Origin of the sequence: Providencia sp. PROV122, assembly GCF_028482365.1 — a bacterium.
Classification (GTDB): domain Bacteria; phylum Pseudomonadota; class Gammaproteobacteria; order Enterobacterales; family Enterobacteriaceae; genus Providencia; species Providencia stuartii.
In genome coordinates this window covers 57,672-115,342 of record NZ_JAMPQI010000017.1, presented here as the reverse complement: position 1 = coordinate 115,342, position 57,671 = coordinate 57,672, and the positions used below count along the sequence as shown (strand labels likewise).

49 protein-coding genes and 1 pseudogene (2 of these 50 cut by a window edge) are annotated in these 57,671 nt (G+C 40.9%); 35 read left to right on the top strand and 15 right to left on the bottom strand.

Annotated features, from left to right (window positions below; genetic code table 11):
• Window positions 1-613 carry the 3' end of a bifunctional O-acetylhomoserine aminocarboxypropyltransferase/cysteine synthase gene (locus tag PSE69_RS13665; RefSeq protein ID WP_121875107.1) on the top strand. It extends 662 nt beyond the left edge of the window, so 613 of the gene's 1,275 nt are visible here — the last part of the coding sequence; its start codon lies beyond the left edge, outside the window; it ends in the stop codon at window positions 611-613.
• Window positions 614-1,093: 480 nt separating this feature from the next.
• Window positions 1,094-2,743 (top strand): lipid IV(A) 4-amino-4-deoxy-L-arabinosyltransferase, encoded by a 1,650-nt coding sequence (gene arnT / locus PSE69_RS13660; RefSeq protein ID WP_004925999.1) that lies wholly within the window; start codon window positions 1,094-1,096, stop codon window positions 2,741-2,743.
• A 56-nt stretch (window positions 2,744-2,799) separates the two neighbouring features.
• On the opposite strand, the gene PSE69_RS13655 is transcribed toward arnT, so the two are convergent.
• From PSE69_RS13655 to PSE69_RS13640, 4 genes are read right to left on the bottom strand one after another with little or no spacing between them, the layout of a single operon-like run.
• On the bottom strand, window positions 2,800-2,976 hold the full coding sequence (locus tag PSE69_RS13655) for a hypothetical protein (protein WP_004926002.1): 177 nt from the start codon (window positions 2,974-2,976) through the stop codon (window positions 2,800-2,802).
• Complete coding sequence (locus PSE69_RS13650) at window positions 2,973-6,077, bottom strand: MexW/MexI family multidrug efflux RND transporter permease subunit (protein ID WP_004926005.1); 3,105 nt, start codon at window positions 6,075-6,077, stop codon at window positions 2,973-2,975. The genes PSE69_RS13655 and PSE69_RS13650 overlap by 4 nt, the downstream gene beginning before the upstream one ends.
• 10 nt (window positions 6,078-6,087) lie before the next feature.
• Complete coding sequence (locus PSE69_RS13645) at window positions 6,088-7,197, bottom strand: efflux RND transporter periplasmic adaptor subunit (RefSeq protein ID WP_004926007.1); 1,110 nt, start codon at window positions 7,195-7,197, stop codon at window positions 6,088-6,090.
• Window positions 7,198-7,209: 12 nt separating this feature from the next.
• Window positions 7,210-7,638, bottom strand: coding sequence for a DoxX family protein (locus PSE69_RS13640; protein ID WP_004926011.1), 429 nt, complete (start codon window positions 7,636-7,638; stop codon window positions 7,210-7,212).
• Window positions 7,639-7,797: 159 nt separating this feature from the next.
• On the opposite strand from PSE69_RS13640, the gene soxR reads away from it, so the two are divergent.
• From soxR to PSE69_RS13570, 14 genes are all read left to right on the top strand, one after another.
• Window positions 7,798-8,295 (top strand): redox-sensitive transcriptional activator SoxR, encoded by a 498-nt coding sequence (gene soxR / locus PSE69_RS13635; RefSeq protein ID WP_004926014.1) that lies wholly within the window; start codon window positions 7,798-7,800, stop codon window positions 8,293-8,295.
• A gap of 506 nt (window positions 8,296-8,801) precedes the next feature.
• The gene (locus PSE69_RS13630) at window positions 8,802-9,593 is read left to right on the top strand and encodes an inositol monophosphatase family protein (protein ID WP_004926017.1); all 792 of its coding nucleotides are present in this window, start codon (window positions 8,802-8,804) and stop codon (window positions 9,591-9,593) included.
• Window positions 9,594-9,629: 36 nt separating this feature from the next.
• A complete protein-coding gene (gene uhpC, locus PSE69_RS13625) occupies window positions 9,630-10,937 on the top strand; it encodes an MFS transporter family glucose-6-phosphate receptor UhpC (protein ID WP_036942056.1) in 1,308 nt (435 codons plus the stop codon).
• A gap of 382 nt (window positions 10,938-11,319) precedes the next feature.
• Window positions 11,320-12,966 (top strand): Na+/H+ antiporter, encoded by a 1,647-nt coding sequence (locus PSE69_RS13620; protein ID WP_004926020.1) that lies wholly within the window; start codon window positions 11,320-11,322, stop codon window positions 12,964-12,966.
• A 66-nt stretch (window positions 12,967-13,032) separates the two neighbouring features.
• Window positions 13,033-13,707: a hypothetical protein gene (locus PSE69_RS13615; protein WP_061064655.1), complete on the top strand. Its 675-nt coding sequence runs from the start codon at window positions 13,033-13,035 to the stop codon at window positions 13,705-13,707.
• A gap of 1,035 nt (window positions 13,708-14,742) precedes the next feature.
• Window positions 14,743-15,012 carry a helix-turn-helix domain-containing protein gene (locus PSE69_RS13610; protein ID WP_004926025.1) on the top strand — a complete coding sequence of 90 codons (270 nt, stop codon included), beginning with the start codon at window positions 14,743-14,745 and terminating at the stop codon, window positions 15,010-15,012.
• A gap of 197 nt (window positions 15,013-15,209) precedes the next feature.
• Window positions 15,210-15,761, top strand: coding sequence for a fimbrial protein (locus tag PSE69_RS13605; protein WP_004926028.1), 552 nt, complete (start codon window positions 15,210-15,212; stop codon window positions 15,759-15,761).
• A gap of 60 nt (window positions 15,762-15,821) precedes the next feature.
• On the top strand, window positions 15,822-16,403 hold the full coding sequence (locus PSE69_RS13600) for a fimbrial protein (RefSeq protein ID WP_223854619.1): 582 nt from the start codon (window positions 15,822-15,824) through the stop codon (window positions 16,401-16,403).
• Between the two features lie 58 nt (window positions 16,404-16,461).
• Complete coding sequence (locus tag PSE69_RS13595; protein WP_121874890.1) at window positions 16,462-18,978, top strand: fimbria/pilus outer membrane usher protein; 2,517 nt, start codon at window positions 16,462-16,464, stop codon at window positions 18,976-18,978.
• Between the two features lie 53 nt (window positions 18,979-19,031).
• A complete protein-coding gene (locus PSE69_RS13590; protein ID WP_183124504.1) occupies window positions 19,032-19,769 on the top strand; it encodes a fimbrial biogenesis chaperone in 738 nt (245 codons plus the stop codon).
• 39 nt (window positions 19,770-19,808) lie between these two features.
• A complete protein-coding gene (locus PSE69_RS13585) occupies window positions 19,809-20,216 on the top strand; it encodes a fimbrial protein (protein ID WP_076914685.1) in 408 nt (135 codons plus the stop codon).
• Window positions 20,209-20,736, top strand: a complete 528-nt coding sequence (locus PSE69_RS13580; protein WP_088498928.1) for a fimbrial protein — start codon at window positions 20,209-20,211, stop codon at window positions 20,734-20,736. The genes PSE69_RS13585 and PSE69_RS13580 overlap by 8 nt, the downstream gene beginning before the upstream one ends.
• Window positions 20,736-21,257: a fimbrial protein gene (locus PSE69_RS13575; RefSeq protein ID WP_004926037.1), complete on the top strand. Its 522-nt coding sequence runs from the start codon at window positions 20,736-20,738 to the stop codon at window positions 21,255-21,257. The genes PSE69_RS13580 and PSE69_RS13575 overlap by 1 nt, the downstream gene beginning before the upstream one ends.
• A gap of 47 nt (window positions 21,258-21,304) precedes the next feature.
• Window positions 21,305-22,375 carry an adhesin gene (locus tag PSE69_RS13570; RefSeq protein WP_259465995.1) on the top strand — a complete coding sequence of 357 codons (1,071 nt, stop codon included), beginning with the start codon at window positions 21,305-21,307 and terminating at the stop codon, window positions 22,373-22,375.
• A gap of 511 nt (window positions 22,376-22,886) precedes the next feature.
• On the opposite strand, the gene chiP is transcribed toward PSE69_RS13570, so the two are convergent.
• Window positions 22,887-24,272, bottom strand: a complete 1,386-nt coding sequence (chiP, locus tag PSE69_RS13565; RefSeq protein ID WP_169342291.1) for a chitoporin ChiP — start codon at window positions 24,270-24,272, stop codon at window positions 22,887-22,889.
• A 315-nt stretch (window positions 24,273-24,587) separates the two neighbouring features.
• Between chiP and PSE69_RS13560 the strand changes: the two genes are divergently transcribed.
• The 6 genes from PSE69_RS13560 (at window position 24,588) to PSE69_RS13535 (ending at window position 32,485) form a co-directional block, all read left to right on the top strand.
• Window positions 24,588-25,904 carry an MFS transporter gene (locus PSE69_RS13560; RefSeq protein WP_004926045.1) on the top strand — a complete coding sequence of 439 codons (1,317 nt, stop codon included), beginning with the start codon at window positions 24,588-24,590 and terminating at the stop codon, window positions 25,902-25,904.
• A gap of 2 nt (window positions 25,905-25,906) precedes the next feature.
• On the top strand, window positions 25,907-27,679 hold the full coding sequence (locus tag PSE69_RS13555) for an SDR family NAD(P)-dependent oxidoreductase (protein WP_121874889.1): 1,773 nt from the start codon (window positions 25,907-25,909) through the stop codon (window positions 27,677-27,679).
• A gap of 10 nt (window positions 27,680-27,689) precedes the next feature.
• On the top strand, window positions 27,690-29,360 hold the full coding sequence (locus PSE69_RS13550) for an amidohydrolase (protein ID WP_072502558.1): 1,671 nt from the start codon (window positions 27,690-27,692) through the stop codon (window positions 29,358-29,360).
• A gap of 63 nt (window positions 29,361-29,423) precedes the next feature.
• Complete coding sequence (locus PSE69_RS13545; protein ID WP_014656896.1) at window positions 29,424-30,563, top strand: class II histone deacetylase; 1,140 nt, start codon at window positions 29,424-29,426, stop codon at window positions 30,561-30,563.
• A 60-nt stretch (window positions 30,564-30,623) separates the two neighbouring features.
• Window positions 30,624-31,676 (top strand): RidA family protein, encoded by a 1,053-nt coding sequence (locus PSE69_RS13540; protein ID WP_036942031.1) that lies wholly within the window; start codon window positions 30,624-30,626, stop codon window positions 31,674-31,676.
• 20 nt (window positions 31,677-31,696) lie between these two features.
• Complete coding sequence (locus PSE69_RS13535) at window positions 31,697-32,485, top strand: MoaF C-terminal domain-containing protein (protein WP_121874888.1); 789 nt, start codon at window positions 31,697-31,699, stop codon at window positions 32,483-32,485.
• On the opposite strand, the gene PSE69_RS13530 is transcribed toward PSE69_RS13535, so the two are convergent.
• On the bottom strand, window positions 32,473-33,528 hold the full coding sequence (locus tag PSE69_RS13530; protein ID WP_004926055.1) for an AraC family transcriptional regulator: 1,056 nt from the start codon (window positions 33,526-33,528) through the stop codon (window positions 32,473-32,475). The two genes, PSE69_RS13535 and PSE69_RS13530, sit on opposite strands and share 13 nt — an antisense overlap.
• A gap of 472 nt (window positions 33,529-34,000) precedes the next feature.
• Between PSE69_RS13530 and PSE69_RS13525 the strand changes: the two genes are divergently transcribed.
• The gene (locus PSE69_RS13525; RefSeq protein ID WP_014656892.1) at window positions 34,001-34,423 is read left to right on the top strand and encodes a DoxX family protein; all 423 of its coding nucleotides are present in this window, start codon (window positions 34,001-34,003) and stop codon (window positions 34,421-34,423) included.
• A gap of 56 nt (window positions 34,424-34,479) precedes the next feature.
• On the opposite strand, the gene PSE69_RS13520 is transcribed toward PSE69_RS13525, so the two are convergent.
• From PSE69_RS13520 to PSE69_RS13500, 5 genes are all read right to left on the bottom strand, one after another.
• The gene (locus PSE69_RS13520; protein WP_014656891.1) at window positions 34,480-35,079 is read right to left on the bottom strand and encodes a glutathione S-transferase family protein; all 600 of its coding nucleotides are present in this window, start codon (window positions 35,077-35,079) and stop codon (window positions 34,480-34,482) included.
• A gap of 50 nt (window positions 35,080-35,129) precedes the next feature.
• Entirely contained in the window at window positions 35,130-35,828 is a 699-nt protein-coding gene (locus PSE69_RS13515) for a helix-turn-helix transcriptional regulator (protein ID WP_004926059.1), read from the bottom strand.
• A gap of 117 nt (window positions 35,829-35,945) precedes the next feature.
• Entirely contained in the window at window positions 35,946-36,737 is a 792-nt protein-coding gene (locus tag PSE69_RS13510; RefSeq protein WP_272675279.1) for a nucleotidyltransferase domain-containing protein, read from the bottom strand.
• 9 nt (window positions 36,738-36,746) lie between these two features.
• Window positions 36,747-37,973 (bottom strand): RtcB family protein, encoded by a 1,227-nt coding sequence (locus PSE69_RS13505; RefSeq protein ID WP_004926062.1) that lies wholly within the window; start codon window positions 37,971-37,973, stop codon window positions 36,747-36,749.
• Window positions 37,974-37,976: 3 nt separating this feature from the next.
• Window positions 37,977-39,098, bottom strand: a complete 1,122-nt coding sequence (locus PSE69_RS13500) for a slipin family protein (protein ID WP_183124506.1) — start codon at window positions 39,096-39,098, stop codon at window positions 37,977-37,979.
• Between the two features lie 477 nt (window positions 39,099-39,575).
• On the opposite strand from PSE69_RS13500, the gene rtcR reads away from it, so the two are divergent.
• Both rtcR and rnz read left to right on the top strand, forming a co-directional pair.
• Window positions 39,576-41,156 (top strand): RNA repair transcriptional activator RtcR, encoded by a 1,581-nt coding sequence (gene rtcR / locus PSE69_RS13495; protein WP_004926065.1) that lies wholly within the window; start codon window positions 39,576-39,578, stop codon window positions 41,154-41,156.
• A 99-nt stretch (window positions 41,157-41,255) separates the two neighbouring features.
• Entirely contained in the window at window positions 41,256-42,170 is a 915-nt protein-coding gene (gene rnz, locus PSE69_RS13490) for a ribonuclease Z (RefSeq protein ID WP_053110148.1), read from the top strand.
• A gap of 93 nt (window positions 42,171-42,263) precedes the next feature.
• On the opposite strand, the gene deoR is transcribed toward rnz, so the two are convergent.
• Both deoR and deoC read right to left on the bottom strand, forming a co-directional pair.
• Window positions 42,264-43,043 carry a DNA-binding transcriptional repressor DeoR gene (gene deoR / locus PSE69_RS13485; RefSeq protein WP_272675278.1) on the bottom strand — a complete coding sequence of 260 codons (780 nt, stop codon included), beginning with the start codon at window positions 43,041-43,043 and terminating at the stop codon, window positions 42,264-42,266.
• 46 nt (window positions 43,044-43,089) lie between these two features.
• Complete coding sequence (gene deoC, locus PSE69_RS13480; RefSeq protein WP_004926069.1) at window positions 43,090-43,758, bottom strand: deoxyribose-phosphate aldolase; 669 nt, start codon at window positions 43,756-43,758, stop codon at window positions 43,090-43,092.
• A 171-nt stretch (window positions 43,759-43,929) separates the two neighbouring features.
• Here deoC and rbsK point away from each other — a divergent pair, with 171 nt between their 5' ends.
• On the top strand, window positions 43,930-44,850 hold the full coding sequence (gene rbsK, locus PSE69_RS13475; RefSeq protein ID WP_036942016.1) for a ribokinase: 921 nt from the start codon (window positions 43,930-43,932) through the stop codon (window positions 44,848-44,850).
• Window positions 44,851-44,940: 90 nt separating this feature from the next.
• Here rbsK and PSE69_RS13470 read toward each other — a convergent pair whose 3' ends face one another.
• Window positions 44,941-45,345 (bottom strand): DUF2750 domain-containing protein, encoded by a 405-nt coding sequence (locus tag PSE69_RS13470; protein ID WP_088498935.1) that lies wholly within the window; start codon window positions 45,343-45,345, stop codon window positions 44,941-44,943.
• 190 nt (window positions 45,346-45,535) lie between these two features.
• On the opposite strand from PSE69_RS13470, the gene PSE69_RS13465 reads away from it, so the two are divergent.
• The 6 genes and pseudogenes from PSE69_RS13465 (at window position 45,536) to dusA (ending at window position 52,636) form a co-directional block, all read left to right on the top strand.
• A complete protein-coding gene (locus PSE69_RS13465; protein ID WP_004926073.1) occupies window positions 45,536-46,555 on the top strand; it encodes a mechanosensitive ion channel family protein in 1,020 nt (339 codons plus the stop codon).
• 271 nt (window positions 46,556-46,826) lie between these two features.
• Window positions 46,827-48,986: pseudogene (locus PSE69_RS13460) on the top strand (ornithine decarboxylase).
• Between the two features lie 102 nt (window positions 48,987-49,088).
• Window positions 49,089-50,024 (top strand): uridine-preferring nucleoside hydrolase UriH, encoded by a 936-nt coding sequence (gene uriH / locus PSE69_RS13455; RefSeq protein WP_121874886.1) that lies wholly within the window; start codon window positions 49,089-49,091, stop codon window positions 50,022-50,024.
• 78 nt (window positions 50,025-50,102) lie between these two features.
• Entirely contained in the window at window positions 50,103-50,582 is a 480-nt protein-coding gene (locus PSE69_RS13450; protein ID WP_036942011.1) for a DUF6882 domain-containing protein, read from the top strand.
• A gap of 50 nt (window positions 50,583-50,632) precedes the next feature.
• A complete protein-coding gene (locus PSE69_RS13445; protein WP_014656881.1) occupies window positions 50,633-51,427 on the top strand; it encodes an inositol monophosphatase family protein in 795 nt (264 codons plus the stop codon).
• Between the two features lie 198 nt (window positions 51,428-51,625).
• Window positions 51,626-52,636 carry a tRNA dihydrouridine(20/20a) synthase DusA gene (gene dusA, locus PSE69_RS13440; protein WP_004924554.1) on the top strand — a complete coding sequence of 337 codons (1,011 nt, stop codon included), beginning with the start codon at window positions 51,626-51,628 and terminating at the stop codon, window positions 52,634-52,636.
• A gap of 42 nt (window positions 52,637-52,678) precedes the next feature.
• On the opposite strand, the gene PSE69_RS13435 is transcribed toward dusA, so the two are convergent.
• Window positions 52,679-53,662: an NADPH:quinone reductase gene (locus PSE69_RS13435; RefSeq protein ID WP_183124503.1), complete on the bottom strand. Its 984-nt coding sequence runs from the start codon at window positions 53,660-53,662 to the stop codon at window positions 52,679-52,681.
• 329 nt (window positions 53,663-53,991) lie between these two features.
• Between PSE69_RS13435 and dnaB the strand changes: the two genes are divergently transcribed.
• The 3 genes from dnaB to PSE69_RS13420 all read left to right on the top strand — a co-directional run.
• Window positions 53,992-55,401, top strand: coding sequence for a replicative DNA helicase (gene dnaB / locus PSE69_RS13430; protein ID WP_004924545.1), 1,410 nt, complete (start codon window positions 53,992-53,994; stop codon window positions 55,399-55,401).
• A gap of 141 nt (window positions 55,402-55,542) precedes the next feature.
• Window positions 55,543-56,625, top strand: a complete 1,083-nt coding sequence (alr, locus tag PSE69_RS13425) for an alanine racemase (RefSeq protein WP_004924542.1) — start codon at window positions 55,543-55,545, stop codon at window positions 56,623-56,625.
• Between the two features lie 69 nt (window positions 56,626-56,694).
• Window positions 56,695-57,671, top strand: partial view of an amino acid aminotransferase gene (locus tag PSE69_RS13420; RefSeq protein ID WP_014656877.1) — the 5' portion only. The gene runs 220 nt beyond the window's last position; 977 of the gene's 1,197 nt are visible here — the first part of the coding sequence; it begins with the start codon at window positions 56,695-56,697; its stop codon lies off the right edge, out of view.

Here is a 57,671-nt window from a genome sequence, read left to right as displayed (position 1 = left end):
TAAGTTCCCTTGGACTGAGCATGCAGATCGTTTTTCGTTATTGATTGAGCCAGATATTGCATACCATGGAGTTAGCTATACTGAGCATTTTGGTGCGGCAGCTTTTATTGCTCGCTGCCGCGTAGCACCATTACGCGGAACGGGGGCCGCGCTTTCTCCATTTAATGCCTTTTTGATTTTACAAGGGCTAGAAACGTTGGCTTTGCGTATGGAGCGCCATACAGAGAATGCATTGAAAGTCGCACAGTTTTTGGAAAAACACCCTCAAGTGGCTTGGGTGAAATACGCGGGGCTGCCTAGCCACCCTGAGCATGTGTTGGCGCAAAAATATATGAATGGCAAGCCTGCCAGTATTATGTCGTTCGGTATTAAAGGTGGGCAGGACGCTGGGGCGCGTTTTATTGATGCTTTAAAATTAATCGTCAGGCTGGTCAATATTGGTGATGCTAAATCATTGGCGTGCCATCCAGCTTCAACAACTCACCGCCAGCTTAACGATGCTGAATTAGCGAAAGCGGGGGTTTCACGTGACATGATCCGCCTTTCTATTGGTATTGAACATATTGATGATATTTTGGCGGATCTTGAACAAGCGCTGCATGCTGCGCAATAAAGCCATCTACTGAATCAAGCTACTTAATATGTGCGATTATTGATAATACAATATTTATCGATAATCGCTTTTTTGTATCGCTTTATTTTATTTAAGTCTATTACTCCATTGATGGGTATTTGTCATCGTTAATTGATGTTATCGAATTAAGAGAGTAATTAAACGAATGATTATGTCTTAAATATTTTATGGAATAATGTTTTAACGTTGAACTATTTTAAACCACTCCAGTCTTACATTACCGAAAAGCTTGAAATGTGCGTTAACACTTTATTTTATATTCATTTATTGATTGTTTAAGAACGGCAAATTAATTTTTTATTTGTTTATATGAGGTTTACTCACACTGATGATAATAGTGTGATTAACCTGATTAAAGCTAAATAATAGCCCGATGTTATGTCACTTTAAGGTGAACAATAATATTCAGGTTTATATCTAATTATTATTAAACATTTATCGAAAGAATGGTTGAGAAACATGATTATGGCAAATAATAAGGTTGCCTACCTTAAGTGGTGCCTGCTATTTGGGTTTGTATTACTCACTTATTTTATTCCTCTTCCGGGGCGGCTTCTTTGGCAACCTGATGAGTTACGTTATGCTGAAATAAGTCGAGAATTGATTCTAAGTTATAACTGGAGCGTACCTGAACTTCTCAATATTCGTTATTTTGAAAAGCCCATTTTTGGGTATTGGGTAAACGCATTTTTTCAAATGCTGTTTGGTGAGAACAACGTTTCCGTTAGGCTTGGTGTTGTTTTTAGTACCTTAATCAGTGCATTGTTTGTTTATCTCAGTGCAAAAAGGGCATGGCAAAAAGCCGATCTTGCATTTAATGCCACACTGATTTACCTCTCAATGCTCATGATACTCGCGATGGGAACATACAATATCCTTGACCCGATATTGACCGCGTTTATCACAATGGCGATTTTCTTTTATCAGTGGGGGCTAACAACACAGGTTTTTTCACAAAAGCTAACCGCCTTTATCTTATTAGGTATCGCAGGTGGATTAGGGCTGATGACAAAAGGCTTTTTGGTTTTAGTCATCCCAGGCTTAGTGATTTTTTTAACGTCAATTTACTATAAACAGTTTAAGGAAGTTTTCTGCTTTGCCTTTGTGGCTTTGTGCAGCATGTTTATTGTCTGCTTGCCTTGGGCCATCATGATTGCTAGTCGCGAGCCAGATTATTGGCGTTATTTCTTTTGGGTGGAACATGTGCAGCGCTTTATGTCAGAGAACGCCCAAAACCGTTCACCTTTCTGGTTTTATATTCCAATAATGCTTGCAGCAGTATTACCTTGGCTGGGCTATTTTTTTGCTTCACTGATAAACAGTGTTCGCCAAAAAGGGCTACATCTCTATTTCTTGCTGTGGTTCTTAGTTCCTTTCATCTTTTTTAGTATTACGAAAGGGAAGCTACTGACCTATATTTTGCCTTGTATTGCCCCCGTTGCGATCTTAATGGCCGCGTATATTGATAAGATACAGCAACAACAACAGACTGGCGCTATCCGTTTGAATGCCATTATCAATATTTGTATTGGCTTATTTACGGCAGCGGCAATCTTCTTTTTACCTTACTTTGGGCAACTCGATATTTATGCGGCAGATGAAGATAATAAGCGGTTACTTGCAGCAAGCGCATTTTTATTTTGGGGCGTGATCGGCATCATTTCATATCGCAGACGTTTTTGGGCGTGGGCAGCGGCATGTACTTTGGTATTGAGCCTCAGTGTGGGGTATGTGATCCCAAATCATATCGCCAGCAATAATACGCCACAAAAGCTCATCGAAAAATATCGCCCTCAGCTATCGAATAAAACCTATTTATTGACGAATAATGTGGGGTTAGGTACGGCACTCGCATGGGTTTTAAAGCGTAGTGATATTACGATGCTCCATCAAAGTGGTGAATTGAGTTATGGGTTGAAATACCCAGATGCAGCAAACCGCTTCTATCGGTTAGATCAGTTACCTACCTTGTTAGAGCAACATAATTATCAGGATGTTGCGGTCGTTGTTGAAGGCACGCAAGATAGGATATTAAATTCGTTACCGGGGAAACCGATTATTATTCGAGAGGGGAATTTAGTTTTAGTCCTCTATGAGGGCCGAAAATAATCGCATGCTCAACAAAAAAGCCGCATAGTGACTATGCGGCTGATTATGTATTTAGGCTATCTCGTGGCCTTATAGAAGGTTGGTACCTCTTTTTCATGCGAGGATTTAGCTTCGCTACTTGTTAGCCCATGATAAATCATTAGCATAGCAAAGCTATTGTTCATCGTACTCATTTCGTTGCCACTGATACCTCGACTATTTTTCGAATGACGATTCGTTATGCTGTGGTTCATGACGCTTTCTCCTCATCTTCTTTTAGCAGGCGGTTCGCTTCGGCAAGCTCATAACGCCTTGGTGTTAATGCGGTTGCACTGTGATTACGTGCAAGCAATGAGTAAATGGTTGGTAAAACGAACAGTGTGAATAGGGTTCCAACTAACATACCTGTGACAATCACTAAGCCCAGACCGAAACGGCTGTTTGCGCCCGCACCTGTCGCAAATAACAGGGGAACTAGGCCAATCACCATCGCGGCAGTTGTCATCAAAATGGGGCGTAAACGAATTTGAGCGGCTTTCAAAATAGCTTGGCGCTTGTCGAGGCCCTCATGAGCTTGTAATTCGTTAGCAAACTCCACCATCAAAATACCGTGTTTACTGATGAGGCCAATGAGCGTCACCAAGCCAATCTGGGTATAAATATTGAGGGTGGCATATCCCAAGGCGAGAGGAATTAATGCCCCACAAATTGACAACGGTACGGTGATTAAAATAATCAGTGGGTCGACTAAGCTTTCATACTGTGCAGCAAGAACCAGATAAATGATGATGAGCGCCGCCATAAACGCAAAGGCGAGGGTATTGCCTTCTTGCTTATATTGGCGCGAATCAGATTGCCAGTCATGGCTGAAACCTGCGGGTAGTGCACTAGCAATACTCTCTAAGTAAGAAACGGCTTGTCCTAATGTGACGCCCGGTGCAGGGATAGCTTGGAAAATCGCCGCATTTTGCTGATTGAACTGAGTTAACTTGTTCGGTTCAATTTGCGTATTGATCTCAACAACTGTTGATAGCGGGATCATTGTGCCATCTTGTGCTTTGACATAGTGACGAGCAAGCGCATCGGGTGTTAATCGTTGGCTGCGTACACTTTGAGGGATCACATCATATGAACGTCCGTCCATACCAAAGCGGTTAATATAGTTTTCACCAACCAATAATGTGAGTGATTCACCGATATCTTGCATGCTGATACCAAGACTATTGGCTTTGGAGCGGTTAATTTTGACTTCAACCACAGGGTTGTTGTAGTCAAGATCACTGTCTACGACCATAAACAATCCACTTTCGCGAGCTTGTTGCTTGATCTCTTCCATGGTTTTATACAAAACGGGGTAACCTTGTGGGCTACGCAGCACCATTTGTACTGGCAAACCGCCTGTAGAGCCAGGTAGAGCCGGTAACTGGAAGACAAAGATACTGTTACCTTCAACGTCACCTACTTTAGCTTGTAAGTCTGATTGAATGGCAGAAGCAGGGCGATCTCGTTTCTCCCATGAGGTGAGGTTAGTTCCCCCAAAGCTTGATGAAATACCGTCTGTGCCATTGATGATCCAAGTACTTTCCGTCTCAGGCAATTCCATCATCACATCATGCAGTTTATGAGAAAAGCGCTCTACATACTCTAAGTTAGCATGTTGTGGTGACTTAATTGCCGTCAATACGGCAGACTGGTCCTCAACCGGCGCGAGTTCACGGGGGGCTGATTGGTACAGGAGAGGTAAGCTGATGAAGACAAATACCGCGATAATGCCGGTGATCCAACGATGCCTCAGTGAGAAATTCAGCCCTTTGGTATAGTAATGAGCGAGGAAAGCGAAGAACTTTTCCGCCATATGTGCCATGCGGCCTTCATTCTGTTTTGAGTTCAACATAAACGAACTCATCACAGGTGATAAAGTTAAGGCCACAATACCTGAAACAATCACGGAGCCTGCGAGCGTCAAGGCAAACTCTTTAAACAACGCCCCTGTTAGACCAGACATCAAGCCAATCGGTGCATACACCGCTGCTAATGTGATGGTCATGGCAATCACAGGCCCTGCCACTTCACGAGCGCCTATCAGTGCAGCGAGAACTGGCGATTTACCTTCCTCAATATGACGATGGACGTTTTCCACGACAACAATGGCATCATCCACCACCAATCCGATGGCAAGCACCATGGCAAGTAACGTTAATAAGTTGATACTAAAGCCAAACGCCATCATTAGTGCGGCGGCCCCTAACATTGACAATGGGATCGCCAATATAGGAATAATAACGCTGCGAATAGAGCCTAAGCATAAATAAATAACAGCAATAACAATCAATAATGCTTCAACCAACGTATGGAATACTTGATCGATTGAGGCTTTGATAAAGCGAGAAGTTTCAAATGCCATCTCTACTTTAACGTTCGGTGGTAACGTTTTAATGATATCAGGCATCAATTTATTCATACCATCGACAATCACCAACGGGTTCCCGGTTGGGGTTGCAAATAGGCCTAAATAAATTGCAGGCTCTCCATTCATCAAACCACTGGTTTCAGTGGCTGCGGCACCTAGCTCTATAGTACCAACATCACGTAAACGCACTAACCCATTACCATCGTTGCGTATGACTAAGTCTTGGAATTCAGAGACGTTAGTCAGATCTGTATTCACATAGACGTTAGAAATCACATACTCGCCTTTCACTTTACCGGGCGCCGCTTGGTAGTTATTTTGGCGAACCGCTTGCGCAACATCTGCGGCAGATAATCCTCGACCCGCAAGTTTATCGGCATCTAACCATAAACGCATGGCTAACTGTTGACCACCAAACACTTGTACTTTTGCTACACCTTCGATGGAGGAGTACATCGGCTCAACAACCCGAGATAAATAGTCCGTCAGTGCCGGAATAGAAAGGGTTGTACTGGAAAAACCGATATATGCAACAGCGGTAGATTCACCGGAAGACAGCTCTATAACTGGGTCATAAGCTTCTTTTGGAAGCTTGTAGCGAACCTGATTAACTTTCGCCATGACTTGTGCAAGTGCTTGCGTTGAATCACGGTTAAGCTCCATTCGTACGGTCACTAAGCTACTGCCCTGTACAGAGGAAGAGGATAAGTAATCGACCCCTTCGACAGAAGAGACAGCTTGCGCAATAGGCTGAGTCACAAAGCCCTGCATCAACTTAGCGGATGCGCCGGGGTATTGTGTAGTGATAGTAATGGTAGAACTTTCCAATTGTGGATACTGGCGAATAGGCAATTTACTTAATGCAAACAACCCTATCAATACAATCAATGAACTCACAACCAGCGCCAAAACGGGTCGGCGCACAAAAACATCAGTAAATTTCATTGCGCCTTCCTTATGAATCCTGAGCGGTCTTAACCGGTGATTCTGCTAATGTATCTTGTGCGACAGGGGTGATGGCGGAGCCATTGTTAAGACGTAATTGCCCTGAGGTGATCACTTTGTCACCCAATTTTAGCCCTTGCTCAATTTCGATTTTGCCATCCCAGCGTTGGCCTGTTTTCACAGAGACTTGTTTTGCCGTCATTTTTTCGCCGCTGCCTTCAGCGATGAAAACTGTGTCACCATAGGCCGTATAAGTCACTGCCGTTTCAGGTATTGTTAGTACCTCACTGTTTGCTTGGCGTACGACATTCACATTGGCATACATACCCGCCTTTAACTCACCGTCACTATTTTCAAGCGTGGCTTGTAATTGGATGGTACGCGATTTACCCACTAATGGGTCGATGGCACTGATACGTGCAGGGAAGGTTTTACCTGGATAAGCATCGACATGAATATCAACAATTTGGCCAACATGTAACTCTGGCGCAGCTTGCTCATCAAGGGAAAAATTAAGTTTTAATGTTTTGGTATCGACGAGGCTTGCAATGGCTTCGCCGGGGCTGAGGTATTGACCCTCGTGAACCTGACGAATACCGATAGTGCCGTCAAATGGAGCACGGATCGCTTTTTGTGCAATCAACGCTTGTGTTTGCCGGATCAAACCTTGCGCGATATCACGTTCCGCACGAGTGCTATCGACCTGTGCTTCTGCAACGAGATGTTTAGCAGCCAAGGTACGGGTTCTGTCGTACAAACGTGCCGCATTGCGCAACTGAGCCTGATAGCGAGCTAAGTCAGCTTGTTCAACTGCATCGTTGAGTTGAACCAGAAGCTGGCCTTTTTTCACTTGTTGACCCGATTCAAAATTGATTTTGGTAATGCGGCCACTGGTTTCCGCCGCAACAAAGACTTGGCTGCCAGCCTCTAATTCACCGACACCATAAAAAGTGCGTGGTGCATTGTCTTGAGTCACTGGTGCTAATGCGACTTTCACCGGTGGATATTGGTAAGCCGCCTGTTCGTCTTTTCCGTCTTGGGCGTAGGAGGTGTAAATCGCTGCGCCACCACCAGCAACAATCAGCAGTGAGCACAGCGTGACAATTGTTTTTTTATTCATTATAAATACCTACTATTTCTGTGCCTTAACAGCGAAATAAAGATCACGGAAATGACCTGCGATGGCGACAGCCATTAATCCCCCAATGACAGAGGTGTGCTCAATAGCCCAAAACATCGCGAGTTTGGCTTCTTCACCGGTATAGCTCCAAAAAGTATGAACAATCACGATGGTCAGGAATAAAAATACGGCGAGAGCGCCAGTTCCAAGCCAAAGTAGGCGGTTAAAGAGTACTAATAGCGAGCCTACTAGCAGCACAAATGCAGAGGCGATGTTGAAGAACCAGTCTGGATGTAAACCTGCTGCGCGCATTTCTGCTAGGCTATTTTCATAGTCAAAAACCTTTGCTAAGCCAGATGAAATAAACAGAATTAATATCAGCAAGCGAGCGATAATCCATAATGTGTTACTTTCTAAAATTTTGGCAATTACCGATGGCATAGCCTATCCCCTTTAAAATCAAGTTAGCCTGCATGTCACAAAATAAGCGCTGTCACCACCTCATGCAGAAAATAGAATGGAATAATCTGAATTGACAAATTCAGTGGCTAGAACTATAAAACCTTAAGTTAAGTTGAGGTCAAGAGCAGGTAGTCAAAAATGGCTGAGAAAAACACGAAAACGACAAAAAGGCGTGGAGACGGTGAGCATAAGATTGATTTCACAAGGGCATTGACTGTCGGAGAGGTTGCTAAACGCTCTGGCGTTCCCGTTTCTACCGTGCATTTTTACGAGTCAAAAGGATTGATCCAAAGTACGAGAACACAAGGCAACCAACGACGTTTTCCGTCGGTGGTATTACGTTATATTGCGATTATCAAAGTGGCACAGAGCACAGGGATACCTTTAAAAGAGATCCAAGATGCGTTAGGTAAGTTTCCGGCTAACAGTAAACTGACTTCAGAGCAGTGGAAAGAGATGTCGACGGAGTGGAAAACCTCGTTGGATAGGCGGATCCGGCAACTGACTCGCTTACGTAATGAGTTAGACCATTGTATTGGTTGTGGCTGTTTATCTCTGAGTGAATGTCCACTGCGTAACCCTGATGATATTTTAGGGCGTAAAGGGCCGGGGGCTCGAATTTTAGAACGCCCATAACAAGTGGCGTGATGACTGGTGAAGTGAAATGTTATCGACTTGACCAGTCAACCCGCTTTGCGGGTCAGGAAAAGAGTCACTGAAAAATAGCACTAAATAATATTGAGTTTGTCACTCTTTTGCATCGTGTGGGTGAAAGACGAAACAGTAAAAATATTTGATTAAGTGAGTTACCTAAAGACTCGTTTATCTCCTGTCATTTGCTTACCTCTCTTTTTATAAACGAAATTTCGGCTGTTATGCCGAATTACGCACCATTTCTATTGAAACTCATCAAGACCATCTTCTTAAAATCCCTCAGTCTATAAATTGAAACATAAATGCAACAAAAAATTCACGTAGCCATTGGTTAGGTTATTGTGTTGTGCAACATGAATAGCAGTAAGGGTAAGTTTTTCGCTCGATAGGCATTCGTTGATAAATATAAAAATAAATAAAAAAACAGCTAGTTATCTAATCATTAAAGACGATGGTTATAGAAATTATAAACATAAAGAGAGGTCACTATGGATTATCGTATTTTTTTACAAGCAGCACATGTTGCGGCTGACAGGGCACGTTATATTCTCACTGAACATAGAAAAAATAAACTTTATGAACATATTTATTTCGATACTAAGGATGATGAAAGCCCAGTAACTGAAATTGATCAGTATGTTGAACGGGAAATAAGACAAATTATTCAAACGTTTCATCCCGAACATAATATTTTAGGTGAAGAATATGGCTTCCAGCTTGGTGAGTCAGAATTTACGTGGGTTATCGACCCGATTGATGGTACACGCCAATTTATTGCAGGTATTCCGATCTATGGAACATTAATTTCACTTTGTCACCACGGAGTACCTGTTATTGGTATTATCGAGCACCCTGCCGTATCTGAGCGTTGGGTAGGGGTTAAAGGTCATCCTTCCACTTTAAATGGTCGCCCAATTCAAACGCGTAATTGCACTCAGTTAGAGTTAGCTCTCATGTCTTCCAGTAATACAGAGCCTGTTTTACCTGAACATCGTGCAGGTTATGAACAGATTATTCCAAAAACAAAGTGGCGGGTCTATGGCGCGGCTTGCTACTCCTATGCATGCCTTGCAACAGGGCGTATTGATTTAAGTATTGATAGTGGTGGTATGCGGGAAGTGGATTATTGTGCATTAGTTCCTGTTATTGAGGGAGCTGGTGGGAAAATTACCGATTGGGAAGGAAAGCCGTTGACTATGCATTCAGGAAAAACAGTGGTTGCGGCAGGAACAACAGAACTTCATCAACAAGCATTAGATGTATTACACCAGTTTTTATAGCTAACAATAAAAATAATGGTTATTGAGGAGAATGTTATGTTCCGATGGATAAAAACGTTACCCGACCAACCCCCCATCACTGATAAACAGGAAATAGATAGGCTGTATCGTTATTGGCGTATTCATATTATGATCGCCCTATATGCCGGATATGCAACCTATTATTTTACCCGTAAAAGCTTTAATTATGTGATGCCTGAAATGATTAAAGACTTGGGGATTAGTATTGCTGATGTTGGTATATTAACGACTGCTTTTTATTTAGTTTATGGCTTTTCTCGTTTTGCTTCTGGCATAATGAGCGATGCCTCTAATCCCCGTTTTTTTATGGGAGTTGGATTAATCATAACAGGGTTTATCAACATTTTTTTTGGGATGAGCTCAAGTTTGTGGTTATTTACCTTCTTCTGGGTGTTAAATGCTTTTTTCCAAGGCTGGGGATGGCCACCATGTTCTAAATCATTAACTTCATGGTATTCACGCAATGAACGAGGTCTATGGTGGTCGATTTGTAATACATCTCATAATGTTGGTGGAGCGATAATCCCACTTTTAGCAGGAGGATTAGCGGTTCATTATGGCTGGCGTTATGGTATGTATATACCCGGTATTATCGCGATTATTGTTGGGCTATTCGTCTGTTTACGTTTAAGGGATAAGCCTTCTACGATGGGATTACCGACAGTAGGACATTGGCGTAATGATGAGCTTGAATTACAACAAGAAGCGTCTAGCCGTAAATTAAAACTTTGGCCGATATTAGTTCAATATATCTTTACCAATAAATATGTTTGGCTATTAGCCGTATCTTACATCCTTGTTTATATAGTACGTATCGGATTGAATGATTGGACTAATTTATATCTAGTTGAAGAGTATGGCTATGATTTAATTAAAGCTAACTCAGCATTATCATTCTTAGAAGTGGGTGGGTTTATAGGTACATTAGTGGCAGGTTGGGGGTCCGACTTCTTTTTTAAAGGAAACCGGACACCAATGAATATTATCTTTATGGTCGGAATTGGCGTAGTCGCTGCCTTTTTATGGCTATTCCCTGAAATGGGATACATGTTGATATCTGTCTGCTTCTTTTTTGTAGGCTTTTTTATCTTTGGTCCACAAATGTTAATTGGTATGGCTGCTGCCGAAGCTTCTCATAAAGATTCAGCAGGTGCCGCAACAGGGTTTGTTGGTTTGTTTGGTTATTTAGGTGCCGCCTTATCAGGTTATCCACTTGCGAAAGTCATTGAAACAGCGGGTTGGAATGGCTTCTTTATAACAATGATAATTGCGACGCTTTTATCGGCAGTACTGTTATTGCCTTTATTAGTGAAAAAGAAATAGATCAACGATAGCAGAGTAAAGGGTATTGGCGTTCATCACGTCAGTACCCTTTTATATGACTTAAATATAGCCTTAGGCGATTACGACAGATGTATGTGAACACAAGATGGTATAAGAAAAATAGCAAAACAGATAAAACCAACGAGTTATTGATAATTTATCACGAATAATCGTTATAACTATTTAATTATCATCATAATAGGATTTTATTAAGCTCGGCTCGATAAAGTTTGTAATATTCTGTAACAGAATGATTGTACTGATAGTTTTCTGAAAATTCTGTTTTTTTATTTTCTAGTAAATAGATACTTTACATTGATTCAATTTATCTATTTACTTCACTACTGATAACTTCTGCTTAGCTTAATACTGGAGCAAATCCATGTCAGTTGTGACCCTTGTGTTAGTTTTTTTATTGGCCGTTATTGTGAGCGTATTTGTCTCTCGGCTACTTAAGGATATTATTCCTTTACCTATTATTCAGATAGCGCTAGGTGCAGCGTTGTCAGCTTTTGGTTTTGTGGTTGAATTTGAACCGCATCTCTTCTTGTTTTTGTTTATTCCTCCATTACTGTTCTTGGATGGCTGGCGTATTCCTAAGGAAGCGTTATTCCAAGAGATTAAGCCAATTATGTCATTGGCGATAGGTCTTGTGGTGGTGACAGTGGTTGGGATGGGCTTCTTTATTCATTGGTTGATCCCTGCAATTTCATTAGCCGTTGCTTTTGCGCTGGCGGCAATTTTGTCACCAACCGACCCCGTGTCTGTTTCTGCAATGACAGTCAATTCACCACTCCCTTCACGTATGGCACATATTCTTGAAGGTGAATCTCTGCTCAATGATGCGACAGGCTTGGTGTGTTTTAAATTCGCTGTAGCGGCAGCATTAACAGGTACCTTCTCTTTAACATCCGCAACAGGAGAATTTGCCCTTGTCGCGTTTGGCGGGATCTTAATTGGTTTATTAGTGGCTTGGGTTATTGGCTGGTTAAACCAATTTTTGGTGAAACGTACCGGTGAAGAGCCGGCAATCCAAATCATGATCAGCTTATTGATGCCATTTAGTGCTTACTTATTGGCTGAACATCTTCATGTCTCTGGGATCCTAGCCGCAGTGGTTGCGGGTATCGCTATGCACTATGAAAAAATTGCAGGGCGCATGCAGGCGGCAACTCGTATGCAAAGTAAAGCGGTATGGGATACGGTGCAAACGGCACTTAATGGGATGATCTTTATCTTATTAGGGGAACAATTACCAGGTATGTGGAATAACATGCCGCAAGTCGCTGAAGCGGCGGGAGCAAGCCACCCTTGGATGCTATTTGTGTATGTGATTGTTATCACCGTCGCATTAGCGATTTTACGCTTTGCTTGGGTTTGGATCTCAATGACCTTAACCGTATTTAACAACCGTCGTCGTGGTAAAGAAGCGGATGTTTTACACATTCGCATGATGGCGGTAATGGCAACAGCGGGGGTTCGTGGTGCGATTACTTTGGCGGGTATCCTAACATTACCACTGCTGATGCCGGATAATAGCCTATTCCCAAATCGTGATGTGGCTATCTTCTTGGCAATGGGGGTGATTTTGTGTTCATTGTTAATCGCTAGCGTTGCATTGCCTATTTTGACGAAAGGGTTGGTACAGGATTTACCGTATGATAATGATGAGATCCGTGCTCGTATGGCTCTCAATGAGGCTGCAATGGCACATTTACGTGAATTGATGAACCATCCTTCAGAAGATGTTGATGAAATTGCAATGCGCACCGAAGTAGGCTCTCAATTATTGGAAATCTATGGCAGACGCTTAGATAATACTGATGAAACTGAGTCTGATGTCTATGACCTACACAAAATGATTGATATGGAACGAGAAATGTCTCGCTCAGCTTTACAAGCGAAACGCGATGCCTTGTATCTCATGCGTAAAGGTAAGAATATCAGTGAGCGCGTATATCATCGCTTACGTGATGAATTAGATCTTAAAGAAGAAACGCTCAATCATCATAAAAGCAAAAAACACTAATTAAAATAGCGGCTAGAGTTTCGATTCTAGCCGTTTTTTTTAATGTCCAATAGGAGGGAATAAGGCATGGAAAATAAGCAATTTTCAGATCAAGAATTAGATGAGCTATGGAAAAAAGCGTTATTTATTTCCCGTGATAATGAAGGAAAAGGCTTCCGCAAGGATGAACAGGGAAACTGGATCTGTCGTCATGAATATGGCAATCGGAAAAGTGAATATGGTTGGTTTCCAATAAAAATAGAGCACAGCCAAGGTACCAATCAGCTTAATGATTATACCCCCGTGCATTGGAAGGTCGTTGACAAGTTAGGTCAGCCTTCTGAGCCGAAATATCGTTTAAAAATGCTACCAATAGAAAGTATCAGTGCTGAGCGGATTAACCAATTATGGCAAATGGCAGTAAAACACTCCGCGGATAATGAGCAAAAAGGGTTTCGAGTAGATATTTTTGGTCAGTGGGTTGGTCATAAGAACTATGGTGAGCAAAATAGCCCATATGGTTGGGCCGCGGTGTTAGTTGATGACATTTCCAATAAAGGCGCAGATAAAAAACTCGGCGTACTCCCCATTAACTTACAACTTCTGTTGACGTTGCAAAATGAGATGAATAAAGATGAAGAAGGGTGGACAGTGTGGGATACAGCTTGCTTAAGCGTTAATGCCTTACAGTTTGGTTTTGATTTTATTGGCGCTTCTTTTAGTGCCGCTTTCTCGGCTCCATTTTCTTTTTTTGACATATAGCACTCGTCGTTTCATAGACTCTATTTAAGCGGTTAGTTGGTATCGGCTAGATATGCTAAACGTTGCAGCTTGTACCATCTCTGAGTGGTAGGAATAAGTTGCACTCATCGCCCGCCAGATAAAGCGGGTTTTTTTGTTGTATTAAAGAAGGAAGCCCATGAATGGTCATACGGAGTGAAGTGAACATGGTGGAATAACATTATGGAATTTCTTCGATAAATGGGGCGTGCTTAAATTGAAATTCATGTTATATGCTTAAAATAGAAAAGCGCAACAGTTAATTTCAGTCAGATTATGATTGGTTTTGGTTTTCAGTAGTAAAATAAAAGTTTAAATAGAGCATAGTCATACTATGGTTCTTTATTAAAAATTATTTGATATAAAATGGATAATGCCATGGTTAAAATATAATTAAATAATTAGTTTCTATATAAAAATATATCTTAATAATAATGGTGTATTTTAAATTAACGATAGTTTTATTTTAATTATTCTATTTTTATTTAATGTTTTTCTATCCTGGCTTTACTCTATAATGGTGTAATTTCAATTTCTTATGTTGTAAGTGTTTTTTATTTAGTTTTCTTGAGTGGGATTATTACTTTTCTTAGCTTTAATATACTGTTTTATATCCTATAGTTTTGATTTAAATAATTACTTTAGATAAGTGTATTTTTATCTGTTTATTTTCGCTATTTTTATTGAAATAGCAAGAAAATTAATTGCAAAAAACATTATTCAATATTGAAGTGTATTTTTTAACTATTTGATAATAATGATTTTATATTATTATCCCATCGTGATAAACGATCGATTTGCTTATTTTTGATAGGATTTAGCTATTGATAATTGGGTGTTTGATCGATATAAACGTATTTACACATTTAATTGATAAATCTATATTTTAATAAAATTATATTTTTATTTATTATCAGTGAATCCATTTGCTAATTTAATTATTAGTAATAAGAGAAGGCTATTTAAAAATAGTGACTTTATTATGAAACTTAAATATCTGACGATTGGTTTTTTAATATGAGCAAAAATAGAATTTTATTAAGACAAGATATTGGTGATTTTTTAAGAGCAGCGAGAAGAGGTAAATCTTTAACTGGTCTTCAACTTGGAAAAATGTTGCATATTAGCCAACAACAAATTTCCCGTTACGAACGAGGAGAAACAAGTATCAGCATTGAAACATTAGATGTTTTATTAAAAGGATTAGATATGGATTGGTCAGACTTTTTTTTCAAAGTGATGGCAAATTATTCGGCTGAAATAGCGGAATTAAAACTCTACAGATAGCCTCCAGTAGCAGAATTTAACGACGGTAATTTATACGCGAAGCGCCATTGCGTATGCAAGGAGACGAAAGCGGTTTGATCAGGGATGATTTTTTTATTGTTACCTATTAAGAATCAATTAGTAAATTCCATCATATCAATGCCTTATGATGAATTTATAGCAATTTAAGTCTTATTTTATATTGAAAGGAAAAACACATGAAACTAGTAAAATTCACGCAAGTGGTTGTTGTTGCTACATCTGTTGCCTCTTTCAACACGACTGCGGATAACTTAGGTACAGTGGATTTTATCGGTACAGTCGTCAGTACCCCCTGTAATATCGCCCAATCATCATTAAAACAAACCATTGATTTCGGACAGCTTTCTCGTCGTGCACTTGAGAATGGTAGGGTTGCCGAGGTGGATTTTAATATTGAATTCACGGGATGTGATTTTACGGACTTCGATAAAGATGCAGAAGGAAAGCCAATGGCAGTGAAAACCATGGAATTGGTGTTTACAGGTAAAAGCTATGCTGACGCTGCAAGCACATTACTCTCAACATCGGTGGGCAACACGAATAATGTCGGTGTTGGTATTGAGGGTTTTGAGTTCGGTAAAGCGAAGGATGTTTTATCGCGGATAGCGAACAAAAAAGGAGATAATACATTAAAATTCAAAGCATTTGCGAAAGCCGTAGATACAACAAAAGATGTTGTTGAAGGGCAGTTCAATGCAACCTCCAACTTCCGAATTACTTACCAGTAAACAGGATAGCCGTCCGCCAGCCTTTTGCTGGCGGAACCATCAAGGCATGCGGAGGGTGCTGTGAGTGCTTACAAACATTTTAGTCGCCACATTATACAATTCATGATGCTGTGGGTACTTGGTCACGCTACCGTGTATGCTGCGATTGATACACAGCGCCATTCTTTCAATGGAATGACCCGAATAGTAGGAACAGTGATTGCCACTCCCTGTTCAATAGCTATGACTGATCGTTACCAAACAATCAATTTTTCCCCGTTGACCTTACCGCTATTATCCACAGCCAGCGGTCGTGAGCGCTATAGCCAACCCTTTATCATTGAGCTACATGGTTGCGGCAGCATGCACTCGACAATCGACAGTAAAACATGGTCAATACGTTTTTCCGGACATACAACTCAAAATATAAATGCCTTTGTATTACAGGGGCCTTCACACGGCTTAGGCATTTCCGTATTGGATGAACAACGAAAAAGATTGGTTCCTGAGCAGCGCTATTTTTTGTCTAACCACGTGTTACGACAAGACAAATCTGGGGAGACTCTTTTTTTACGTTACTTCTTACAACTAGAGCTGACAGGGCAACCGATTCAAGCAGGTAGCTATCAAGGTTTGGTTCGTTTTTTCATCGACTATCAATAAGAAACAGAAATAAGGGCCTCATCACTTATTTTTGAGGTGTTTCTTTGTCGTATTAGGGATGGAACAGAGCATGGTGTTTAAACATAGCAAACTACGGCGGGTTATTTTATTGGCGTTTGGCCTGACGACATGGGGCGCGAGTGCTGCTGAATTCAATACTGATGTGCTGGATGCAGAAGATCTGCAAAATATCGATATAAGCCGATTCTCTGTCGCCGGATATGTACCGCCGGGAGATTATGTTTTAACTGTGTGGGTTAATGGGCTGCGCTTAGGCGCCCCACGTGATATTTCCGTATATGAGAAAAGCCCTTCTGCCGAGCAACGCTCTCCATTTGTTTGTATACCAACAGATATGCTGCAATTAATAGGATTGACGCATTCTGCAAAGCGCAAATTAACCACGTTAAACGAAGGGCGATGCCTAGATTTATCATTGTTATCCGGGGCACAAACTCAAGTTGAGCTATCAACATTATCATTAAAAATAACTATCCCTCAAATGTGGATGGAGTACAGAGATCCCTACTGGATACCGCCAGCATTATGGGAGGAAGGTGTAAACGGGGGATTTATTGATTTCAATGCGAACGCGTCAGCAACAAAAGAAAAAGGCGGCACTAAACGAGTTTATTTATCAACCAATGGAACGATGGGGATAAATACCGGCGCTTGGCGCTTTCGCGGGGATTATAATGGAAGCTACCAAAAACAGCGTGGAGGATACTCGCCACAAGAAACACATCAGTTTGATTTCAGCCGGTTATATGCATTCACTTCATTAACAGAGTCAGCCGCTATTTTGACGTTAGGCGAGAATTATTTTTATTCTGATATTTTTGACGCTTGGCAATATAGCGGGGTGTCATTAGAAAGTGACGATAGAATGCTCCCTCCCAAGCTGGTTGGTTATGCGCCTGAAATTATCGGCGTAGCCAATACCAATGCGACGGTGATCGTCCGTAGCCAAGATAGGGTTATCTCTGAAACGCTTGTTCCACCAGGGCCTTTTCGTATTCAAACATTAGAGAGTGGGATACGCGGTATATTGGATGTCACCGTGAGAGAAGAAAATGGCGAAGAGAAGACATTTACGGTTAGCACAGCGTCACTGCCTTATTTAACGCGACCGGGACGCCTTATTTATAAGTTAGTCGGTGGAAAAACGCGTTATGATAGCCATCATCTTACAGGTAAGCCCGTTATTGGTGGCGAGTTTTCCTATGGCGTCTCTAATGCTTGGTCATTGTACGGAGGCTCTCAGTTAAATGGTTATTATCAGGCGTTAGCGGTAGGTTTAGGGCGTGATCTTTTTTCCATTGGCGCTATTTCCGTTGATATCACTCAGTCCTTTGCTGATCTTGAAGATAAGAAGCGACGAGGGCGCTCTTATCGAGTCAACTATGCTAAATCCTTTGATGATTTGCGTACGGATATTACATTTGCAGGCTACCGTTTTGCCGATAAAGACTACCGGACGTTGACACAATTTTCTGATGAGGCGCGTACAGGTATTACCCCCTATGCGCCGAAAACGAATTATCAAATTTACCTGAATAAGTACTTTGAAAACTTTAATATTTCCTTAAATTATCAATACAGTACTTATTGGCAAAACGATCCTCAAACACAATATGGGATGTATGCAAGTACCCATCTCAACTTGCCAGCCTTATCTCAACATGGGGCGAGTTTATCGCTGTCTGCTACGCGAACAGAGCGGGATAATGGTTTTGAAGATGATGCAATTAATCTATACCTAACGGTTCCTCTTTATACAGGGCATAGCTTAACGTTTTCAGAGCTTTACTCTCGCTCATCCGGTCATAATCAATTCAATCACAACGTGGGTTATAGCGGCTACAACACGACCGATAATTACAGCTTAAATATGGGTTATCACCATGGCCAAAACATGGATAACCAAACCAGCCTTAGTGGTTTCTATTCTCGAGACTTATCGCAAGCGAATATCTCAGCAAATGCCAGCTATGTACCGCATGAATATCGTAGTGTGGGAGCCTCCATAAACAGTGGAATAACCGCGACCGCTAAAGGTGTTGCATTACATCGTTCAGCAAATGGTGACACGCGATTAATGATAGATACGTCGGGGATCAGCGGCGTGCCTTTAGATAATGGCGTGATCAAAACCAACGCTTTTGGGTTAGCGGTGATCCCAAATGTGAATAGCTATCGTAAGTCTACTGCATCCATTAATACCAGCAAATTACCCGATAATTTAGAGACGTTAACGTCGACAACCGATATTACGCTCACTAAAGGAGCGATTGGTTATCGCCATTTAACGGTGATGAAGGGAGAAAAACTCTTTGCCATTTTGTTATTAGAGAACGGCAAGAAACCGCCTTTTGGTGCCAGTGTACGCAATGCTGATAATCGTGAATTAGGTATTGTCGGGGAAGATGGAGTGACTTGGTTAGTGGGCGTTTCGGCACAAGAGTCGTTATTTGTTTATTGGGATAACCAAAAGCAATGCAGGATCAAATTGCCAGAGACGTTTGTTGTGTCGTCGGACATGTTGTTACTGCCATGCCTACGGGGGAAGTTGTAGTTTCATTCATCATCTAGGTAAAAAATAATTAAATTAGGTTTATGAGGTTAGGTATGTTGAATTTATATTTACGTCATGGGCTGTTTGTCGGTTGTTGTTTATTTCTGTTGCTAACCACGCTATATGCGCATAGTGCCGTCACATTAGATAGAACTCGGATCGTTTTTCCCGGAAATGAACGTGCGATCAATATCAGGATCACGAATGATAATCCTGAAGAAGCTTATTTGGCACAAAGCTGGATAGAAGATTTACAAGGAAATAAATTAACCAAAGGGGCGATTTTAGCGACACCACCTTTGCAGCGAATTGAACCCAATAGCGATAATTTAGTGCGATTAAGTGTGACACCGCTGCTGGAACAATTACCGCAAGATAGAGAATCGGTATTTTATTTTAATTTACGGGAAGTACCTCCTAAATCGACAGAGGGAAATACATTACAAATTGCTTTACAGTCTCGCGTTAAGTTGTTTTATCGCCCTAAGAATATTTTGTCAGAGTCGCAGACGCAATGGGCACATAAGATCACACTGGCGAGAACGGCAAAAGGTTATCAACTGAATAATCATACGCCTTTTCATTTAACTGTTATTGGCTTAGGTAACAGCAAATCTCAATCTGAACAAAGTCGCTTTGATGTTGTTATGGTTCCACCTAAATCAACGCACGACATTATATCACCTTCATTATCAACTCCTTATCTTACTTACATTAACGATTACGGTGGCAAGCCAACTCTGGCATTTCGTTGTATTGATGCGATTTGCACCGTGAGAGAGGAGCTGTGATAGCCATCTTGGCAGCAAACAATAAAAAGGAAGGAAATAATGAATTCAAAAATTGTATTGCTATGTCTACTTGCTCTGATTGGCGCTATAGGTAATTGGGCAAAAGCCGTGCCATTGATATCCAATACATTGATAACGGGAGACAATGATGGGCAGCTATTACAAGGATGGGTAAGGGTTAATGCTGTTTTATTTCATGCTCCTTGTAATTTAATCAGCCACACTGAGGCTATTTTGACAGGATGTGGAAGTGGTGGGCTATTTCGTGACAGTGCCCTTTTGAAAGGGGCTGCGAAAACACCTGTCAAAGTACAATTTATTGATATGCGGCAAGGCGTTGTATTGGAATATTTTGAGATGAGCTTAGGTAATGGCAATAACCCAATACCGCTTCCTGAACTCAATAAAAATCAAAATAGAGTGGGGCTAGAGGTGAGTTATGAATAAAGCATTTATCTTAATTGCCATATGCTCTTTCAGCTCATTAAATGCGTTGGGTAAAAACCATTTAGATGTTGAATTTAAAGGTGAACTTATTCATCACGATTGCCAAATTGCAGCGGGATCTATTAATAAACAAATTCAATTAGGTTATTTGCGTAAACAATATCTTAATGAACATAGCGTCAGCGACGTGTTTCCCTTTTTTATTGAAATTAATAAATGTAGCCCATCTGATCTGAATAAAATAATCCGTCTAACATGGCAAAGCCATCAATTAATCGACATTGATGGTAACCATTATCTAACGACGCAAGGCGCAAGCGGGGCGTTACTTGGATTGATAGAAATGGATAAAGACAAGCAGCCTGTTATTTGGAATCAACCCATTAAGGTTGGTGTCGTGTCAGTCGTAGATAATCGCCAACAATTAAACTTTGGGGTATTTGTTCGTAAACCTGCAAGCGGTGAAATCAAAACGGGGGATTTTAAAGGCACGGCGACATTTGTGGTGGAGTACGAATAATGAAACAACACAAGACACTGATCACCGTGTTGATGCTATTTGGCTCGTTAGTTCACGCAGATGTTTTAGTGGAGGTCAGTGCAACTATGGTGGCGCCTAGCTGCAATATTCACAGTGAACATCATGGCTCTACGTTAAAAATAGATTTCGGTACGGTAAAGTTTGATGAATTAAATAGCGCTTCGCACCATAGAGCATTTGCGATTCAACTTTCAGGGTGTGACTTTAATAAAGATTTAGCGATTATGTTGGCGCCGAAAGGGAACAATACATTCATTCATAATGGGCAAACAGTATTAGCGACCTCAATTTCTGGATTAGGGATCTCTTTCAATGAAGTCATCGACGGGGGCATCCGTCCTTTGGCGATGAACAAGCTGCAACGAATTAACCCACAACGGCTTAGCGCTACCGAATACCAAACTGATTTACAGGCGCGCCTTGTTAATCGCATTCCTGCTGAACAATTAGCGGCGGGCAAGTTCACTTCTGCTATGACAATTTTAGTCGCGTATGACTAATAAGGGCTAAAGCGATGTGTGATTTTAAAGATGATGGTCGTAGGTATATGACAGCTAAAAATTATGCGTGGATGATAGGTTTATCTTTAATGATAAATAGCTTAGATGCAACGGCTGATTACGCAGCTCAAATTGTCGACCCCAACACAGGGTATGTGATCAAATTAGAGCGCAACAGTGAAATAGTGGCGACGCCACTTGTTGGCTCTAATGGAAAAAATTATTACCGCATTGGCAATACGATGCTAATTGATAGTGCCAGTAAAGATGTGAGTGTATCCGGTTATGTTAAATGCTTAGGTCGGCAATGGGGAGAGAGCAGTGTAGGCATTCCATCGGAAAACGCATTTCATCGTTTATTTATGTATGCGCCAATGGCTGGCGTCTATATTGAAGGGAGACCAGCCTATCAAATCAACAGTAATTTAGTCATGACGGTTGAAACAAACTTGATGAGTTGGGTCAATATTGACGCTGCGGTTTGTTCTAATGGCTTTGATGGAGACATTTTTCCTTCGGGGCAGTTCTATAGCCAATTTCCAATCAAATTAACCTTCTATATTAATGAGCGAATTATTGATGGGCAATTAGTGATAAATGCTATGGATTTAGGTGGCTATGTTCGCGCTTATACCGCCAAGAAAACGGTACCGCCTTACGATAGTTGGCCTATCAATGAGACAACGGTTCCATTACGGCTGGCTGCTTCACAAATTCATATTGGCTCTCTGTGCACGACCATGACTAGCACAGGGCAAGCAGAAACCGTCAGCCTACGTCATGGCAAACTCAGTAGTGTGAATTACGATAGTACAGTGGTAGAAAAAGTCACTTACAGTTGTAAGTTTAAATCATCGACTAACATCCGATTACGTTTGGATTACACCAAAGATGATGACCCTCAAAAGCGCTTGCCATTAAAAAGCCAGTTAAACCATCACGATGTCATTTATAGTGAATTAACAATGACCGATGAAGCGACAGGGCAAATGGGGCAAAGTTTAAACCTCGAGATCCATCAACTCGATACCATCAGCATTACCAGTCGCATTCAAGGGCAAAATGCAGCCGCGGGGGATTATCGAGGATCCGCGTGGTTGATTGCGACTTATGATTAACTTGTCTTGCTGACAATAAGCTATTCGGTTGAGCCGCAAGAGCCAGTTATCTTGAAACAGGTTTGGGAAGCGTGCCTTGATCTGTTTTTGTTAGATAATCATCTCGCTGGCTTCATTTATTGCATTAGGAGGAAAATGGCGGCTCAACCCACCCTCTGTTATTGATGAATACGCTGAATAAAGTTTGAAGGTGTTTTGCTCAACCATTTTTTAAACATGGTCGAGAATGCACCCACACATCGCGTTTTATGCTATCGACGCGATTTAGAGGGATATTTCGCATAATGGCTCGCATTAACTCAGATGGAAATATCATTTCTATTTTTGGCAGCTTGGCTAGCCTTGTTTGTTTGCTATTGCCATTTTTAGCGATAATGGATAGGGGCTATCCGTGGTTATGAGTGAAATACCGGTCATAATTATGACCGGCATAAATGAAAAGATAACGATCATTTGCTATTAAAAAACCTAAGCATCCAAGAAAAATAAATTTAATAAATTATTGTGTTAATTAAAAAATCGTAAATGGAGCAGTCACAATAAATTTGATATCTTTTTCATCTTGGAAAATGTTATTAAATCCTCCACCCCAGCTTGGGATATCGCTGTGGTTATCAAAACGAGTGTAATGTAATTTAAAGGTAGTATCCTTAGCTTTACCAGTTTGAATGGTGTAGAGAATATCAAAATTCCATGCACTTTCTCTGACGCGTTGGCTTTGGTCATAAATTGGATTATTACTCGGTTTTGCATCCCAAGCATAAACATAAGAGGTGCCGATTTTCCAACCCGCGAGATCCCAACTGGATAAATCATAGGTCACACCAGCAAATAGGGCTTTTTCATTGTCGGAGTTGAAATCTGAACGGGCATCCCACCAAACATCTATACGACCATTTGAAGTGCCGTAAGCCGAGGTCATGCGCTGTAAAAAGTAACCTTGTTGACCAGGAGAGTGCACCATCGTTCCTTCAACTTGGAAGTCTAAAGCATCGTAGGTATAGCCTAAAGTGAACGCCTGTAACCAAGCTAATCCATCATAGACATCATTAACACCACCACTATTATCTTTATCTTGTGCGCCGTAGAATTGATACGATACTCTTAAATCACGACCAGCGAGCGGGAATGCGTAAGAGATCTTGGCAAGATATTGATCCATATAACCTTCAGCTTGACCAACTGCACCCTCTAGCACCAGCTTGTTTTTGGCATCATATTTCACACCCAATGAGTGTAAATAATCAATCGTGGTTGTTGAGTCGGCTTCGCGGAATTCATACATTTCACGATACCATGGCGCTTTATATTGATCCGTCCACATATAGGAAATATTAAATTTCCCACTGTCCTCGGTATCAAATTCAGCCCCCACTTCGGCACCACGGTAAGTACCGGGTAAAAAGCTCCAGTTGGTGGCTAACAAAGTTTGGCCACTTGGTTGTATATAGCCTGCTTTACCCCAAAATGGCCCTAATTTTAATTTTGTTGCAGCGGTCGTGAAGGTAAACCCATTACGGTCGCCTGTACCTTTCTCATCCCAAACATTTTTGGCATCACTAAAGCCAATTTCATTCGGTGCGGCAGGGCCGCCGTTTGATAATTCGACAGCAGTATACCCGGCAAAATCAAAGCCAATAAAATCTTGAATATAACCAGAAGAAAAGTCGAGAGCTATATTTAATGATGAGTGTTTAAGATTATCTGTATATTGACCATATTTATCACTGCCGGGTGTTAATTCTTTTCTTGATCTATCCCTTTGCCAATAATAGATACCACCTTTTAATGTTGCATCATCAAAAAATGGTTGAGCATTGATTTTAGGAATATAACAACTTGCGGTTAATATAGAAAATATCTCTAATGCTAATAGTTTTTTAGTATGCTTAATCATGGAATTAGCCATTCTTTATTCCTCAATATTGATTGAATTAATTAATTGATTTTTATTTTTTATAAATAATGAAGGGCAAAGTGATAAATAAAACACTAAGCCAATAACATTTATATTTTGTGATTAATATTAAGCAATCTGAAAAGTAGGGTTTTATGAATTTAAGAGAATGTCATTTGCCAATAGGGACCATGGTAGCTGTTGATATCGAGATATTATATAAGGTTGGGTTTTTATACTGAGTGATCTTGTTTTTTTTGGATTAAATTGCGGCGCTGGATTTCTAAATGCTGTTTTTAAAAGTGAAAACCTTTAATGCATTATCCAGTATTTTATTATGTGACGTATAAAAACAAAAAAATGTCACCTTTAGCTATTAAAAGTTTTTTAAATTTATATTTATATTATGAAAAATGGAAAATAAGAGGGTTTGATATGAGTGAATCAGTCGGATCTATGAAGTCTCAAAAAATGCAGTTATCAACATGGCGAGTTTATCTTTCACCTATTATAGGTGGAATATTTATTCCGATGATGTTCTTGTGGGCACCATTAATTACTATTCAAATGGATAAGGAACTTGGTTTTTCGCCAGAAAAAGTAGGTTTTATCTATATGATAGAAATTTTAACCGGGATGTTAGCAAACGTTATTGCCTTCTTTTGGTTAAAAACAAAGATAAACTGGTATCATATTTATGTGGCTATGATCCTACTTACCGCGGTATTAAACATTATCTCAGGTTTTTTAATTAAAGATCATTTTAATCTTTATATTGCTATCAGAATCCTCTCTGCAATATCAGGATCGACTATTTTTATCATAACCAATTCGTGTATGGCGTTATTGCCAAACTCGTATCGAGCGTTCAGTATCTCCCTATTTAGCCAAATTATATTAGGGAGTTTAGGGCTGTTTATTTTACCGCTATTCCTTGAAAGTTATGGCATATTTTCAGTTTATGTTTTCGTGTCCATACTGTTAGTTTGTGTTTTACCGCTAACTAAAGGTATAGATGCTATTTGGCGAATGAAAGAGGAAAATATTTTTAAAGAACAAGCCCAAGGAGCGGTAAAAAATCGTACGGTAAAAAATGAGATGTATCTATGCTTAGCAGGTATCTTCTTATTTAATGTCGTGGTTGCTGGTGTTTGGACATTTATTGGAGGTTATCTTAGCGCGTTACAAGTCGATCTTTCAGTCGTGTATAACATTTTAGGTTCGGCAAGTATGGTCGGTATATTGGGCGCGGGAACTTCAATTCTATTTAGTAAAAAAGTAAATTTAGTTTTTGTTACTTGCTTTATATTTTTAATCGCATCTGTGCTAGCAATGTACTTAAATACTAGCATCATGCTTGTGATTATCAGTTGTTACGCTTTTAAATATATATGGACACTAATATTACCATTTACGATGAGTATTGCTGCTGAATATGAAGTCGATGGAAATGTTATGAACCTTACATCACTTACATTGGGGCTGGGTATCGCGTTAGGGCCGATGTTTAGCGGAATGTTAATTGAACGTGTTAGTTTTTCTGCAATGTTTTTATTCAATTTATTATTACTTGTTGCCTCCATGGTAATTATTATGAAAATAATTTTTAAAAATAATAAAGATAAGGCTTAATAATGACAAAAAATTTAAATCATTATCATGTGCATACTACGTGGAATGAAGTACTAGACGGAATATCGTTGAAGAATAAAAAGTATCTAATCACAGGCGCTAATATTGGATTAGGCAAAGAGTCTGCTAAGGCAATATTAAGCCATGAAGGATATGTTGTTCTTACCGTCAGAACAGAGGAAAAAAAACAACAACTTTATACGGAGCTTTCTTCACAATTTGATGATGCTTTATTTGAAATTAAATTGCTTGATTTGTCATCGTTAAATGATATTCGGCGTTTCGTAAAGCAAATTATTCTAGAAGATGTGAAACTTGATGGGATATTGGCTAATGCCGGGGTAATGGCCACTGATTTTAAATTAACCGTCGATGGATTTGAACAGCAGTTTGGCATTAATCATTTAGGGCATTTTCTATTAATTAACAAACTGACACCTTGCTTATTAAAAGGTGCAAGGGTTGTTATGATGACATCGGGGGCGCATCGCTTAAGTAATGTCGATTTAGATGATCCAAATTTCAATCATCGACCATACAGCCGTTGGACTGCATACGGGCAATCTAAATCAGCAAATGTATTATTTGCATTTGAGTTTGATAGGCGCTGGAAAGATTATAATATTCGAGCTTTTGCGGTAGCCCCCGGCATTGTTCTTGATACAAACCTACATCTGCATTTGCAGCACGATGATTTTAAAGAGTTAGCAGAGAAACAGGACACCAATAAAGTGCCTGTAAAATCATTATCAGCCGGTGTTGCAACACAGATTATGGCATTGTGTCACCCTGAATTTGCGGATAAAGGGGGGATTTTTTTAGAACATTGCAGTTATTCTCAAATTAATGAGGATACGCGGCAGGGAACGGGGGTTATTCCATGGGTACTGGATGTCGCTTTCGGTCAAAAATTATGGCACCTCTCGGAAGAAATGGTGAATGAAACATTCACAGAATACGCCAAACTGAAATCTGAAGTGAGTTATGGGGAGTTGGCCCATAATCGTTTACCTCAAAGCAAAAAAATTAGCCTGACAGGGATAGAATTTAAAACAGAAAACGCAGTGATTGAGATCTTTTTCGAACAAAAGAGCTGCACGATAGAAGGTTATCACCAACAAGGTATTTTTATCCCGAAAGAGGCAAATTATGAAGCGGTTGAGGTGAGAAATAATCTGTTTTTTGTGGATCTTTTATTTCCAGAGCATACGGAAATTACGCTATCTATTGCACTCGATTTTACCACAAATAAAGCGCTATTTATTCTTACACAATATCAGCCTAAAAGTTTGCCTGATCACAGCAAGCCAATACCATTAAAGTTAGCGTCTAATTATCAGCAATATTTTACACCAGCAATAATACTGACTGGAAACCATAAAGTTAATGAATGCCGGTATCCTTTTATTACGAGTGATTTGATTGGCAGTCGGGCGTTATATTGTTATTCGAATTTACCACCGACAGTGTATGAGCATATTTATATCAATTCACATTGGTATTGCTATAACGTCATTAATGGTATCAGAAAAGGTGATGGGGGATGCGATCAAGTGAGTTATTATAAGTTTGACGATTCTACTTATGTGGTGACTTGGCGAGAGCTATTAATCGACCTATCCTTTGTTTTTGTTTATGACTTGGAGAATAAGACGACAACAGGGAAAGGCTGGGGAAATCTGTCAGAAGTGAATAAAATGATTAATATTCCAGCCGGTGCAAATATTATTTCTCTTAACTCATTAAATTACCCATTAAATTATATTCCAACATAAGGTGTTTATAATGAGTCAAGATGCTGATTTAGTCATTATTAATGCCAAGGTTGCAACGGTAGATAAAAACTTCTCTTTCTATGAGGCGATAGCGATTGCAAAAGAGAGAATTATTGCTGTTGGTGATAATGATGATATTTTTAAAAAAATAGGTTTTCATACTCAGATAATTGATGCAAAAAATAAGCTTGTGTTACCTGCTGCACATGATGCGCATATCCATGCGACACACACGGGCATGCTGATTTCTGGTGATTTCCTAAATTTGTTTGAGAGTAAATTAAAAAATGAGTTTGAAAGTCAGTTGGAGACTCATTTAACCGCTAAAAAAAACAGGGACTGGATCTACGGCATTGGATGCCCCTTTGAACTCCTTGATGATAACGACGAAAAAATCGCGGTTAACCAAGCTTACTTATCCCAAAAAACGAATGGGAAATTAGCAAGCTTTAGTGATTTTAGTTTACATAACCTAATTGTTAATCAGGAGGTTATAGAATTATCAGGGTTAAATTCTAAATCCATAGAGCTACCGAAAGAGGTCGGACGGATAGGTATTGATCAGCAAGGTGAGCCTAACGGTATTATTTCTGAATGGGGAGCCATGAACCTTGTCGGGAAATATTTACCTCAGCTGTCTGATGAAGAACTTAAAAGCTATATTTTACTTATCCAATATCATTTACTGCAAAATGGCATCACAAGTTACACCGATATTTTAGGGCCAGGAGGCGATAATCTATTTCATGGTGCTTGGAGTAGCAGAGTCATAAAGCTCTATAAGGCGCTTTATGATGAAAATAAGTTATTAACTCGGGTTAGTGTTAATTTATTTGCGGCAAAAGAAGGTGTGCACAGTTTTAAAAATATTATTTCTGGTGCCGAAGCGTTTTCATATCCACTTCATACCGATAAATCATGGTTAAAAGTCGATACGATAAAGTTATTTGGTGATAGTTCACCTTGTATTCGAAGATCATGCAATGGTTATCAAGGAGAGCTAACCTTTGCTGGTCATAGTGTTGAAGAACAAATTGCCGAACTTAATAAAACCATTGTTGAATTACACCGCTTAGGTTGGCAGGTTGGTATTCATGCAATTGGTGGAAAAACGATTGATGCAGCAATAGATGCCTTTTCTTATGCAGAAAAGATCATGCCAAATAAAGACTTACGCCATTTTATTATTCATGGTGATGATCTCACGATTGAGAATGCGAAAACAATGGCAAAAAATAATATTTTGCTATCCTGCCAACCAATCGCAGGCTATAGCATGATCAATGATATTAAGCAGATTATACCCGATGAGTACAACGCTAAGTTATTTGACTGGCAGTCTTATATTAATGAAGGCGTTGTGGTTGCTGCTGGCTCTGATGCCTGTTGCTTCCCATTTAATTGGTTAAAAGGACTTGAATTTACGCTGACTAGAAAAGCTAAAAACAATCAAATTTATCAATCTGACCTAGGTTGTAAGATTGAGGATGCCATTCGCATGTACACCATTAATGGTGCCATTCAGGAACATCTTGAACATGAAAGAGGTTCGATAGAAGTAGGGAAATTGGCTGACTTACAAATATTAAGTCATGACCTATTTACTATTCCGGCTGAGCAAATAGGGAAAACCAATGTCATTATGACCATTTGTAATGGAAAAGTTGTGTATCAACGGTAATGGAATACCAGATGTGCTCGCGATTATTGAAGCTACACCAGATTATCTACTTAGGGGAATAATATGTTTTGCAGCATGAAAGACTCCACGATTAAAACTGGTCTTTTTTATCATGAATATTGTTTATGGGGGCGGAGTTATAAATCATCACCGCTAGCTTATAATCAAATGAATTGGATGCAACCTTTCGCGAATAATGAATTTGGGGCTAGCTCTGCAAGTTGCGTACGTCGTTTTAAATCCTTAATTGATGTGAGTGGCATGAATGAATTTTTATTTTCATACAGTGCACCCCCCATTACTTATAATGATGCGGCGCGTGTTCATACCCAAGAGTATTTGAATGATTTTATTGAACTGAGTAAAAATGAAGGGGGGGAATTAGGTTTACAGGCACCATTTGGACCGGGGGGGTATCAAATAGCGCTATTATCCGCAGGCCAAGCAAAAGCCGCTGTTCATCAAGTGATGGACGGTTCTTTAAATAGGGCTTATGCCGTATGTGTGCCAGCAGGCCATCATGCTTTGCCAGATAAAGCGATGGGGGCGACCTATTTAGCGAACAGCAGTATTGCCGCTAAATATGCCCTTGAGAATTTAGGGGCAAAAAAAGTCGCTATATTGGATTGGGATGTTCATCATGGAAATGGAACTCAAGCTATTTTTTATAACGATAATAAAGTGCTTACCATCTCTATGCATCAAGATAACTGCTTCCCAATTAACTCAGGAGGTATCGAAGAACAAGGTAACCGAGAAGGTTTAGGATTCAATATTAATATTCCGTTATTACCGGGATGTGGCCATGATGAATATTTATATGCATTAAGAACAATAGCAATCCCTGCTCTTAGGACCTACAAACCGGATCTCATTATTATTGGCAGTGGTTATGATGCAAGTACCTTTGACCCTCTAGGACATATGCAACTCCATAGCCAGAGTTATCGAGAAATGATAGAAAGTATTGTCGCGGTCGCTCAGGACGTTTGCCATGGAAAAGTGGTTGTCATACATGAAGGAGGCTATTCTGAGCATTATGTTCCCTTTTGTGCATTAGCACTACTAGAAGGGTTAAGTGGCATAAATACTCAGGTTGTCGACCCTTTTATTTCTTTTATCCAACAACAAACGATTCCTCAAGCACTCAAAGAGTTACAAGAAAATTTAATAAATCACCAAGCGATTAAATTGGGTTTGTAACAATATTCTATTAGAGCAAGCGTTACACATTAAATTGATCTATTAATTGGGTGAGACATAATGAATATACTAAAAACCAATGATAATGTCATTATTGGGTGGCACTCTTCTTTTTCGGGAGGCGATTTTGATACTCAATTAGCAATAATTATCTCTGAAGTAAATAATGCATTAATAAAAATGGGTATTAGTTATGCGGATATGCTAAAACATACAATAGCGATTAAAAGTGATAAAGTTGATCCCATCTATGCGATTAATCAATTTCATAAAGTTAGCCACGAAATAGCACAAGGCTACGGTAATAAAAAGCCTGTTGGAACAATTATTCGGCTTCCGAATTTTAGCAATGATAATGCTCTGGTAGCCATTGAGTTTATTTTTCCTCGTCATAACAAGGCGGTTCAATGCTTACCTTTCTATAATATGGAAATGGACGTTAGCCGCTCTTTAATTTATGAGGAGCTACTTTATATTACAGGCACGGAAGCTTTGATTGTTTCCGATGATAATAGCCATGCTTATTACATCAATGATACCCTTGAAGAGCAAGTTGCGGTGATTTTTGATAAAATTAATCGTTCAATAATTGAGTTAGATTACTCAATGGATGATCTTATTTTATTAAATGTTTATCTTCGTAGTGATGTCGCATATCAGCCAGTAATAGATCTGATAAAAGACGAGATTGCTAAATATACTGGAAATATTCAAGCTATTAATTGTGAACTCAATGTCACCTATTGTGATGGGATGGCCGTTGATGAATTTTTAATAGAAATAGACGGTTTTGTAAAAAGCCCATTATCACAGTTGGCTGCACCTATTCACTATGCTTGCTTTCAACTTAACCTAGATTTATATGATAGCTTTATACATGCAAAAAAACATATAGATAATATATTGGAAAATAATTTTTCATCCAGTATTAGAGTCACAATAAAATATGTTAAGAGTAAAAATAGTAGTGAGGCTTATATTGATATTATACATGATGAGCTAATGACGAAGTTAACAAGCGCCCATGTGGAAAATTATATTGTAGAGACATTGCCAGTCAAAAAACTCATGAATAACAAGTCATTTTTAGAAATAAGCATTCATTCATTTTAATTTATATCACAGGTGATAACATGACAGAGCAAATAACTTCTGATACATCATTTGATATGTTTACGAATGAGTTAAAAAAGAATCGAATAAAGAGAAGTTATGACATTATTAATATTGAATTTAATCTTTATTTAAACAATGAAAGTTTTTATTTTCGTATTGATGAACATGACCATATTATAACGAATAGTGTTTTTTTAAGCTCTTATTTTGATAAGAAAAAAAGAAAAATCAGCGATATGACCGAAGTTGCGGATAAAGTATTTTTAATTGAATTATCAAAAGGGAGCATTGATTTTGCTCACTCAATTTTAGTACTAGACCTCAATAATAGCCATGTTGTCCTGTTTAGCTCTCAATACCAGCCAAGTAAGAAAACGACGCCGAGATTCGAACAGCATTATCATGTTGGAAAGATTATTGGCGATAACGATAATACGCTTCTCCCCGCAGAAACACGAGATCTTATTGGCTTACATATTCTGAATGAATACAGTGAAAGTACCGCCGTTGAACATATTTATATTAATAGCCAATGGTATGCGTATCATATTTATGGAGGGGTAAGGCATGGTGAATGTGATTGTGACCAAGCAACTTACCTAAAAATTAAAGATGATGTGTATTTACTTGGTTTTAGAGAGTTAGCGGTCGATGTCGCGATTATTTTGCTCTTAGACTTAAAGTCAATGCGCAACACCGGGTTTGCCGTTGGCTATACGGATGAGCAATGGTTTAGCATCCCTATTGGAGCCTATATGAAGCGGATTAATAAACGGCTTGAAGAGCACAATTTTCACGCTTTATGATAGCCCTGTTTTTTGATGTATTGAAGTGGCGGTGAGCCAGTCCAGCGTTTAAATGCTTTTGAAAAAGCGGCGCTGTCCGTATAGCCTAGTAGTTCAGCTAGGCTATCTATTCTAATCTTCTCTTCAACGAGTTTATCGATAGAAATATCACAGCGAATTTTATCCAGAATATCTGAATAATTAATATTTTCTTTTGCTAATTTACGTTGTAATGTCCTTGGTGAGATATACAGCTTTGCCGCTACCCAAGATAATGAAATGTCTTTTTGTGATAAAATATGTTGGTACATAATATCTTGCACTTTCATACTCATGGATTCGGGCATACAACTTGAGTGTTTAAGTTTATTTAGATGATTTTTTAAGAAAAAAATGAACGTTTCATCATGCTCTTTTTTATTAATACCAGCATTTAGCCACTCTTCATCAAATGAAATACCATTGAATTTAGCATTGTCTTCATAGTGAGTTGGAATGATTTTTTTCAAATTATCTTTATCTTTTCGACTTAATGCATATTGAAAATAAAATGTATCAGGTATCCAATCTTTACCAAGTCGCTCTCTTATTTGACTCACTAACCTAAATAAACTGTACTCAATGTCAAACTTATAGTATTCAGGCTTAAATATACTCACTTCATAATTGATTAAAACCTTTTTGTTTTCTATGACAATATTAGTGTGTGTTTTGCCTTGAAATAGATCGGTATATTGGTTGAGTTCGATTAAAGCGGCATGTAATGTTTTTGCCGACATAAAAATTTCACTGATCGGTGAGTAACTATGATAGGGGGCTGCGATACCCGCTTTCGCACACCAATGCTGATCTTTTGTTTCATGAGCAATTAAACGTAGAAACTCGTTATAAGCTTGTATGGGGGCAACTTCTGTTAATTTTAGTAATTTAAATTTATTATATAAAATTTTTGATCTATATGAAAAAGGAATATCCAGTGACTGTAAATAACTCATGATCTCGGATATTTTTAGCTGATGTATATAAGAGTTATATGAATGATGGGCGTTAGTTTCAGGTTTCATTTTTATGCCTCGTATTAATGAGATGCTATTTTGCTTGAATTCATTAACCGCACATTCTTTGATATGACAAAATTACATGTTAGTAACAAAATAGCAATGAATTTATATCATTATTATTTTATATTGATGATATAAATATATCGTTATATTCTTTATTTTTGATTGAAATCTTAAATAAATAACAATTATTTTGAACATCAATTATCTTAATTCATTAACACTCTTTTTAGAATGCTCTTATTTAGTATTTTTTGTTTTTTTTAAATTTGACTTAATTGTTGTTGATTGACCTTTTATTTTTTAGTTCATACCTTAGTTTTATGAATAAATGCTATTGGTGTCACCAAAGTAAGAGTAAAAGCTATTAAATAACTACAATGCTGCTATAACAATAATAAATAAAAGTCACTCTTATTGTATTGGTCGTAAACGCGTCATAGGTTGCAGTATATTTTTCTTGGAGAAGCACACAATGATAGGCACAGTAAATCGGTTATTGGCACATGACGATGCTGGAAAATTGTTATTACGTATTACTATTGGCGGATTAATGTTATTCCATGGCATGAGTAAATTGTTAACAGGCGCTAGTGGCATTAAAGCTATGCTTGCTGCATATGGTTTACCCGAATTTATTGCTTATGGAACTATTTTGGGGGAAGTTGTCGCACCGATTTTCATTATATTAGGGATACTCACTCGGCCAGCCGCGCTGCTTGTCGCTTTTACCATGTTTATTGCTTGGTTAATGGTAGGGCTTGATAAAACGTTTTTATTGGATAAAACGGGGGCATGGGCAATTGAAAGTATTGTTTATTTCTTTGTGGGATCAATTGCACTTGCGTTAATGGGAGCAGGGCGCTTTTCTGTTATGAAGAGTGCAACGTGGCGTTAAGGCTCAATACGATGAATATCAGGCCATCATAAATGGTGGCCTGTATCCTTAAAAGCTTATGATGCAATGCTTTTGGCGAACTTTGGATGAGATTTTAATGTGTCGAGATAATGATTAATGACCGCGGAGTTTTCGATAAAATTTATCTTTTCCATAAATAGAAGAAAAGCCCCGACATACACATCGATTGCGGTTAGTTGTTGGCCGCAAATATAAGGTGCAGCGTTACTAAGTCCTGTTTCTAGGCAATCCATAACGCGTTTAAATGAGCCAAAACCTGACATTTTTTGCTGTGCTTCATCTAACTGTAAGCCCATTGCATGCGTTGTAAATGCCGCTTCAATAGGGCCTGCGGTAAAAAAGAACCAGCGATAATAGGCTGCTCGTTGTGGGGAGTTAAACGCCGGCGCTAACCCTTTTTCTATAAATTTATCGGCTAAATAGACACAGATAGCCGCAGTTTCAGTGATAATATGTTCACCATCGACTAAAGCGGGAACTTTTCCCATCGGATTAATAGCAAGATATTCGGCAGTATGCATTTGCTCGCCATATTCAAGCTCAATTCGCTGATAAGGTACATCTAACAGTTTAAATAGCAGGTCGACCGTATTGCCGCGTGACATCGAATTTGTATATAGGGTAAGTGAGCTCATCGCCTTTTCCTTATGATTAAGTTGAGTCGCTATCATAAGGTAGAGGTGTGTCAGATTCTGTCAGTAGTCACACATAAAGTCTCTTTTCGCCATTGCTCAAATAAATAATGTTTGGGATAGGGTAATTTATCCTCCAGAGCAATATAGGATTGGATCCGATCTAAGCGAAAATGGCGATAACTTTCTCTGAGTTCGCACCAAGCGGCTAAGACTTGGGTATCTTTCATATAGCCAATTGCGATTGGCCAGATAACTCTACTGCTAAATTTCCCACTTTCATCTTGATAGTCAATTTTAGCTTTTATTTCTTTTCGTAAACTCAGTCTTAGGTTTTTCGCAATCACATTATTAATCGGTGCAATTTGTGTGCTAGGTGCAAATAATGTTGTTTGGTTGATAAGGTTTTGTGACCCCTGTTTGACAACCGCATTGATTTTATTGATTGCGCGCATGGCGGATAACTTCAGCTCTTCATCGGCATTACTTTGTACCCAGCGTAAACCTAAGATCAGCGCTTCGAGTTCGTTATCATCGAACATTAAAGGGGGAAGTAACAAACCGGATTTTAGCTGATAGCCGATACCTGCTTCACCTGTAATTTCGGCACCTTGGCAGCGTAGTTCATCAATATCACGGTAAACAGACCGAATACTGATGTGCAATTGTGACGCGAGAGACTCAGCCGTAATGGGATAGCGACTTTCTTTTAATATCTGTAATAAAGTCAATAAACGTTGAGTGCGGGTCATTGGTTACTCTGTGCGTTGGCTGGAAATCGTATTATAACATTGGTGCTTAAGGCGAGAATAAAAAATAGCGGCGAGAATGGCCTCACCGCTAATTAAAAATGACTGGATTGATGGTGGCTATCTATCGTTTGCTAAGATAGCTTTTTGCAAAAACTTATCTAATAAAGCGCTATCACGACAATAAGGCTCTGAAAGATTGAGTTTTTCTGATTTTTCAATCGTCTCAATAATCAACCTGTCGATAGCAGGGCGCCGTGAACCATATTCGCTTTCATCTACATTTTGTTTGATCACTAACAGTTCATTGATTTCCGCCAAAACGGCGTGATCGGTGACTGTTGCACTGACCAATTGTGAAAAAGCCATTGGTGGCATGATTTTTGAGTGTTCAATCCAACGCAACGCCAGTATTGCCCTTAAGATATAAAAATATTTTTTTAGGCGTACTGTTTCCCCTTTAAAATCTTCCCGCAAGTTACGTTTTGCTATGGATAAATAGTGATAACGTGCCTTTAGCGGTGAATAGAATTTTGACGCTAATAATTCAAATTGTTGAATAAATGACGCATCCTTGTGGTAAACAATTGGCGAATGCAGCCATTCAATTAACGCGGGGTTAGAATTACGCATCAATTTTAAAGCTTTTGATAATTCCCAACCGGAAACATCCAGTTCATTATCAATGGGTTTTTCAATCACATCGCGTTTTCTATCGAGTGTTAAATACCAATCTAATTGATGAACATAAATAAACCTCACATCATAATCGCTATCACAAGAAGCAAAACCCCAACCGCGGCTTCCAGACTCGCACGCAAACAGGATTTTTACCCGATGGGTTGTTTCTATTTCAGCTAATGTTTTTTGTATGCGCTCTCGCATTAATGGCGTTATGCTTTCACTCTCCATGCCATTCTCCTATCCTTTCACACACACGACCTGACGCAGTGTATGTACGATTTCTACTAATGACGATTGTGCGGCCATCACGGCATCAATATCTTTGTATGCCATTGGGATCTCATCAATGACGTCACTATCTTTTCGACACTCTACATGGGCTGTTGCTAGTTTTTGATCTGCCACAGAATAGCGCTTTTTCGCTTCTGTTCGACTCATCACACGGCCTGCACCATGGCTGCAAGAGCAGAAACTTTCTTCATTCCCTAAACCGCGTACGATAAAGCTTTTAGCCCCCATAGAGCCGGGAATGATCCCCATTTGCCCTTTTCTCGCAGATACGGCACCTTTACGGGTTACCAGTATCTCTTCACCAAAATGGTGCTCTTTTTGTACATAGTTATGGTGGCAATTCACCGCTTCTTGTTGTGTGGTGAATGGCTTCGTGATCGTTTTTGATAGTGCTTCTAGTACTCGGTGCATCATGACTTCACGGTTATGGCGAGCGAAATCTTGTGCCCAACCTACGGCTTCCATGTAATCATTAAAGTGTTGGCTCCCTTCTTCAAAGTACGCCAAATCGCGATCAGGCAGATTGGCAATATGCTGTTGCATATCTTTATGTGCTAATGAAATAAATAAGTTACCAATCGCGTTACCGACACCGCGAGAACCACTATGTAGCATCACCCATACACGATCTTGTTCATCTAAACACAGTTCAATAAAGTGGTTACCTGTTCCTAATGTTCCTAAATGGTTGTAGTGGTTTGTTCCACGCAGTTTTGGGTATTTATCACAAATACGTTTAAATTCTTCATCTAAATGCGCCCAATGCTGATCAACAATTTCGGGTGCTCGATGCCAGGCTCCTTTATCACGACCATGGCGTTGAGTTGTACGTCCATGTGGAACAGCCGCTTCAATTGCAAAACGGATATTTTGCAGGCTATCCGGTAAATCAGAGGCGGTTAGTGAAGTTCGCACTGCTATCATCCCACAACCGATATCAACGCCAACGGCAGCCGGAATAATGGCGCCTTTGGTTGGGATCACACTACCAATAGTGGAACCTTTACCGACATGTACATCAGGCATTACTGCTAAATGTTTAAAAATAAAAGGCATTTTAGCGGTGTTTTGCAGTTGTACTACGGCTTTAGGATCAACCGGTACACCGTTAGTCCACATTTTTACAGGTGCGCTATTTTCCAAAATAAGTTCGTTAACAGCGTTATTGTTCATTCTTTATTCCTTAATTTTTACCAGTCCGTTTAATACTTGATCCAATCCACCATAAACGGATATTTGGTCGATTCGATGCGCAATGCTTTCTAGTGTTTCCAGCTCTTTTAAACGTAAAGCAATGGGGTTGTTTTCCATGACTTTTGCCGTGTTTAATAATGAGCGTGTTGCCGCGGTTTCTTCTCGACGGCGGATCACGTTTGCTTGGGCGGCCTTTTCCGCTTCTACCACTTGCGACAAAATAGTTCGCATATCACCCGGCAAAATAATGTCTTTTACGCCAATGCTATCGACATCCAAGCCAAATTCAGCGACACATTGGGTAATTTGTTCTAGCATCAATTCATCAATGAGTTGCTTGTTTTCCAGTAACTCATCTAATGAGCGTGTGCCGATAATTTCTCGTAAGGCAAACTGTAGCTCACGGTAGAGATAATCGACGGGTTGGCTCAACTTTGAGAAGGCCAACAAAATATCACGGTAGCGCCAGTTGGCTGACAAATTGATACGCAATGTCACTTTGTCTTTGGTTAGGATCTCTTGACCACTGACCTCAATCGCCAGTAAACGGGTATCAATAACGTCTACCTGAGGCTGGTGTTCAATACACCAGTAACCATAATTTCCGGGTTGCAATAATGTTTTGACTTCACCATCAACCTTTAATACCCCAACATGCCACGCTGGAACTTGGACCACTAAGCTGATATCTCGACCCTTAATCCATTTTTTGCTATTTAGGCGGTTGACTAATGTTTGTGGGATAGCAATATCACCAGTTTGTTGAATTTCTACACGTAATGTTTCTGCAATTTTCCAATACAGGCGTCGCGTTGCCGGCGCTAAAATTTCAGTCAAATTATTATGAAGATATAAAAAAGCGATCTCGTTATCCGATAAATTAATATCTATACAATGCGCTTCCACCCAATCAGGGTGATATTGGCGCAAATGATCAGCCAACTTTGCATCAATAGGTTCATGATTAAGTGTGAACAGGCTAACGGTGAGTTTATTAAACCAATCATTGATACGGTGTTCACCTGCTAGCAAAAGATGCTGAAAATTACCGTTTTTCTCGGTCAGCGCAATTTGTCCTTGTGCCACAATTATTTTTTTCATTATTTATTCCTTTATTATTATGAGCCACCATCGAAGAAAAGTATGGAGTGATGGGGGGAAAGTTAGAGTGCCGTCAAACTGGCTGTCTAAGGTTCTGCCCATGACCCGATAAAGATCTCGGAGGGTGGTGTGTTGCCTAATTTTTATAACCCGTTGTTATATCAAGTTTTTTTGTTCTGGAAGGAACAGATTAACTATCATTAAGTTATTATCTTACTGACGGCGGAATACAGACCATGTAGTGACATCATTTCGCCACCATGTCTGCACCGGTAGAACCGAAGTTCTGACAATATCCGGCAGTGGATGATTTTAATATTGCGATAAGCGTGCCAACTTTGTTTAAAATAACAAAAAAATATTTATCTTATTGATATGTAATAACTTAATTTTTTTGGAATTATTCTGGTATGATTCAGATAAAAAATAACCTATGCTATTTTTTATCTTTAATTATCGTGATTTATAAATTTATATAAAATGAATAAGAAGCGTAAGGTTGTTATTGGCGTATTAGGTACGGCACTGGATCGACGTGGAAAAAGAACGAATCGGTGGACGAAATGGCGCCCTTCAGTTGGGCTATGTCAGCAACCTGATCTGGATATTCATCGCTTTGAATTAATCCATCAGGTAAATAATTATAATATGGCTCATCATGTGAAAGAGGATATTGAGCAAGTCTCACCACAGACGGAGGTCATATTACGCGAGGTGGATATTGCTGATCCGTGGGATTTTGAAGAGGTTTATACCTCGTTACTGGATTTTTCTTCAAATTACCCTTTTGACACTGAGAATGAAGAGTATTTGGTTCATATCACGACGGGTACTCACGTGGTGCAAATCTGCTGGTTCTTGTTAACAGAAGCACACTATTTACCCGCTAAATTATTGCAAACCTCACCGACAGAAGCGGGAAGAGAAAAAGATCCCGCGGGTATCTATACGGTGATTGATCTCGACCTCAGTCGCTATACGCACATCACGAGCCGTTTTCAAAAAGAGCAACAGGCTCAAGTGTCTTTTTTGAAATCAGGTATCGCAACTCGTAACGCGAATTTTAACGCGATGATTGAGCGGATCGAACGAGTCGCTTTACGTTCAAAAGCGCCTATCTTATTAAATGGCCCTACAGGGGCGGGTAAATCCTTTTTGGCGCGCAGAATTTATCAATTGCGAGAAAGTCGCCATCATATTAAAGGGCGCTTTGTTGAGGTTAACTGTGCCACGTTACGCGGTGATAACGCGATGTCAACGCTATTTGGGCATATTAAAGGCGCGTTTACAGGCGCGATTAACCCACGTCGTGGCCTGCTTAAAGAGGCTGACGGTGGTATCTTATTTTTAGATGAAATTGCTGAATTAGGGCTGGACGAACAAGCCATGCTACTAAAAGCCATTGAAGAAAAAAGTTTTTTTCCGTACGGTTCCGATGAGGAAGTGCAAAGTGACTTTCAATTGATAGCGGGTACACATCGTAATTTGGCGCAATGGGTTGAAGAGGGTAAATTTCGCGAAGATTTATTTGCGCGTATCAATATGTGGACTTTCACCTTACCTGGGCTGGCGGAAAGACGTGAGGATATTGAGCCTAATATCGATTATGAGTTGGCTAAATTTAGTCAGGATGCACAAAGCCAAATCCGCTTTGATAGTGAAGCTCGCCAAGCTTACTTAACGTTTGCCTGTTCAGCGCAAGCGTTGTGGCGGGGTAACTTCCGTGAACTCGGAGCATCAATCAGCCGCATGGCAACCTTTGCTGAACGTGGTCGTGTGACAAAAGCGGTCGTTGATGAAGAGATCATGAGATTGCAATCACAGTGGGTCACAAAAGCAAAAGACACCTTGCCGCCAGAAGTTGGCGAAATTGACCTATTTGAGCAGCAACAATTAGCCACAGTATTAGATGTATGCCGTCGCTCATCAAGTCTCTCAGAAGCGGGTAGAGTACTGTTTGCTGTTTCAAGACAGCAGAAAAAGCAGCCGAATGATGCAGATAGGTTACGTAAGTATTTGGCGCGTTTTGGATTAGATTGGGATAAGGTGAAAAAGGCTTAGTGCTTGGCGAAATTGATAAGATACTCAGTAATTTATTAGAAACATTAAGTTTATTTATTATAAAAATAATAAAAACAGTTAAGTATGGAGTGTGAAAAGATGGAGTTAACCTTTTTAGGAACGAGTGCCGGTGTGCCGACCAAAGAGCGTAACGTCACCAGTATGCTATTAAACCTAACAGGCATACGTAAAACATACTGGATGTTTGATTGTGGTGAAGGAACTCAACATCGCATTTTAAATAGCGTATTTAAGGCGCCAAGAATTGAAAAAATTTTTATTACCCATCTACATGGAGATCATATTTTTGGATTACCGGGGCTGTTATGTAGCCGCTCAATGGGGGGAGCAACTGATCCATTAACGTTATATGGTCCAAAAGGTTTAAAACAGTATGTCGAAACAGTACTGACCCTGAGCAGCTCTTATATGACTTATCCTCTTGAAATGATCGAAATAGAGCCAGGGCAGTTGTTTGATGATGGTGAGTTAATCGTGACAGCCTACCCGCTTGACCATCGCGTTGAATGCTATGGTTACCGTATTGAAGAACATCCTAAACGAGGTTCATTAGATGTTGATAAATTAGCGCAAGATAACATTCCACGCGGCCCGTGGATGCAAGCGTTAAAGGCCGGTGAAACTATTATGTTAGCCGACGGTCGCCGTGTTAATGGTGCTGATTATTTAGGTAAGCCAAAGCCTGGCAAAGTCATTGCGATTTTTGGGGATACCAAACCAACGGAACAGGCTCTTTTCTTGGCAAAGAATGCGGATGTTATGGTGCATGAAACGACGCTGGAAAATGCGTATCATGAAAAAGCCAATGATCGGGGGCACAGTACCACAGGGCAAGCGGCGCAGTTAGCGCGAGACGCGGGTGTGAAACGTTTTATTGCGACGCATATCAGTGGTCGTTATAGCGCTGAAGATATGCCGATGCTGCTGGCGGAGTGCCAAGCCATTTTCCCTAATACCGAGATAGCGAGCGACTATTTAACCATTAAAATTTAGAGCGATGGCATGGCCTCTTGTTCGCTAATAGATGAACTCGGCACGTTATCATGCGTGTCGAAAAAATAGGCAGTAAATTGGGTATCACTGCTGTCAGTAAATGACTTTCACAAACCCATTGCGGCAATAGGCTTCATATTCATCAGCGAGTTGCCGATTGGTAATAATGACATCAAATTGCGAAAGTTCCCCCATATTGGCCGTGGCGACTTCATCAAACAGGTTGTATTTGGCGAGCAAAATTTTGCGGATTGATTTTTCCATCGCTTTTTTCTTCATTGCTAAATCGTCTAAGTTATAGCATGTGACGCCATAGTGACTATGAATACCGGCAGCCGAGATAAAGGCTTTTTTCGGGTTAATCGAATCAAGGAGAGAAGGTTGGGTCGGGTTATAAAATGAGTCGCTTTTAGGGCGATATTCCCCCCCACAGAGTAATGCGGTGGCATTTTTTTTCTGGCTTAGAGCCAAAAAAACGTTATGTGAATAACAAATCCCTGTAAAGCTTATCTCTTCTGGGATCAAGGCGATTAAGGTGGCCATTTCGATCCCATTATCGAAAAAGATCACATCGTCTTCTGACACCATACTCGCCGCTAAATTGGGGATATGTAGCTCTTCGGTTTGATCGGGGGTAAAGATGTCGGCTTGAGGATCATTTTGTGTCAGTGAGGAAGGTTGGGTGACAGAAACGATATAACCACCAAGCAGAGACATTGGAATAGGCCCTTCGGTCTCGGCATTCAGATCACGGCGGATCGTCATTTCAGAGACTTCAAGTATTCTTGCGGCATCTTTAAGGTGAATTCTTCCTGAGCGTTTAATACATTCACTCAAACGACGAAGGCGTTCTTTTTGTTTCGTTTCTATCACCGATCAATCCTTTCTTTATTGGCGCGGGCTAACCGCGCCCCAACATTTAGTAGCCATTAGAGGCTACACTGTTTCCCGAAACAATCGCTACACTGGCACTTGCCCCAACGCGATTAGCTCCGGCTTTGATCATTTTTTCTGCGGTTTCGCGATCACGCACACCACCTGATGCTTTAACGCCGATTTTATCACCAACGACTTTACGCATTAACGCGACATGGTGCTCTGTAGCGCCCATTGTACTGAAACCTGTTGAAGTTTTCACAAAACCAACGTTTAATGTGCGGCAAATTTCACAAACTTGGGTGATTTCATCATCGGTTAATAGGCAAGTTTCCAAAATAACTTTTAAAGTTGCCTCACCACAAGCCGCTAAAACGGCGGCAATATCTTGGCGAACGAACTCAAGGTCACCACTTTTTAGCATACCAACGTTAATCACCATATCAACTTCATTAGCACCACGGCGTACGGCTTCTGCGGCTTCAAATGCTTTGGCCTCAGTTAAGCATGCACCGAGCGGAAAGCCTACCACACAACAGACCATAACATCGCTATTTTTCAGACATTCGCTGGCTAAAGGAACATAACCTGTGTTCACGCAGACAGAAGCAAAGTGGTGCTCTGCGGCTTCGGCACAAAGCTGTTTGATGTCATTGACGGTTGCATTGGCGGCCAACAGAGTATGATCGATATATTGTGCTATATTTTTCATGTAAATTTTTCCTATTGAGAATAGAGAGAGTCAATAATAAGGAATGAAAAAATGTGGCGGATATGACACTTGCTCATTCGTTATTCGCGATCTTAATCACGAATGATATTTATGCAACATGATAATGTTAATATAGTATCATAATGTGATTTATTTAACATGAGAGGCGTTATGGATATAGCAGTTATAGGTTCAAATATGGTCGATCTGATCACTTATACGGATCAGATGCCAAAAGAGGGTGAGACCTTGGAGGCGCCTGCATTTAAAATCGGCTGTGGTGGTAAAGGTGCCAATCAAGCGGTTGCTGCGGCAAAACTTAATTCAAAAGTGATTATGTTAACAAAAGTCGGTGATGATATTTTTGCTGATAACACCATTCGTAATCTTGAGTCTTATGGTATTAACACCCGTTATGTGGAAAAAGTGCCATGTACTTCTAGCGGTGTAGCACCGATTTTTGTTAATCCGAATTCTGCTAATCGCATTCTCATTGTGAAAGGAGCAAATAAATTTTTATCCCCTGAAGATATTGAGCGTGCGGCTGACGATTTGAAAAAATGCAAATTGATCGTATTGCAGCTTGAGGTTCAATTAGAAACGGTTTATCACGCGATTGCTTTTGGTAACAAACATAACATTCCTGTATTGCTGAATCCTGCACCAGCACAGCGTACGTTAGATCTTGATTTTGCTTGTCGTTGTGATTTCTTTGTGCCGAATGAAACTGAGCTTGAGATCCTCACTAATATGCCTGTTGATTCGATGGAAAACATCCGCCGTGCAGCCAAGTCTTTGCTCGATAAAGGGTTGAAAAATCTTATCGTCACGTTGGGTGATAAAGGTGCACTCTGGATGACTCGCGATAACGAGTTGTTGATCCCTGCCATTAAAGTGAATGCGGTGGATACCAGTGGTGCAGGGGATGCTTTTATTGGCTGTTTCTCTCATTATTATGTGCATACAGGCAATATCGCGGAAGCTTTGAAAAAGGCTGTCATGTTTTCTGCATTTAGTGTGACAGGTAAAGGAACGCAATCCTCTTATCCAAGTATTGAAGAGTTTGCTGAATTCGTGCAGCTTAAATCGTGAATCGCTAAGAGCGAGAGTGGCAATTAGGCTGATAAGCTCATAAGGCTGACTCATGTGAGAAAGTTTTATTCCTTATGGTTAATTATCAGCCTAAATCGATGAGCTGCGGTGCTTACACGCTTCAATTAAATCTTGTAATAGCGACTTCGCTTCGGCAATCACATAAGTTTGGCATTGACTGTCTACCATCATGGCAACTGTCATATTTGCGCCATCCATATCTGGCAATATTTCTGTCATAAAGTGGGTCAGTGTTAGCTTGGTTGCCGTACACTTGGCCCATTGACCATTAAGATTACGCTGTGCATAGGCTTGAGCAGGCCAAACAGGTAATAATAAGCGTCTATTATTATCTCGCATGGTAACAAGCTCCTCTTGGCAGAAAATCACCCAAACTTCCTCCCAATCGGCAACTTTACTGACAAAATAGCGGTATTTTTGTTGTAGATTTAATCGAAGTACAGTATCAATTTCTTTGGGATCAGGGGTAAACATTATGCGTTATATCCATATTAGATAGTCTAAAAAAACAGTTGATAATTGTTGAGAAAATCACGTTTAAAGTTGCTATCTTAGTGAGGTTTTTTTATTGCTGCGTTTGATCCATCAAGAGTTTATCGAAAATAGCGTAGTAGACATATAAGTTTTATTAAAAAGTAAAATGGGCAGCTTGGAGCGGTGAGATATGATTGATTCATTACTCGAAAAATATGCCATTGGCGTTACTATCGTTGCGGTGTGTTTAGCCGTGGCTATTATTTTCGAGATGATAAGTAAAAAACGTAGGCATAAGCATAAGAATAAAAGTATTTTTATTCATGTTATTCAGACCGCTGTGCTGTGTAGTATGGTGATGGTTGCCGCTCAATATTTGGATATGGCGGCAACGGATTTTAATTTAACCTTTATTTCAACTCCGCTGATTAATTTCATCACTGTTGCCATCATTGCGATCATTCTCGTGCGTAAGCTGTTTCAGCTCGTCAATAGACTTGAAAAAACGCAAATAAAAAGAGGAAGTGATCCAACCTCTGCACGTATTATCGCTCGAGTCTTTAAAACCACCATTTTTGTCGTAATGGTTTTACTATTTGGCGAACATTTCGGCATGAGCCTATCGGGGTTGATGGCCTTCGGCGGGATTGGCGGCATTGCTATCGGTATGGCCGGTAAAGATATTCTGAGTAACTTCTTCTCAGGGATCATGCTTTACTTTGATAGGCCTTTTAATATCGGCGATTGGGTTAGCTCACCCGACAGAAACATTGAAGGTACGGTGGTTGAGATTGGTTGGCGAATTACTAAAATTATCACCTTTGACCATCGACCCTTGTATATCCCTAACTCACTCTTTTCGTCGATAAGCGTTGAAAACCCTGGGCGTATGACTAACCGCCGAATCAAAACGTCATTAGGTCTGCGCTATGAAGATGCCGATAAAATCGGCGCTATTGTGAGTGATATTCGGACTATGTTGCAACAAGAGCCAAGTATTGATACTGGGCAAACATTATTAGTTTATTTTGATGAGTTTGCGGATTCGTCACTGAATATTATGGTGTATTGTTTTACGAAAACTACCGTGTGGGCCGAATGGTTAGCCGCACAACAAGAAGTCTATTTAAAAATAATTGCCATCGTCAAACAGCATGGTGCGGACTTCGCTTATCCTACACAGACACTGTATATGGAAAAAAACAACTAAGCTCCCAGTTTAGAGAAATTGGCCGACTAATATTCTGCTAATAGGCTTAATGTTAGTCGGTTAATGAATTTCGCACCCATTTTTCCTTGTTTAATGCTGATAACTTAAAAATGGCATAGAAATTTTTTATGCTATTAAACAGTAGGTTATCAAATATTATCTCCTCCCGAAAAATTAGAATTATTCCCGCACTTTATGGCAATTCCAATCTGATTTCCTATCAAGTATATTGTCGGCCTCTTTTCCTCAGCTAACTAAGAGCCAGACTGTTATGAAAAAAATCAATGTGGCATGTAGCCAGGGGGTCGCTATCTACTTTACGGGAGAATTCCAATGAGTAGATATTCGCGATGCACAGTTAAACAATATTGCTGCTGTTGTGCTATCCGAGTTGGATGCCAATCAAGGGCTGTGGAAAAGGGTTGCAGAGAGTAAACTCAGTATTCCGCTGTTTATCATTAGTGATAAACAGCTTCCAGATGATATCCCTCATCCTCCTTATTTAACGGGAATTTTACCGCCTGCACCGGCTGAGCGTAGTGAAAATAGTCGTCAATTATTTGCAGCGGCAAATCACTATCTTGAACAGCTATTACCGCCATTTTTTGCGCGAATGATGGATTATGCTGCGGGGCATAATGTCACTTTTGCTTGTCCGGGCCATCAAGGTGGACAATTTTTTCGCCGCCATCCAACTGGCGAACAGTTTTACCAATTTTATGGCGAAAACCTGTTTCGTACCGACTTGTGTAATGCTGATGTCGCGATGGGAGACCTGCTGATCCATGAAGGGGCTGCGAAAGAAGCACAGAAATTTGCGGCTCGCGTATTTAATGCAGATAAAACCTATTTTGTACTAAACGGCACCTCTTCTTCCAATAAAGTCGTGTTAAATGCCTTGCTAACACCGGGAGACTTGGTTTTATTCGATCGCAATAATCATAAATCAAACCACCATGGCGCCCTGATCCAAGCGGGCGCAACACCGGTTTACCTTGAAACGGCACGTAACCCATTTGGTTTTATCGGGGGAATCGATGCGCATTGTTTTGAAGAGGACTACTTGCGTTCATTGATTAATGACGTCATGCCTGAAAAAAATACGCGTGAACGTCCATTCCGCTTAGCGGTGATCCAGCTCGGTACTTATGACGGCACGGTTTACAATGCAAGGCAGGTTGTCGATAAAATTGGTCATTTATGTGAGTATATTTTGTTCGATTCTGCGTGGGTTGGCTACGAACAATTTATCCCTATGATGCGCCAATGTTCGCCACTATTACTTGAATTAAATGAAAATGATCCTGGTATTATGGTGACTCAATCGGTGCATAAACAATTGGCAGGGTTCTCGCAAGCGTCGCAAATCCATAAAAAAGATAACCATATTAAAGGGCAAGAGCGCTTTGTCTCGCATAAAAAGCTGAATAACGCTTTTATGATGCACGCGTCTACCAGTCCATTTTATCCGCTGTTTGCCTCGTTAGATGTCAATGCGCGTATGCATCAAGGGGATGCAGGGGAAATGATGTGGATGGAGTGCGTAAGACTTGGCATTGAGGTTAGAAAAGCCATTATCAACCACTGCCATTATTTTAGACCCTTTGTGCCTGAATTTGTCGACGGAAAACCATGGCAAGAGTACCCAACGGCGCAAATTGCTTCTGAACAGCGCTTCTTTAATTTTATTCCTAATGAACGTTGGCATGCGTTTGAAGGGTATGCGGAAAATCAATATTTTGTTGACCCTTGTAAGTTGATGCTAACAACGCCGGGTATCGATGCTCAAAGTGGTGAATACGAATCCTTTGGCGTTCCGGCGACTATATTGGCGCATTTCTTACGTGAACATGGTGTGATCCCCGAGAAATGTGACTTAAATTCCATCCTATTTTTACTCACCCCCGCAGAGAGTAAAGAGAAATTAGAGCTACTAGTTACCCATTTGGTTCGTTTTGAACAATTACTGGATGAAGATGCTTCACTGGAAGAAGTGTTACCGTCCGTTTATCAACGCTACCAAGAGCATTATCAAGGCTACACATTACGTCGTTTGTGCCAAGAAATGCACCAGTTGAGTGTTCAGTACAATATTAAGCAATTGCAAAAAGAGATGTTCCGTAAGCAGCATTTTCCGACAGTGAAAATGAACCCACAACAAGCGCACCTTGAGTTTATTCGCGGCAACGTGGAGCTGCTTCCTCTATGTGAGCTAGAAGGGCGTATTGCTGCTGAGGGGGCGCTGCCTTATCCTCCGGGCGTACTGTGTGTGGTGCCCGGTGAAGTTTGGGAAGGGCCTGTCTTGCGTTACTTCCAAGCTTTGGAGGCGGGGATCAACTTGCTTCCGGGATTTGCGCCTGAGCTACAAGGGGTATATATCCCGAAAACAGAAGATGGACAAAAACGTGTCTATGCGCATGTTTTGAAGTAAACATTTTTTAAATCGGCGAAAGCTCATAGATTTTACTTTGTTAGCTGGTTACATTGGGAGCTTTAATAAAAGGCTCCCTTTTAATTCAATAAGGTAAGGTGTATGGCAAAGAAAATCATCCTTGATTGCGACCCCGGACATGACGATGCAATTGCGATGCTATTAGCTTATGGCAACCCTGAAATTGACTTACTGGCAGTGACGACCGTTGCTGGTAACCAAACGCTTGAAAAAGTGGCTCGCAATGCCTTAGCCGTTGCTGAAATGGCAAAAATTCGTGGTATTCCTTTTGCAGCCGGCTCCTCACGACCACTGGTACGTGAAGTTGAAATTGCCCCCGATATTCATGGTGACTCTGGGTTAGATGGTCCTCAACTACCTGAGCCATCGTTGACTTTGGAAAACTGCCATGCGGTAGAATTGATCATTAAATTGATCATGTCGCACCCACCCAAAACAATCACTTTAGTGCCTACTGGGGCGCTAACTAATATCGCATTAGCCGCAAGGTTGGAGCCACGTATCGTCGAACGCGTCAAAGAAGTCGTGCTGATGGGCGGAGGCTACCATGTAGGAAATTGGAGTCCTGTGGCTGAGTTTAATATCAAAATTGATCCAGAAGCGGCACATATTGTTTTTAATGAAAAATGGCCACTAACGATGGTTGGTTTAGATCTCACCCATCAAGCGCTTGCCACCACAGATATCGTTGCTAACATTGCTGACGTGGGAACACCCTGCGCGAAATTTGTCGTCGAATTACTCGATTTCTTTGGCAAAATGTATAAACAAGCACAAGGATTTGATGCTCCACCAGTGCATGATCCCTGTGCCGTTGCCTATGTTATCGACCCTTCCGTCATGACGACACAGCGCGTACCTGTAGATATTGAACTGACAGGAACTCTCACCCTTGGAATGACTGTGGCCGATTTCCGCCATCCGGCTCCTGAAGATTGCCATACTCAGGTTGCCGTCAAACTCGATCATGCTAAGTTTTGGCAATTGGTTGTCGATGCATTAAAAAATATTGGTTAGTGAATAAGACAGTTTATAGGATAAATAAGATAAAAAACTGACGTTCGATAATCACGCTGTAGTTTAAGGAATATATGAATGAATCAAGAACTTGAAGATTTACCTTACGATACGTTAATCGAGCGAAGTATGAATGCTCTACAGCATAAAAGCCAATTCCACTGTGATACTTGGCATCTTGATCAGGCAAGTTGGTCAGTCGATCAAGAAGAGGGCACAATTGTTTTTCATGCTCCAGACGGTCTCGTTGCTGTTGCTCCCGTGCAAATCATTGGTACTTATGATCAAAACCAAGGGAGTTGGATGTGGGGATGGGCAAATAGCTCGATTGAGGAGCCATTGTTACAAGACGCATTGGCTGTACAAGAATTTGCTGAACGCAAAGGTTATGAGCAGCTTACCGATGCGATGTGTGACATCTCGGAAAATGAAGCATGGCTATTTACGGCACTCGCTTGCGAATTGAATCAGCAACAAGGGGCTTATCGTGGGGTCGCAGGAAGCACATTGATTTTTATGACCTTTGGTGAGGTCAAACTGCATAAAACCCAAGCATAATCATGGGTTATGATTGCCATAATGTTATATTTTAAATAGGAGCCCACAGTATGCTGGCGATTGCGCTTGAAGCGGCAAAATCAGTCAGAGCGATGACCGTAGAAGCATTTCAAGGTGCGGGCAGTTTTGACTATAAGCCCGACCGTTCAGTGGTCACGGAAACAGATTTACGTGTTGAGTCGGCATTGCGTGAGCACTTTGCCCAACACACACCGGATGTTCCGATCCTTGGTGAAGAATTTGGCCTTGAAGGCGATACTGTTTTCGAATCTGGATGGGTGATTGACCCGATTGATGGCACGCGCGCCTTTATTTATGGCATTCCACTCTTTAGCACTTTGATTGCTTATGTTGAAAAGGGGGAGCCTATCGTTGGGGTGATCAGCTTCCCTGCCATTTCAACGGTAGTTTACGCAGCAAAAGGGCAAGGTTGCTACTTGGAAACACATAACGGTTTATCTCGGCGGCTAACATTAGGTACTGATGCGCCTAAAGAGGTCGCTAATGCCGTCATTTCCGCATCGGGGATCCACAGTAGCACTTACAATCAACGAGAAGGTACAACGATTTACCATCTTGACCGTGTTGTCAGTTGCGCTCGCGACTTTATTTTTGCCAACGATGCTTACCAGCATGCCATGGTGGCAACAGGGCGTCTACATGGGGCCATTGATACGATTATGAAACCGTGGGATAGCGCAGCATTGATACCATGTATTCGTGAAGCGGGGGGTGATGTGTGTTCGTTAAGTGGTGAACGCGATAACGTCATGTTTAGTGGCAGCCTATTGAGTGCTTCAACGCCTGAACTTGCCGATCAACTGGTTAAGTTAATGAACCCGTAAATAGGGTAAACTCGACCGTAGGTAATGAAAGTTTCTACTCTAAAAAAATCGGCGTGCTTTATGGCAGCAAATCAGTTTTACGGCGGGGAGCCGTCATTTGTTGAGGACACCAAAGCCATGGTGTCCTTAGTCGTGTTTCCAATACAGCAAAAACAGATTAAATAGGTTAAGATACACCGAAACACGTCAAATATAAAAATGACTGAAAACAAGGTTTTTCAAGGTATGACAGGCTATAAAAACATAAATCGATTTTCCGTTGCTCCTATGCTCGACTGGACTGACCGCCATTGCCGATATTTTCATCGCTTATTGAGTAAAAATACGTTGCTCTATACTGAAATGGTTACAACAGGTGCCATTATTCATGGTAAGGGCGATTATCTGGCATTTAGTGAAGAAGAGCAGCCAGTAGCATTACAGCTGGGGGGGAGCGACCCTGAGGCATTAGCGCAATGTGCAAAGTTGGCGCAAGAGCGTGGTTATGATGAAATCAACCTCAATGTTGGTTGCCCTTCAGACCGCGTACAAAATGGTCGTTTTGGCGCTTGCCTAATGGCGGATGCTCAGCTTGTGGCTGATTGCGTGAAAGCGATGCAGGATGTTGTGTCGATACCTGTCACAGTGAAAACACGCATTGGCATTGATGAGCAAGATAGCTACGAATTCCTGTGTGATTTTATTGATACCGTCTCAACTAAAGGCGGTTGTGAAATGTTTATCATCCATGCGCGTAAGGCGTGGTTATCCGGCCTAAGTCCGAAAGAAAACCGTGAAATTCCTCCATTGGACTATCCGCGCGTTTATCAGCTAAAACGGGATTTTCCCCACTTAACCATGGCGATTAACGGGGGAATAAAAACACTGGAAGAGGCAAAAGAGCATTTACGTCACCTTGATGGCGTGATGGTAGGGCGTGAAGCCTATCAAAATCCTTCTATTTTGACCGCGGTAGATAACCAATTATTCGATAGCCAATTACCTGTAGTGAATGCGGTGGATGCTGTTCGCCAAATGTTCCCGTATATCGAAAAAGAGTTATCACAAGGCACTTATCTTGGTCATATCACTCGTCATATGTTAGGGATATTTCAAGGAATACCCGGTGCTCGCCAATGGCGGCGCTATTTGAGTGAAAATGCCCATAAGAAAGGGGCTGATCTGGCGGTGGTCGAGCAGGCTCTTGCATTCGTCACCCGCGACCAATAATGTAGTGTGAGGTGCCAACCGTCGTTGGCATCTCACTCAAAATTATGGGATTAGCAGGCTAGAGCCTTGGGTTTTTCTCGACTCTAATGTGCGGTGGGCCGTTTGCACATCTTTCAAGGCAAAGATCTGTTTTTCAGGGACATCCACATTCAATTTGCCACTTAAGATCATATCAAACAGCGCATGGCTTGCCTGATCTAACTCCGCCCGATTAGTGACATAGACCCCTAATGATGGGCGAGTGACGTATAAACCGCCTTTTTGGTTTAAAATCCCTAAGTTCACGCCGGTCACAGGGCCGGATGCGTTACCAAAGCTCACCATTAAACCTCGGCGTTTTAGTGAATCTAATGAGGCAATCCAAGTTGATTGGCCCACTGAGTCGTACACGACATTCACCTTTTCACCTTGAGTGATCTCTTTGACTCGTGCCGCGATATCTTCTGTTTGATAATTGATGACTTCCCATGCCCCCGCCGCTTTAGCGCGCTCGGCTTTTTCAGCGCTGCCAACGGTACAAATCATTTTAGCGCCAAGCGCTTTTGCCCATTGGCAAGCAATCAGGCCTACACCACCCGCAGCCGCATGGAATAAAAAGATTTCATCTCGTTTGATTTGATAGGTTTGATTCAGCAGATAATAGACAGTCATACCTTTCAGGCCACAGGCGGCAGCCTGTTGAAATGAAATTCCATCAGGAAGATGGGCAACGGCATGTTCAGGAACATTATGAACTTCACTATAAGCACCTAGCGGGCCTTGAGCATACATCACTCGGTCACCTGGGCGAAAACCTGTCACTTGGGAGCCGGTTTTTACCACAATGCCCGCAGCTTCAGTACCAAGTCCCGATGGTAAACTCGCGACGGGGTATAACCCACTACGGACATAAGTATCAATATAGTTGATGCCGATTGCATGATTTTCTATCTGAATTTCGTTATCGGCAGGCTCTTTTAGGTCGAAATCGGAATAGCTGAGAACTTCTGGGCCACCATGTTGTGCAAATTCAATACGTTTTACCATGATCATCTCCGATAGGAACAGTCTGCTTGTACTTGTCGTATAATCAAATTACCGGCTGGATGATGGGCAGACAACGCCCATTTTCTCATCGCTGGCTCAATAGGGATAATTTCTTGCCTTCAACAAACAACACAAATGATTTCGCGTTTGATTTGCCTACCATATCAATCACGCAATAATAACGCTATGGTTTGATGATAGAATTATTGGTTAGTGCCACAGCGACGAAAGGCACAATACCCGTTAGAAAAACACAAAGAAAGCCAACGTCAGTAACAAGTTTGGCGTATACTAATGTGCTAGTTAATTATGGATGTGGATAAGAAAGTATGGCTAAGAAATACCCTTCAGAAAACAAGTACAGTGCGCCGCGCGATCAGCAAATGGAAGGCTTAAAACTTCCACCACACTCTATCGAAGCCGAGCAGTCTGTATTGGGAGGGTTGATGCTGGATAATGACCGTTGGGATACTGTTTCCGAGCGTGTCACCCATGCAGACTTTTACAGTCATCCGCATCGTACCATTTTTGCTCAAATGCAAACTCTGCTTGAGCAGGGTAAACCCATCGATTTGATCACATTATCCGAATCCCTTGAACAGGAAGGTAAATTGGATGATGTCGGGGGGTTTGCTTACCTTGCCGAGTTATCAAAAAATACCCCAAGTGCCGCGAATATCAATGCTTACGCCGACATCGTCCGCGAACGTGCTGTTGTGCGTGACATGATCAAAGTCGCGAATGATATCGCCGATGCGGGTTACGACCCACAGGGGCGTAGCAGTGAAGATTTACTCGACTTTGCCGAAACGAAGGTGTTCCAAATTGCAGAGTCGAGAGCGAATAAGGACGAAGGGCCAAAAGATATTGAAGCAATTTTGGCTGAAACCATTGAAAAAATAGAAAAACTGTATCAGCAACCTCACGATGGTGTGACAGGGGTGTCGACAGGTTACCAAGATCTCGATAAGAAAACGGCGGGTCTACAAGGCTCTGACCTTATTATTGTTGCAGCTCGTCCATCAATGGGGAAAACCACTTTTGCGATGAACTTGTGTGAAAATGCAGCGATGACGGAAGAAAAACCCGTGTTGATCTTCAGTTTGGAGATGCCCGGTAGCCAGATCATGATGCGTATGTTGGCCTCCTTATCGCGTGTTGATCAAACACGTATTCGTACAGGCCAGCTTGACGACGAGGATTGGGCGCGTATTTCTAGCACCATGGGGATTTTGTCAGAAAAGCGCAACATGTACATCGATGACTCCTCTGGCTTAACACCAACAGAAGTACGTTCCCGTGCGCGTCGTATCTATCGAGAGCATGGTGGTTTAAGTCTGATTATGATTGACTATTTACAGTTAATGAGAGTCCCTGCATTATCGGATAACCGTACACTTGAAATTGCTGAAATTTCTCGGTCACTGAAGGCATTAGCTAAAGAACTTAATGTGCCTGTTGTGGCGCTATCACAGCTTAACCGGAGCTTGGAACAACGCGCGGATAAGCGTCCAGTCAACTCAGACTTACGTGAGTCAGGCTCTATTGAGCAGGATGCTGACCTTATTATGTTTATCTATCGTGATGAGGTTTATCACGATAACAGTGACTTGAAAGGGGTGGCGGAAATCATTATCGGTAAACAGCGTAACGGTCCGATTGGTACGGTTCGATTAACGTTCAATGGTCAATGGTCTCGCTTTGATAACTATGCGGGGCCTGCCTATGACGATGAGTGAGCTGTCATACTAAAAGCGGCAGTGTTGTTGGCTAGGCTCATGTGGGCTAGTCAGATGCGTATGTATGCAGCAAGCGGCTTATCTATCTTTGGCGCTGAGCTGCATCTTGGATGATTTATAAGAAAGTAAAAAGAGGACATAATGAAAGCGGCAACCGCTTTAATTAACCGCCGCGCTCTGCGACATAATCTGCAACGAGTTAGAGAACTCGCACCACACAGCCGTTTAATTGCCATTGTTAAAGCAAATGCTTATGGCCATGGATTAACCGAAGTCAGCACCACCCTTGAAGATCTCGTTGATGGTTTTGGTGTCGCCCGACTTAAAGAAGCTTTGGCACTGAGGGAACGAGGGATAACGGCTCCTATTGTATTACTTGAAGGTTTTTTCGAACATTCTGATCTCCCCTTGTTAGTGGAACATCAAATCGATACGGTTATCCACTGTGTTGAACAGCTTGCAATGCTGGAAGCAACCGAATTGGCGAACCCGATTAAAGTTTGGATGAAACTCGACACAGGCATGCACCGCTTAGGCGTGTTGCCTCAAGATGCGGAAGCATTCTATCAGCGCTTGCAAGCGTGTAAAAACGTCAAACACCCCATCAATATTATCAGCCATTTCTGTCAGGCTGATGAGCCTGAATTACCGACAACAGCAAATCAAATTCACTGCTTTAAACAGTTTGTTGCCAATAAGGCCGGAGAAAAATCGATTGCGGCATCGGCAGGGATCTTATTATGGCCAGATGCCCATTATGACTGGGTTAGGCCGGGGATCATCATGTATGGTGCCTCCCCTCAAGAAGGCACATCCGCCGAGCATTTTGGCTTACAAAGTGTGATGACACTAAAATCAACATTGATTGCTGTTAGGGAGCATGCTGCTGGGCAATGTGTGGGTTATGGTGCAACATGGTGTAGCCAGCGTGACACTCGGTTGGGCGTTGTTGCGATAGGTTATGGTGATGGTTATCCCCGAAGCGCGCCTTCAGGTACGCCAGTTTTGGTAAATGGGCGAAAAGTGCCTATTGTAGGACGAGTTTCAATGGATATGATCACCGTTGATCTTGGGCCAAATGCCAATGATAAAGTGGGTGATGAGGTGATTTTATGGGGGAAATCTCTGCCAGTTGAAGAAATCGCCGCACAAACAGGCATTATCAATTATGAGTTACTGACTAAATTAACCTCAAGAGTTGTCATGGAATATGTAGACGAATAGCAAACAAAGGGTTATTTTCAAAAGACGAAACAAAAAAATATTATTTTTATCTGATTATGGAGATGTACTGTGTACCAACATGTTGATTCTTACCCGGGCGATCCGATCTTATCGCTGATGGATGAATTTAATAAAGATACTCGTGAAAACAAGATCAACCTGAGTATCGGCTTATACTATGATGGGGAAGGTAAAACACCTGAGCTGAAAACTGTTGGTCATGCGAAAGCGGAATTAAACAAGTTACCAGCAAGCGCGTCACTGTATTTACCGATGGAAGGTCTCAAAGATTATCGCCTAGAGATCCAAAAATTACTCTTCGGTGCTGATTGTCCTCTTATTGCGCAAGAACGTATCGCGACAGTACAAACTATCGGTGGTTCAGGGGCACTAAAATTGGGTGCGGATTTCCTCAACCATTACTTCCCTAAATCAGAGGTGTGGTGCAGTGACCCTACATGGGAAAACCATGCATCAATTTTCTCTGGAGCAGGCACTAAAGTTCACTATTACCCTTACTTTGATGAAAAGAGCAAAGGGGTAAAATTTGCTGAAATGCTGGCAACATTTAAGACATTACCAGAAAATAGCATCATTTTAATGCACCCTTGCTGCCATAACCCAACCGGTTCAGATCTCACGCCAGAGCAGTGGGATGAAGTGACTAAAGTGGCTAAGGCACAAAAACTGATCCCATTCTTGGATATTGCATATCAAGGATTTGCGGAAGGTATTGAAGAAGATGCTTATGCTATCCGTGCGATGGTAAAAGCAGGCTTGCCTGTGTTTGTGAGTAATTCATTCTCTAAAATTTTTGGTATCTATGGTGAACGTGCTGGTGGTTTGTCAGTTATTTGTGAAAGCCAAGAAGAACGTGACCGCGTATTAGGCCAATTAAAAGCAGGGGTACGTCGCCTATACTCAAGCCCACCGTCAAATGGGGCTAAAATTGTGGCGCAAGTTCTCACAAACAGTGAACAGAAAGCACAATGGTTGAAGGAAGTTGAAGAGATGCGCGTACGTATTTTAGAAATGCGTACTGTTCT

Coding starts and splice junctions, on each gene's coding strand:
- arnT (WP_004925999.1), top strand. CDS start 1,094: ATGATTATGGCAAATAATAAGGTTGCCTACCTTAAGTGGTGCCTGCTA.
- PSE69_RS13655 (WP_004926002.1), bottom strand. CDS start 2,976: ATGAACCACAGCATAACGAATCGTCATTCGAAAAATAGTCGAGGTATC.
- PSE69_RS13650 (WP_004926005.1), bottom strand. CDS start 6,077: ATGAAATTTACTGATGTTTTTGTGCGCCGACCCGTTTTGGCGCTGGTT.
- PSE69_RS13645 (WP_004926007.1), bottom strand. CDS start 7,197: ATGAATAAAAAAACAATTGTCACGCTGTGCTCACTGCTGATTGTTGCT.
- PSE69_RS13640 (WP_004926011.1), bottom strand. CDS start 7,638: ATGCCATCGGTAATTGCCAAAATTTTAGAAAGTAACACATTATGGATT.
- soxR (WP_004926014.1), top strand. CDS start 7,798: ATGGCTGAGAAAAACACGAAAACGACAAAAAGGCGTGGAGACGGTGAG.
- PSE69_RS13630 (WP_004926017.1), top strand. CDS start 8,802: ATGGATTATCGTATTTTTTTACAAGCAGCACATGTTGCGGCTGACAGG.
- uhpC (WP_036942056.1), top strand. CDS start 9,630: ATGTTCCGATGGATAAAAACGTTACCCGACCAACCCCCCATCACTGAT.
- PSE69_RS13620 (WP_004926020.1), top strand. CDS start 11,320: ATGTCAGTTGTGACCCTTGTGTTAGTTTTTTTATTGGCCGTTATTGTG.
- PSE69_RS13615 (WP_061064655.1), top strand. CDS start 13,033: ATGGAAAATAAGCAATTTTCAGATCAAGAATTAGATGAGCTATGGAAA.
- PSE69_RS13610 (WP_004926025.1), top strand. CDS start 14,743: ATGAGCAAAAATAGAATTTTATTAAGACAAGATATTGGTGATTTTTTA.
- PSE69_RS13605 (WP_004926028.1), top strand. CDS start 15,210: ATGAAACTAGTAAAATTCACGCAAGTGGTTGTTGTTGCTACATCTGTT.
- PSE69_RS13595 (WP_121874890.1), top strand. CDS start 16,462: ATGGAACAGAGCATGGTGTTTAAACATAGCAAACTACGGCGGGTTATT.
- PSE69_RS13590 (WP_183124504.1), top strand. CDS start 19,032: ATGTTGAATTTATATTTACGTCATGGGCTGTTTGTCGGTTGTTGTTTA.
- PSE69_RS13585 (WP_076914685.1), top strand. CDS start 19,809: ATGAATTCAAAAATTGTATTGCTATGTCTACTTGCTCTGATTGGCGCT.
- PSE69_RS13580 (WP_088498928.1), top strand. CDS start 20,209: ATGAATAAAGCATTTATCTTAATTGCCATATGCTCTTTCAGCTCATTA.
- PSE69_RS13575 (WP_004926037.1), top strand. CDS start 20,736: ATGAAACAACACAAGACACTGATCACCGTGTTGATGCTATTTGGCTCG.
- PSE69_RS13570 (WP_259465995.1), top strand. CDS start 21,305: ATGACAGCTAAAAATTATGCGTGGATGATAGGTTTATCTTTAATGATA.
- chiP (WP_169342291.1), bottom strand. CDS start 24,272: ATGATTAAGCATACTAAAAAACTATTAGCATTAGAGATATTTTCTATA.
- PSE69_RS13560 (WP_004926045.1), top strand. CDS start 24,588: ATGCATTATCCAGTATTTTATTATGTGACGTATAAAAACAAAAAAATG.
- PSE69_RS13555 (WP_121874889.1), top strand. CDS start 25,907: ATGACAAAAAATTTAAATCATTATCATGTGCATACTACGTGGAATGAA.
- PSE69_RS13550 (WP_072502558.1), top strand. CDS start 27,690: ATGAGTCAAGATGCTGATTTAGTCATTATTAATGCCAAGGTTGCAACG.
- PSE69_RS13545 (WP_014656896.1), top strand. CDS start 29,424: ATGTTTTGCAGCATGAAAGACTCCACGATTAAAACTGGTCTTTTTTAT.
- PSE69_RS13540 (WP_036942031.1), top strand. CDS start 30,624: ATGAATATACTAAAAACCAATGATAATGTCATTATTGGGTGGCACTCT.
- PSE69_RS13535 (WP_121874888.1), top strand. CDS start 31,697: ATGACAGAGCAAATAACTTCTGATACATCATTTGATATGTTTACGAAT.
- PSE69_RS13530 (WP_004926055.1), bottom strand. CDS start 33,528: ATGAAACCTGAAACTAACGCCCATCATTCATATAACTCTTATATACAT.
- PSE69_RS13525 (WP_014656892.1), top strand. CDS start 34,001: ATGATAGGCACAGTAAATCGGTTATTGGCACATGACGATGCTGGAAAA.
- PSE69_RS13520 (WP_014656891.1), bottom strand. CDS start 35,079: ATGAGCTCACTTACCCTATATACAAATTCGATGTCACGCGGCAATACG.
- PSE69_RS13515 (WP_004926059.1), bottom strand. CDS start 35,828: ATGACCCGCACTCAACGTTTATTGACTTTATTACAGATATTAAAAGAA.
- PSE69_RS13510 (WP_272675279.1), bottom strand. CDS start 36,737: ATGGAGAGTGAAAGCATAACGCCATTAATGCGAGAGCGCATACAAAAA.
- PSE69_RS13505 (WP_004926062.1), bottom strand. CDS start 37,973: ATGAACAATAACGCTGTTAACGAACTTATTTTGGAAAATAGCGCACCT.
- rtcR (WP_004926065.1), top strand. CDS start 39,576: ATGAATAAGAAGCGTAAGGTTGTTATTGGCGTATTAGGTACGGCACTG.
- rnz (WP_053110148.1), top strand. CDS start 41,256: ATGGAGTTAACCTTTTTAGGAACGAGTGCCGGTGTGCCGACCAAAGAG.
- deoC (WP_004926069.1), bottom strand. CDS start 43,758: ATGAAAAATATAGCACAATATATCGATCATACTCTGTTGGCCGCCAAT.
- rbsK (WP_036942016.1), top strand. CDS start 43,930: ATGGATATAGCAGTTATAGGTTCAAATATGGTCGATCTGATCACTTAT.
- PSE69_RS13470 (WP_088498935.1), bottom strand. CDS start 45,345: ATGTTTACCCCTGATCCCAAAGAAATTGATACTGTACTTCGATTAAAT.
- PSE69_RS13465 (WP_004926073.1), top strand. CDS start 45,536: ATGATTGATTCATTACTCGAAAAATATGCCATTGGCGTTACTATCGTT.
- uriH (WP_121874886.1), top strand. CDS start 49,089: ATGGCAAAGAAAATCATCCTTGATTGCGACCCCGGACATGACGATGCA.
- PSE69_RS13450 (WP_036942011.1), top strand. CDS start 50,103: ATGAATCAAGAACTTGAAGATTTACCTTACGATACGTTAATCGAGCGA.
- PSE69_RS13445 (WP_014656881.1), top strand. CDS start 50,633: ATGCTGGCGATTGCGCTTGAAGCGGCAAAATCAGTCAGAGCGATGACC.
- dusA (WP_004924554.1), top strand. CDS start 51,626: ATGACTGAAAACAAGGTTTTTCAAGGTATGACAGGCTATAAAAACATA.
- PSE69_RS13435 (WP_183124503.1), bottom strand. CDS start 53,662: ATGGTAAAACGTATTGAATTTGCACAACATGGTGGCCCAGAAGTTCTC.
- dnaB (WP_004924545.1), top strand. CDS start 53,992: ATGGCTAAGAAATACCCTTCAGAAAACAAGTACAGTGCGCCGCGCGAT.
- alr (WP_004924542.1), top strand. CDS start 55,543: ATGAAAGCGGCAACCGCTTTAATTAACCGCCGCGCTCTGCGACATAAT.